Origin of the sequence: Nocardia xishanensis NBRC 101358 (assembly GCF_001613365.1) — a bacterium.
Classification (GTDB): domain Bacteria; phylum Actinomycetota; class Actinomycetes; order Mycobacteriales; family Mycobacteriaceae; genus Nocardia; species Nocardia xishanensis.
Map to the genome: position 1 here is coordinate 1 of NZ_BDCF01000060.1, position 47,246 is coordinate 47,246.

At 68.9% G+C, this 47,246-nt stretch carries 44 protein-coding genes; 28 read left to right on the top strand and 16 right to left on the bottom strand.

Translation table 11 applies throughout. The features are described from left to right. Positions 1-407 precede the first annotated feature (407 nt). Positions 408-638: a hypothetical protein gene (locus tag NX1_RS30785; RefSeq protein WP_068067204.1), complete on the top strand. Its 231-nt coding sequence runs from the start codon at positions 408-410 to the stop codon at positions 636-638. Positions 639-1,503: 865 nt separating this feature from the next. On the opposite strand, the gene NX1_RS30790 is transcribed toward NX1_RS30785, so the two are convergent. After that, entirely contained in the window at positions 1,504-2,397 is an 894-nt protein-coding gene (locus tag NX1_RS30790; protein ID WP_068067206.1) for a helix-turn-helix transcriptional regulator, read from the bottom strand. 155 nt (positions 2,398-2,552) lie between these two features. Here NX1_RS30790 and NX1_RS30795 point away from each other — a divergent pair, with 155 nt between their 5' ends. Continuing rightward, on the top strand, positions 2,553-3,317 hold the full coding sequence (locus NX1_RS30795) for an SDR family oxidoreductase (protein ID WP_068067208.1): 765 nt from the start codon (positions 2,553-2,555) through the stop codon (positions 3,315-3,317). Positions 3,318-3,386: 69 nt separating this feature from the next. Here NX1_RS30795 and NX1_RS37530 read toward each other — a convergent pair whose 3' ends face one another. Beyond that, on the bottom strand, positions 3,387-3,740 hold the full coding sequence (locus NX1_RS37530) for a maleylpyruvate isomerase N-terminal domain-containing protein (RefSeq protein WP_218024207.1): 354 nt from the start codon (positions 3,738-3,740) through the stop codon (positions 3,387-3,389). Positions 3,741-4,061: 321 nt separating this feature from the next. Further along, a complete protein-coding gene (locus NX1_RS30805; protein ID WP_245668759.1) occupies positions 4,062-5,228 on the bottom strand; it encodes an alpha/beta hydrolase in 1,167 nt (388 codons plus the stop codon). A 122-nt stretch (positions 5,229-5,350) separates the two neighbouring features. On the opposite strand from NX1_RS30805, the gene NX1_RS30810 reads away from it, so the two are divergent. Continuing rightward, positions 5,351-6,598, top strand: coding sequence for a PucR family transcriptional regulator (locus NX1_RS30810; RefSeq protein ID WP_174555546.1), 1,248 nt, complete (start codon positions 5,351-5,353; stop codon positions 6,596-6,598). A 212-nt stretch (positions 6,599-6,810) separates the two neighbouring features. Here the strand turns inward: NX1_RS30810 and NX1_RS30815 are convergent, their stop codons facing one another. Together NX1_RS30815 and NX1_RS30820 are read right to left on the bottom strand one after the other, a co-directional pair. Next, positions 6,811-7,152, bottom strand: a complete 342-nt coding sequence (locus NX1_RS30815; protein WP_068067210.1) for a maleylpyruvate isomerase mycothiol-dependent enzyme family protein — start codon at positions 7,150-7,152, stop codon at positions 6,811-6,813. Positions 7,153-7,445: 293 nt separating this feature from the next. Next, positions 7,446-10,415, bottom strand: coding sequence for a tetratricopeptide repeat protein (locus NX1_RS30820; protein WP_068067212.1), 2,970 nt, complete (start codon positions 10,413-10,415; stop codon positions 7,446-7,448). Between the two features lie 129 nt (positions 10,416-10,544). Between NX1_RS30820 and NX1_RS36665 the strand changes: the two genes are divergently transcribed. Further along, positions 10,545-10,775, top strand: a complete 231-nt coding sequence (locus tag NX1_RS36665) for a hypothetical protein (RefSeq protein ID WP_068067214.1) — start codon at positions 10,545-10,547, stop codon at positions 10,773-10,775. A 122-nt stretch (positions 10,776-10,897) separates the two neighbouring features. Here the strand turns inward: NX1_RS36665 and NX1_RS30830 are convergent, their stop codons facing one another. The 3 genes from NX1_RS30830 to adh all read right to left on the bottom strand — a co-directional run bounded on the left by NX1_RS30830 (position 10,898) and on the right by adh (position 14,252). Beyond that, positions 10,898-12,109, bottom strand: a complete 1,212-nt coding sequence (locus NX1_RS30830; protein ID WP_068067216.1) for a helix-turn-helix domain-containing protein — start codon at positions 12,107-12,109, stop codon at positions 10,898-10,900. A gap of 203 nt (positions 12,110-12,312) precedes the next feature. Further along, the gene (locus NX1_RS30835) at positions 12,313-12,735 is read right to left on the bottom strand and encodes a DUF779 domain-containing protein (RefSeq protein WP_068067218.1); all 423 of its coding nucleotides are present in this window, start codon (positions 12,733-12,735) and stop codon (positions 12,313-12,315) included. Beyond that, the gene (adh, locus tag NX1_RS30840) at positions 12,735-14,252 is read right to left on the bottom strand and encodes an aldehyde dehydrogenase (protein ID WP_068067219.1); all 1,518 of its coding nucleotides are present in this window, start codon (positions 14,250-14,252) and stop codon (positions 12,735-12,737) included. Before adh ends, NX1_RS30835 begins: the two co-directional genes overlap by 1 nt. Positions 14,253-14,469: 217 nt before the next feature. Between adh and NX1_RS30845 the strand changes: the two genes are divergently transcribed. The 19 genes from NX1_RS30845 to NX1_RS30930 all read left to right on the top strand — a co-directional run bounded on the left by NX1_RS30845 (position 14,470) and on the right by NX1_RS30930 (position 31,441). Beyond that, the gene (locus NX1_RS30845) at positions 14,470-14,841 is read left to right on the top strand and encodes a hydrogenase maturation nickel metallochaperone HypA/HybF (protein ID WP_068067222.1); all 372 of its coding nucleotides are present in this window, start codon (positions 14,470-14,472) and stop codon (positions 14,839-14,841) included. Further along, the gene (gene hypB, locus NX1_RS30850) at positions 14,802-15,650 is read left to right on the top strand and encodes a hydrogenase nickel incorporation protein HypB (RefSeq protein WP_068067225.1); all 849 of its coding nucleotides are present in this window, start codon (positions 14,802-14,804) and stop codon (positions 15,648-15,650) included. Before NX1_RS30845 ends, hypB begins: the two co-directional genes overlap by 40 nt. A gap of 83 nt (positions 15,651-15,733) precedes the next feature. Further along, the gene (locus tag NX1_RS30855) at positions 15,734-16,789 is read left to right on the top strand and encodes an NADH-quinone oxidoreductase subunit B family protein (protein ID WP_068067229.1); all 1,056 of its coding nucleotides are present in this window, start codon (positions 15,734-15,736) and stop codon (positions 16,787-16,789) included. A gap of 10 nt (positions 16,790-16,799) precedes the next feature. Continuing rightward, positions 16,800-18,596, top strand: coding sequence for a nickel-dependent hydrogenase large subunit (locus NX1_RS30860; RefSeq protein ID WP_068067233.1), 1,797 nt, complete (start codon positions 16,800-16,802; stop codon positions 18,594-18,596). Between the two features lie 24 nt (positions 18,597-18,620). Next, the gene (locus NX1_RS30865) at positions 18,621-19,529 is read left to right on the top strand and encodes a NifU family protein (protein ID WP_068067236.1); all 909 of its coding nucleotides are present in this window, start codon (positions 18,621-18,623) and stop codon (positions 19,527-19,529) included. Then, the gene (locus NX1_RS30870) at positions 19,526-20,158 is read left to right on the top strand and encodes a DUF5947 family protein (protein ID WP_068067239.1); all 633 of its coding nucleotides are present in this window, start codon (positions 19,526-19,528) and stop codon (positions 20,156-20,158) included. The genes NX1_RS30865 and NX1_RS30870 overlap by 4 nt, the downstream gene beginning before the upstream one ends. Further along, positions 20,155-20,802, top strand: coding sequence for a DUF6084 family protein (locus NX1_RS30875; protein WP_068067241.1), 648 nt, complete (start codon positions 20,155-20,157; stop codon positions 20,800-20,802). Before NX1_RS30870 ends, NX1_RS30875 begins: the two co-directional genes overlap by 4 nt. After that, positions 20,799-22,178: a hypothetical protein gene (locus tag NX1_RS30880; RefSeq protein ID WP_068067244.1), complete on the top strand. Its 1,380-nt coding sequence runs from the start codon at positions 20,799-20,801 to the stop codon at positions 22,176-22,178. The genes NX1_RS30875 and NX1_RS30880 overlap by 4 nt, the downstream gene beginning before the upstream one ends. Next, positions 22,166-22,285, top strand: coding sequence for a DUF6893 family small protein (locus NX1_RS38785; protein ID WP_373864934.1), 120 nt, complete (start codon positions 22,166-22,168; stop codon positions 22,283-22,285). Before NX1_RS30880 ends, NX1_RS38785 begins: the two co-directional genes overlap by 13 nt. 18 nt (positions 22,286-22,303) lie before the next feature. Continuing rightward, positions 22,304-22,627 carry a hypothetical protein gene (locus tag NX1_RS30885; RefSeq protein WP_068067253.1) on the top strand — a complete coding sequence of 108 codons (324 nt, stop codon included), beginning with the start codon at positions 22,304-22,306 and terminating at the stop codon, positions 22,625-22,627. Continuing rightward, entirely contained in the window at positions 22,581-23,102 is a 522-nt protein-coding gene (locus tag NX1_RS30890; RefSeq protein ID WP_068067261.1) for a hydrogenase maturation protease, read from the top strand. Before NX1_RS30885 ends, NX1_RS30890 begins: the two co-directional genes overlap by 47 nt. Positions 23,103-23,105: 3 nt before the next feature. Continuing rightward, complete coding sequence (locus NX1_RS30895) at positions 23,106-23,348, top strand: HypC/HybG/HupF family hydrogenase formation chaperone (RefSeq protein ID WP_068067265.1); 243 nt, start codon at positions 23,106-23,108, stop codon at positions 23,346-23,348. Then, positions 23,348-25,660, top strand: coding sequence for a carbamoyltransferase HypF (gene hypF, locus NX1_RS30900; protein ID WP_068067269.1), 2,313 nt, complete (start codon positions 23,348-23,350; stop codon positions 25,658-25,660). The genes NX1_RS30895 and hypF overlap by 1 nt, the downstream gene beginning before the upstream one ends. Positions 25,661-25,678: 18 nt before the next feature. Continuing rightward, complete coding sequence (locus NX1_RS30905; protein ID WP_068067271.1) at positions 25,679-26,005, top strand: HypC/HybG/HupF family hydrogenase formation chaperone; 327 nt, start codon at positions 25,679-25,681, stop codon at positions 26,003-26,005. Continuing rightward, positions 26,002-27,114, top strand: a complete 1,113-nt coding sequence (gene hypD, locus NX1_RS30910; RefSeq protein ID WP_068067274.1) for a hydrogenase formation protein HypD — start codon at positions 26,002-26,004, stop codon at positions 27,112-27,114. Before NX1_RS30905 ends, hypD begins: the two co-directional genes overlap by 4 nt. Further along, a complete protein-coding gene (gene hypE / locus NX1_RS30915) occupies positions 27,107-28,183 on the top strand; it encodes a hydrogenase expression/formation protein HypE (RefSeq protein ID WP_068067277.1) in 1,077 nt (358 codons plus the stop codon). The genes hypD and hypE overlap by 8 nt, the downstream gene beginning before the upstream one ends. Position 28,184: 1 nt before the next feature. Next, positions 28,185-28,964, top strand: coding sequence for a DUF6390 family protein (locus NX1_RS30920; protein WP_068067279.1), 780 nt, complete (start codon positions 28,185-28,187; stop codon positions 28,962-28,964). Between the two features lie 10 nt (positions 28,965-28,974). Further along, positions 28,975-30,132 (top strand): Nickel transporter NicT, encoded by a 1,158-nt coding sequence (nicT, locus tag NX1_RS30925; protein ID WP_068067281.1) that lies wholly within the window; start codon positions 28,975-28,977, stop codon positions 30,130-30,132. Positions 30,133-30,232: 100 nt separating this feature from the next. Then, positions 30,233-31,441 carry a S8 family peptidase gene (locus NX1_RS30930; RefSeq protein WP_068067284.1) on the top strand — a complete coding sequence of 403 codons (1,209 nt, stop codon included), beginning with the start codon at positions 30,233-30,235 and terminating at the stop codon, positions 31,439-31,441. 165 nt (positions 31,442-31,606) lie between these two features. Here the strand turns inward: NX1_RS30930 and NX1_RS30935 are convergent, their stop codons facing one another. Then, positions 31,607-32,797: an esterase/lipase family protein gene (locus NX1_RS30935; RefSeq protein ID WP_068067287.1), complete on the bottom strand. Its 1,191-nt coding sequence runs from the start codon at positions 32,795-32,797 to the stop codon at positions 31,607-31,609. A gap of 404 nt (positions 32,798-33,201) precedes the next feature. Here NX1_RS30935 and NX1_RS30940 point away from each other — a divergent pair, with 404 nt between their 5' ends. Next, the gene (locus NX1_RS30940; protein ID WP_245668761.1) at positions 33,202-33,816 is read left to right on the top strand and encodes a YdcF family protein; all 615 of its coding nucleotides are present in this window, start codon (positions 33,202-33,204) and stop codon (positions 33,814-33,816) included. A 43-nt stretch (positions 33,817-33,859) separates the two neighbouring features. Next, positions 33,860-34,828 carry an FAS1-like dehydratase domain-containing protein gene (locus tag NX1_RS30945; protein ID WP_084501880.1) on the top strand — a complete coding sequence of 323 codons (969 nt, stop codon included), beginning with the start codon at positions 33,860-33,862 and terminating at the stop codon, positions 34,826-34,828. Here NX1_RS30945 and NX1_RS30950 read toward each other — a convergent pair. From NX1_RS30950 to NX1_RS30965, 4 genes are read right to left on the bottom strand one after another with little or no spacing between them, the layout of a single operon-like run. Next, positions 34,788-35,810 carry an LLM class flavin-dependent oxidoreductase gene (locus tag NX1_RS30950; RefSeq protein WP_068067296.1) on the bottom strand — a complete coding sequence of 341 codons (1,023 nt, stop codon included), beginning with the start codon at positions 35,808-35,810 and terminating at the stop codon, positions 34,788-34,790. The genes NX1_RS30945 and NX1_RS30950 overlap by 41 nt on opposite strands. A 46-nt stretch (positions 35,811-35,856) precedes the next feature. Further along, a complete protein-coding gene (locus NX1_RS30955) occupies positions 35,857-36,903 on the bottom strand; it encodes an alpha/beta hydrolase (protein WP_068067298.1) in 1,047 nt (348 codons plus the stop codon). Then, positions 36,900-37,850: an acyl-ACP desaturase gene (locus NX1_RS30960; protein ID WP_068067299.1), complete on the bottom strand. Its 951-nt coding sequence runs from the start codon at positions 37,848-37,850 to the stop codon at positions 36,900-36,902. The genes NX1_RS30955 and NX1_RS30960 overlap by 4 nt, the downstream gene beginning before the upstream one ends. Before the next feature lie 57 nt (positions 37,851-37,907). Further along, positions 37,908-38,885 (bottom strand): RsbRD N-terminal domain-containing protein, encoded by a 978-nt coding sequence (locus NX1_RS30965; RefSeq protein WP_068067300.1) that lies wholly within the window; start codon positions 38,883-38,885, stop codon positions 37,908-37,910. A gap of 430 nt (positions 38,886-39,315) precedes the next feature. Between NX1_RS30965 and NX1_RS30970 the strand changes: the two genes are divergently transcribed. Continuing rightward, positions 39,316-40,866 (top strand): acyl-CoA carboxylase subunit beta, encoded by a 1,551-nt coding sequence (locus tag NX1_RS30970; protein ID WP_068067303.1) that lies wholly within the window; start codon positions 39,316-39,318, stop codon positions 40,864-40,866. A 285-nt stretch (positions 40,867-41,151) separates the two neighbouring features. On the opposite strand, the gene NX1_RS30975 is transcribed toward NX1_RS30970, so the two are convergent. Next, the gene (locus tag NX1_RS30975) at positions 41,152-41,754 is read right to left on the bottom strand and encodes an Rv1733c family protein (protein WP_068067306.1); all 603 of its coding nucleotides are present in this window, start codon (positions 41,752-41,754) and stop codon (positions 41,152-41,154) included. Continuing rightward, a complete protein-coding gene (locus NX1_RS30980) occupies positions 41,751-42,398 on the bottom strand; it encodes a TetR/AcrR family transcriptional regulator (RefSeq protein WP_068067309.1) in 648 nt (215 codons plus the stop codon). Before NX1_RS30980 ends, NX1_RS30975 begins: the two co-directional genes overlap by 4 nt. Before the next feature lie 463 nt (positions 42,399-42,861). Here NX1_RS30980 and NX1_RS30985 point away from each other — a divergent pair, with 463 nt between their 5' ends. After that, on the top strand, positions 42,862-44,967 hold the full coding sequence (locus NX1_RS30985; protein WP_068067312.1) for an AMP-binding protein: 2,106 nt from the start codon (positions 42,862-42,864) through the stop codon (positions 44,965-44,967). Between the two features lie 288 nt (positions 44,968-45,255). Here NX1_RS30985 and NX1_RS30990 read toward each other — a convergent pair whose 3' ends face one another. Continuing rightward, positions 45,256-46,200: a Sco1979 family transcriptional regulator gene (locus tag NX1_RS30990; RefSeq protein ID WP_084501881.1), complete on the bottom strand. Its 945-nt coding sequence runs from the start codon at positions 46,198-46,200 to the stop codon at positions 45,256-45,258. A 315-nt stretch (positions 46,201-46,515) separates the two neighbouring features. On the opposite strand from NX1_RS30990, the gene NX1_RS30995 reads away from it, so the two are divergent. Beyond that, positions 46,516-47,246: hypothetical protein (locus tag NX1_RS30995; protein WP_218024208.1), on the top strand; the 731-nt coding region annotated here is incomplete at its 3' end.

The window sequence follows — 47,246 nt, forward strand, 5'->3', positions numbered from 1 at the left end:
CCGCCGGTATATCCGCGCGGATAGCACCCGGGATTGTCTATACACATCTGCTGTATAGACATCCGTGCACGCACACCTCTGCGCGCAGTGTCTCGCATTCGGCCTGATCGGGAGCGGCTCGCCTCGGCCTCCTGCCGCCTGTAGTCCGCGCTCGGCGTTCTCGCCTTGCCGTCCGGCTGGTCAGGGGGTGGCTCGCGCGTTGGGCCGCGTCCCATACCGCTGACGCAGCCCGCCGCTGCCTGGCTCGCGTTCGTTGCCGACAGCGGCGTGCTGCCGAGTGTGCCTCGCCGGGGCGCGCTCGGCCCGGTGTGACGAATTACCTACGGGGCCGGTGTCCCGAAATGGCGATTTCGGCGGAAGTAGATGAATACACCCCGTCGTCTCCCGACCGTCAGGAGCCACCCGCCATGACCGGAAACCCCGCCGAACCCGAACCGGCCTCGCCCGACCCTGACCGGCCCGTGGTGGTGCCGCTGGACCCGGAACGGATCGACTACTGGCGCGAGGTCGTCGCCGACTGGGAACCCCTCGACCGTGCCCAGCTCGACGGCATCGCCGCCATCCTCGACCGCGTCCGGGCACGGAAACGGGCCGCCACCAGTAGCAGCGACCCGCGCCAGTACCCGAACGCCGCCTGACGGCCCCCGTTAGGCCGCAGAAACCCCGTCCCCGGCCCCGGTGCCGACGTCGCCCGCGACGCCCGCCCCGGGGCCGTCCTGTACCCCGGGACGGGCGGGGTTCTTGTCCACAATCCGGATCCGGGACGCATCGAAGACCGGTCCCGCCGTGGTGGCCGGGCCGACTCGAGGCGCTTGCCGCGCAACGCGCGTTTGATCATGGCGCGTTTGTCGGCCGTGCCCGCGTCCTCCCAGTGGGTTCTCCATGCCTGCGCGGATTCGGTCCGCGCGGTCGGAGAATCATCGACGTCGTATTTGGCGTCGAGCCCGTCGAGTTCGGCCTCGAGTTTGGCGATGCGGGCATCGACCCCGGCCATCACCGTGTCGTAGCGGTCCAGGCTGATCTCCCCGTTACCCAAGCGCGCCGACATCACCGTCGCCGTTTCACGCGCCTCGGCCAACGCGTCCGCGATCGGGCGACGCCGCCGGGCCAGATCATTCGCGGCGGCAACCAGGGCATCGCCGTGGCGGGGATCGGACAAGATCGCCACCACCAGCGCACCCACTTCCCGGTCCAGGGTCCGCACATCGACCGAGACGCGGTTGCAGCCGCCTCCGGTCTGCCGCTTCTGGCAGTGGTAGCGGCGACGCACCTCGCCATCGGGGTAGTTGCGGCCGTACTGGGGGCGGCCGGTCAAACCCCGCCCGCACGAACCTCGGAGCGGCGGACAACGACACGGACTTGCTCAGCAGATCGAGCAAGAGACGGACGCCCGCGCACGCCAGATGGCGATTCCGACCCTGCGGGTCATCGGATCCCGTGCGCCGCCGAGAAATCGCACTTCACCGCCATCGACGCGATGACGGTGACGTTCACCGGGCCGCCCTAGCCGATGTCGCGCCGCACGGCCGGATCTGCTTCCGCGACAAACGATTCCCGCTCGTCGAATGACGGCTCCGGTGCCGTCCAACTGCCGAGCAGGCGGATCGCCTCTTCGTCGGCGGCCGTGGCCGGGGTGAAGGTGACCAGGGTGAGGTCGGTGTCGCCGGGCACCGGGAAACCGTGGAACAACAGCGCGATCACGCCGACCACGGGATGACGCACCCGCATCGTCCCGCTGCCCTTCTCCGCCACCCGGTGCGCCGCCCACAAGGTCGCGAACTCGGGGCTCGCGACGGCGAGTTCGCCTACGAGAGCGGACAACTCGGTGTCGCCGGGATGACGACCCGCGGCCAGCCGCAGGTAGGTGACGATCGACTCCGCCTTCTCGGCCCATTCGAGATAGAACTCGCGGGCGGCCGGATCGAGGAATACCAGTCGCGCGCCGTTGGATTCACCGCTCAGGTCCCAGCCCGCACCGGCGAACAGGCCGATACACAGGTCGTTGGCGGCCACCACGTTCATCCGGTGGTCGAGGATGTGCGCGGGCGTGGTCGGCCACGACTCGAGCAGGCGTTGCAGACCGGGATCGATCAGTGCGCGGTGTTCCCGGCCCGGCGTCGACCGCCGACGGGCGGCCAGCCGGAACAGATGGGCGCGTTCGGTATCGGTGAGGTGTAGGGCGCCCGCGACAGCGTCCAGCACTTCCTCGGACACGGCGCCGATCCGGCCCTGTTCGAGGCGCACGTAGTAGTCGACGCTCATCCCGGCCAGTTGCGCGACCTCCTCGCGCCGCATTCCGGGCACCCGGCGGTTACCCGACCAGACCGCGCCCGGTTCGGGCAGCCGTCGGGCGCGCTGATTGCGCAGGAATTCGCCGAGTTCCCGGTTTCTGCTCATGAGCCGATTATCGACCCCCGCGCGCCGGGCCTGCCTGGTACTGCCAGACCCAGGCACAGCGGACCCTCGTCGAAGCCGGACCTGGTTCGCCCTGGCCGCCCGGCGACACGATGGCGACACCGGCATCGGCCGGACCGAATCGAACGGAGCGAACTATGACCACTCAGCCTCTCGCCGGACGCGTCGCCGTCGTCACCGGTGCGTCCTCGGGCATCGGCGCCGCGACGTCGCGCGAGCTGGCCGCCGCGGGTGCCTCGGTGGCGCTGCTGGCCCGGCGCAAGGACCGCATCGCCGACCTGGCCGAGGAGATCGCCGCGGCGGGCGGCACCGCGCTCGCGATCGAGGCAGATGTCACCGATCCGACCGGCCTGGCGGATGCGGCGGAGCAGATCGACCGGGCGCTGGGGACGGTGGATCTGCTGGTGCCCAACGCCGGTGTCATGCAGCCCGCCCTCCCGCAGGCCCGGCGCACGGACCTCTGGCAGCACCAGATCGAGGTCAACCTCAACGGCGTGCTGCACACCGTCGACGCCTTCCTGCCCGCGCTGCTCACCGCGGCCGAGCGGGGTGGCCAGGTCGACCTGGTCGCGATCTCCTCGCTGGGCGCGCAGGTCGCCTACCCCGGCTACAGCGTGTACTTCGCCACCAAGGCGGCCGTCAGTCACCTGGTGCGCAACTTGCGTACCGACCTGGGGCCGAAGGGGATTCGTGTCAGCGCGGTGGAACCGGGAATGACCGGCACCGAGATCGGCGGTCAGGTCGCCGACCCGGACTTCGCCGCGCAGCTGACCGAGATGGCGGGCGCGGTGACGATGATGTCGCCGGAGGATATCGCCGAGATCGTCGCCTTCGTCGCCAGTAGGCGATCCGGCGTCAATATCGCTCAGCTCGCCGTGCTGCCGGTGGACATGCCGTACTGAGCGGTTCGGAGGCCGTGCAGCAGCGCGCCCGCGAACAGCAGTGCTCCTGATTTCGGAACACCGGTCCGGTCAGATGGCCGCGATCGTTCCGGGCGCGCGTTCGGCTCGGCTCAGCGCGCCCAGAACGGCGGGCTGGCCGTGCCGGGCCACCGCGAGTCGCGACAGCAGGCCGAGCACCGGTTCGAAGACCCGCGGCGGGAACAGTGGCGTCGAGATGTCGGCGCTCACCGCCAGATCGTCGGAGTGCACGACGATTTCCAGCATGCGTGTCAGCAGGGAATCGTCCAGCAGCGAAACGGTTCCGACAGCGGAGACAACCCGGTCGGCTGGTTCCGCGGGCAACGCCGCCCGCTGTTGAGCCAGCGCCGATTCGACCTCGCCCCGCCAATGCTCGCGCGCCGTCGGCCGCGGCGGACCCGCCATTACGCCGGATGCGCACGCTGAACTCCGAGTCCACGTCGGCATCGAAAGCAGCTGCGCGGGTGAAGAATTCGGCGACCGACAGCGGCTCCGCTTTCGGAGTTTCGGCCTCGAGCAGCTGGGAGACGCGGAGGACCTGCGCCCCCAGATGGCCCGCGAGCCCGTGCACGCTGAACTCTTTCAACGCACTCGGCCGGTCCCACGCCGCAGCCACGGCCGTTTCACTGGGCAGCGCCACAGCCGACGCCGCCGCCTCCAGACAAGCCTCTCGGACCGCGATCAATTCCGCTGCACTTCAACGAATGTGACAACGGAAAGATACGCCTACTCTGCCAGGCCCGCTCTGAGCATCCCGGCGATCTGCAAGACGGCGTCGCGCGCGGCCGGAACCACCGTCATGTTGAGGAAGCCGTGAATCAACCCCGGCATACGTTGCAGCACAACGCGATTCCCGGCCGCATGGAGCTCACCGGCATAGGCTTCGTCCTCGTCGCGCAACGGGTCGAAGGCGGCGGAGATGAGAACGGTCGGCGGCAGACCGGAGAGATCATCGGCCAGCGCGGGTGAGGTGCGCGGGTCGGCGCCGTCGGCGTTCACCGCACTCGAGAGGTAGTGCCCGCGGCACCACTGCCGATCGTGCTCGGTCAGATAGAAGCCTTCTGCGAACAGTTCGTCCGAGACGGTCCTGGACTCCGTGAGATCGGCCGAGGGATAGAGCAAGAGCTGAAGGGCGGGGGCCGGGCCGCCCGCACGCGTGGTGATGCGGGTGACCGCGGTGCTCAGGGTCGCACCGGCGCTGTCCCCACCGACCGCGACCCGGTTCGCGTCGGCGCCGAGCGCCGATGCGTGCGCGACGGCCCACTGGAACGCGGCCAACGCGTCGTCGACTCCGGCCGGGAACGGATGCTCCGGCGCGAGCCGATAGTCGACGGACAGGACCTGCACTCCGGCGTAGTGGCACAGCATGCGGCACGGTTCGTCATGGGTGTTCACGTCGCCCAGCACGTACCCGCCACCGTGGAAGAACACGAGCAGCGGCGGGGTGTCGCAAGTACGCGATGGGAGCGGCCGGTAATGCCTGGCGCGCAGCGGACCGTCGGCTCCCGCGATCTCGATGTCCCGGACGCCGCCGACCTCGGTCTTGTCGAGCGTGAACGCGGCCGCCGTACGCCGCAGCCTCGCGCGCGTGTCCGCGACGTCGGGACTGCCGCGCCGCGAATCGGGAACGAGCGTCGCGACCCCGCGCAGCCGCAAGAATCGCAGCGCGAGCTGGATACCGGGATCGAGCTTTTCACCATCGATCTGGACCTGCGGCGTCCCCGACAGGAACAGCCGAAGCCAGGACGGCGCCTGCAACAGCCGTCTGCCGATCCGCGCCGTGAACCGGTCGGCGACGGACACGGCCTCCGCGGGCAGCGGCGCCAGCTCCTCGATGTGCGCCGGCCATGAATGCGCCGACCTGATCACCGCTTCGATCTCGCTGCTGCTCACGAAAACCTTCCTCGGTAAGTGGCGACTCGAATTCCGTGCGTTCAACGATGCGCCTCGAGCCTGGCCGATTGCTAGAACAACCTGCCTCCCATCCGGCCGAAAATCGGTGCATAGTGTTCACCATGACCACGCCTTGGCCGACCCCGTCGACCGCGGTGCGGGAGCTGATCCGGCGCGGTGCGGAGATCATGCTCGACCCCAGCGCGGACTGGCTCGAGGAGCTGTACACCACCACGCTCGCTCGGCTCCGGGCGCACGCACCCGTCGACGACCCCGCGCTCGCCGCGAGCATGCGCACCGGCAGCGCGGCGATTCTGCGGGACTGGGCCGAATTCAACGTGCGCGATCCCGGCCGCCGCGTCCCGCCGAACCTGGCCCCTGAAACGCTGCACATCGCGCGCGACCTGGCCAGGCGCGGCATGGATCCCGGCGCGCTCGACGCCTACCGCCTCGGGCAGAGCGTGGCTTGGCGGCGCTGGATGCGACTGTGCTTCGACCTCACCTCCGACCGAGCCGAACTCGCCGAATTACTCGACGTCTCCGAACGATCCATCTCGGCGTACATCGACGACACCATCGACGCCATCGGGCAGCAACTCGACCGTGAACGCGTCCGGCTCGGGGGCGCCGTCGATCGCCTGTCCGCCGTGACGCTGCTGCTCGAGGGCGCGCCCATCCACCGGGCGCGCGCCGAGATGCAGCTCGGCTACGGTCTCACCGGCCCGCACACCGCCGCGATCGTCTGGAGCAGCACCGGCACGGACGCGGGTGCGCTCGAGTCCGTCGCCGAAGCGCTCACCCGCGTGAGCGACGCGGCGCGCAGGCTGACGATCGTCGCCGGGTCCGCGGTCCTCTGGGTGTGGTTGCCGGTCGACACGGCCGTGACCACGGATCACGTGACGGAGCGCCTCGACCCCGACACGGATGTCCACGTCGCGATCGGGCGACCGGGCCGCGACCTCGACGGCTTCCGCCGCAGCCACCTCGACGCACTGACCGCGCAACGCATGCTGGCCCGGCTCACCTCGCCGCAACGTGTCGCCCACTTCGACGACGTCGCGCTCGTGGCGCTCATGACCGGCGACCCCACTCGCGCCGACGAATTCGTTCGCGACACGCTCGGCGCTCTGCTGCACGCCGATCCCGAAACGCGGCGCACGCTCACCACGTACCTGCGCGAACAGTGCAACACCTCGCGCACCGCCGAACGCCTCTTCACTCACCGCAACACCGTCATCCGGCGGCTCGACCAGGCCAAAGCCTTGCTCCCGCGCCCGCTCGCGACGAACCCGATCGCGGTCGCCGCCGCACTCGAAGTCCTGCACTGGCGCGGGACGCCGCCCGGGGAGCCGAAAGAGCCTCCCCGCTAGGGGTTTCCGACGGTGTTCGGCACCTCGTCCCGCCCGCGACCGATTGCTGGGCGGCGACGACCAACCCACCGGCCGCCGCACGGACCCGCAACGGCCAGCGCCGCTCCGAAAGCAACCAGGTCACCCCGTCTCCGGCGAGCCGATCCAGCGCGGCGTCGCGTCCGGTCGTCAGCAGCAGCAGAGCCGTGAGCGATCCTTCGATCACCGGTCCGTCACCTACGGTCCACTGGTCGTCGGTCGCCACGAGCCGGTAGCCCGCCGAGCTTCTCGCGGGCATGAAACGGGGCGCCCACCTCCCAGACGCGCTGAATGCCCGCACGCGCGGCGGCGACCGGCATCGTCCGCTCGATGCCGAGGGGAAGCGCGATGTCCTGGCCGTGCACGAGCACATCCATCAGCCGGTCGGCCGGTGTCGTGCCGAGGGCCGCGACCCGTGCGTCAACGCTGTCGCGCAGTTCGGCGAGCAACTGCCCGGTCGTGCGGCGCTGCGCGTGACGAACGGCGGTATCGTGGATCAGCCGGTGCAGATCATCGCGGGCGCGAATCGGATTCACCAGGATCGAACCGAGATTCGGCCGAGGTCAGTGCCGCCCTGCTTGCGATCGATCCCAGCTGACAGTTCACCGAACCGGTCACTGTCGAAGTGCTGACCGCGACCGGAAGCCCGCGGCGAAGACTTGTGACCGGCCCGTACTCACGGCGGTCGAAGCTGCGGTTTGCCTCGGTCCTCGACGCTCGAATGCCGAGGGTGGCGATGCATGCCACGGAGATGGCCGAAGCGAAACCTGTCGCGGTGCTGCCTCTTACGCCTGCCGACCCTCGTCACAGCTTGGAAACGCTCGATGGATCACTCCGTGTCTCCGGTGAGGGTCGCGAGGAAGGTCGTTGCCGTGGCGGCTTCGGGAACGCTTGCGCGGCGGTAGATTTCGATGGCGGCTCGTAGATCGTTCGCCGCCTGTTCTCGGTCGCCGAGTGCGAATCGGGTGTGGGCGATGCCTTCCAGGGCGCGGGCCTCCTCGAGACGTCCGCCGGTTCGACGGGCGAGCTCCAGTGCTTCGGTGTAGCGAGACAAAGCTTGTTCGTGGTCACCGGTGGCGGTGGAGAGCGCGCCGAGTTTGTTCGCTACCGTGGCGCGGCCGAAGGCGTCGCCGAGTTCTCGGTATATGCGCAGCGACTCGTCGAGGCAGGCTGTCGCGTCGGTGTACTCGGCTGTCGCCACGTGAACCGAGCCAAGTTCGGCGAGCGCCTCGGCCTCGGCGTGTCGATAGCCGAGGTCGCGGCAGGTCCGAAGTGCTTGCTCGTGAAGATCCCTCGCCGCACGGTAGTTTTCGGTCGACCGGGCGACGGACCCGAGAACGTTCGCCGCAGCGGCTCGACCTTCCGGCTCGTCCAGGTCACGATAGAGTTCCGATGCTTGCCCGAGATACCGGTTCGCCGCGTCGTGATCGCCGAGCACGGTGTAGGCGGTCCCGAGTTGCAGGACCGCATAGGCCTCGCCGAGGCGCACACCGATCTCTCGGTAGATCGATCTGCTCTGCCTGTGCAACTCGACGGCCGCGGTGGTGTCGCCGGTCGATCTCGCGGCGATTCCGAGATTGCTCAGTGCGCTGGCTTCGCCGTGACGGTCGCCGAGCAGGCGGTAGTAGCCCAACGCCTGTTCGTGCAAGCGCGACGCTTCGGGGTGATCCCCGGTCAGTCTCGCCACGATGCCGAGACCCTCCAGAACGACCGCCATTCCCCGGCGTTCGCCGAGTTCCGCATAGATTGCCAGGGCAGCTTCGTGCAATTCCCCAGCCTCGGCGTGACGGCCGCCGAACCGGTGCACGATGGCGAGGCTGTTGAGCGCGAGAGCTTCTCCGCAGCGGTGGCCTGTTTCCCGATAGATCGCCAGAGCTCGGCCGTGCAGGTCGGCGGCCTCGGCGAAGTCCTGATCGTCCGAGAACCAGCGGGTTGCCCCGAAGTTGTTGAGAGCGTTGGCTTCTCCGTGACGGTGTCCCAGCTCGCGATAGATGTCGAGCGCCGCTCGGTGCGCGTCCGCCGACTCGGGGTATCTGCCGGTGAATCGGTAGACGACCCCAAGGCTGTCCAACGCGTCGGCTTCCGCTGATCGATCGCCCAGCAGGCGCGCCGTCTCGACCGCCAATCGGTGCAGCCGGACAGCTTCGCCCCACGGGCCGTCCCGTTCGACCAGACTCGCCAGGGACGCGGCCAGCACCGCGACCCGACGCGGATACGTCGACGCCGCGAGGTCGAGGCAGGCCAGCAGGTTGGCGCGCTCGAGGCGCATCCAGGCGAAGGCGGCGCGCTCGTCGTCGAATCCCAGGCCCGACGCGGCGCGCTGCGCGGGGTCGGCGGATGTCGCCGTGGGTTGGTGCAGGCGGGTCAGCAGCCGGCTCGCGGCCGCCGAGCGGGACTCGAAGTGATCGAGCAGCCTGGACAAGGCTCGGTCGATCGTCTCGGCCGGTTCCGAGGCGCAGAGTGTGCGAGCGTATTCCCTGAGTAGGTCGTGGGATTGGTAGCGGCCGCGCACCGTCTCCTCGAGCAGGTGGTCGGCATAGAGGGCTTCCAATTCGCGACGCGCCTGGCCGCGCGCGCAGTCCCACAGCGCCGCGGCCGCCGCGACATCGAGCTCGTTGCCGGGATGCAGGCCGAGCCATCGGAACAACTGCTGCCGTCGAGCGGGCAGACGTTCGTAGGACATCGTGAACGCGATCCGCACGGCGCGGTCGCCGACATCGAGTTCGTCCAATCGGTCGCTGTCGAACGCCGCGAACTCCTCCGCCAGTTCGGCGATGCTCCAGGCGGGATGGTGCGCGACGCGACCCGCTAGCAGCACGATCGCCAGCGGCAAGTACCCGCACAGTGCCACGATGCGCCGCACCGCCGCGTTGTCGGTGTCCGCGTGCCGGTCCGCGGCTGCGGCGAAAAGCTCTGCCGCGGGCTCTTTTTCGAGCAAGGACAGGGGAAGCGGCGTCGCTCCGTCGAGAGCGACAAGCCGCCTGCGACTGGTCACCAGCGTGAAGCAGCCGCCGCCGGACGGCAGCAGGGGTTCGATCTGGTGAACGTCTCGTGCGTCGTCGAGCACGAGCAGAATCCTTTTGTCGCTGGATCGATCTCGCCACAGGTCGCGTCGGCCGGGCAAAGTCTCCGGAATGGTCCGCGGGTCCATGCCCACACCGATCAGCAGCCGTGCCAGCACGTCGTCGGGGTCGGCTTCGCTGTGGCCGGGGGTGTGGGCGTGCAGTTCCACGAAGTACCGGCCGTCGGGAAACGCGGGCGCCAACCGATGCGCGGCGCGCGTGGCCAGTGCCGTCTTGCCGACGCCGGCCATTCCGTCGACGGTGACGATCCGCGACGGACTGTCGTGCTCCGCGAGGCGCAGAATCCGCTCCAGCACGTCGTCCCGTCCGAGCAGCGCCGCGACGTCCCTGCGCAATGCGCTCGTCACGACGGGACGCGATGCCGGCACGGCCGTGCCCACGTCCTCCGGCTCGACCGTTTCCGGCGTGGGTGCGCGCTTGCGCGCTTCGCGGCGCAGCTTCTGCCAGCTCGACATCGTCCGGCCGTCCACGGCACGCCCGGCGGGCACTCGTCCCGACCTGCCGTACAGGTAACGCAGGACGGTCTCGAATCCGCGTTCGTCGCGCGGCACGACCACCGCGTCGTCGTCCACGTGGAACCAGCCCGACAAGGTGTTGACCGGGACCGCGCCGCCGATCGCCCGCGCCACCGCGGTCGGTGACGGAGCCCCCGCCGCCCTGTGCAATTCGCGCCATTTGGCGAGGAATACCGCCCGCGCAGAATCCTTGTCGCTCACCGGCGCGGCCCCCGGCTCGGCTCGGCCCGACTCGGTACGAGTCGCGAAGCCGGGAAACCCGCACCGACCTGGGCACAGTCGCCCGGAATCCGCGCGAGCGACTGGTCCGCGCGGGGATTCACGGGCTCTATGGAGTCCGGCAACGTCACCTCTCCCGAACGGAAAGCCATGTCGCTCATCACGAAAGCCCTGCTCCTGACCACCGCGGTACTTAGCGCCCTCCTCACGGGCGTCCTCGCCGCTCTGCTCGCCAAGGCGGACGGCGCCACCGTGTGGGCGGCGATCCGCGACGGCGGCATCGCCTTCGGCGCCACCCTGACTCTTCTCATGCTCACCATCACCACCTGCGCGGTTCTCTGACCAGAGTCGCATACGATGGCGACAGTGCAGGTGGCGGCGGGAAACCGTAGGTCTTCGACGTCGCCGACCGGCAAGCTGAACGAGATCGTCTGAAACACGCCCCGCTGTCACGCCGATGCGTCTCAGCCGCGCGACGCCGCGCGCAAGCGGGCGGTCGCGATCGCTCGCCGCGGGTCGGCGGTGGGGAGCAGACGGCAGGCATGCTCGTGAATCTCGCTGTCCTCGAGCGCTTTCGCGCCGTATCGCAGTGCGAGCGAGGGGTCGTCGGAGGCCAGTACCGCGGTGCGGACGCCGACCTCGAGGTACTCGCGCCATTCGACGATGCCGGGCGTCTGCGAGTCCGGGAGCAATGGACCGCGATACAGGCGGACCGCGGTGGCGGTGTCCCCCGCCGCCAGCGCGGCGAGGACGTCGGCCGCGTCGCAGGAGAGCGGGGTGGCCAATCGGTAGATGCGGCTGGTGATGTCGCCGACCGCGGTGCGGCGCAGATGGGAGACGTCGGCCTTCACGGTGCTCGCCGCGGGCGCGCGGTCGCCGTAGATCGCCAGCTGCAATCGCTCGGGCGTGAAACCGTCCGGTTCGAGCGCGAGCAAGGCCAGAATCTCGAAATGCCTGCGACGCAGCGTGATTCGTTCGTCTCCGCGGATCAGCTCGGCGCCGCCGAGGCAGGTGAGCCGTGGACCGGGCGCGAGCGCCTTCTCGCCCTGCTGGAGTTTGGCCTCGATGGCGGCGGCCAGGGTCCGCACGGTCGACATGGCGAGCGGATGCGAGCGATCCCAGGTGGTGGACAGGTCGAGCACCCCGAGCTGTCGTCCGTCCGCGCCGCGGATCGGCGCGCAGTAGCAGACCCACTCGTGCAGCGCGGCCACCAGATGCTCCGCTGCGAACACGCTGCTGGGCCGCCCGGTGCGCAGCGTGAGCGACAGCGCGTTGGTGCCCATGTGCGTCTCGTCCCATCGACCGCCGGGCGCGAAGCCGACACGTTCGGCGCGTCTGCGCATCACGGCCCCGCCGTGTGACCACAGGATGGTCCCATCCTCGTCGGTGACGGCGGCGACGAAATCGGAGTCGTGGGTGATGGCGTGCAGATGGTCGGACAGTTCCAACAACGGAGCCCGCAGCGGCGACTCTGACCAGCGCGCGCCGACGTCGTCACCGGCGGCCGGAGCGCAGTCCAGCTCGGGATCGACGGTGCGCCGAGATCTCATCCAGGACTGGACCACTTCGCCGCGCAGCTGTGAGCTGTCGATCCCCGCGGCAGCGGCGGGCGCCCAACGCGCCCATTCCTTCTCCAGCGCGGCGCGTCGCTGTGAGAGGGAGTCGTGTCGTGCCATCTCGCGACTGCTTCCCTCCGTCCTCGGCCGTCGGCGGTTCCTCGCTGCGTTCGTCGTCGCACGGCCGCAGGAAGGCGCGATCCTCGCTGCACCGAGGGTAACTCGCGCGCGTCGCGAATACCGGGGGTCGGAGAAAGGTGGTCGCGCGCTCGGCTCCGGCGCCGGCGACGAGGCCTATGCCGGAGCCGAACGTGTTCTCTTCGCTAGGAGTTCGCGGCGTCCGTCGCCGCCGGATCCGCACCGCACGGCGGTGGCGGCTGAGCCTCCAGCGCCGCCGTCTCGGCGTCGGTGAACAATCGCGAGCGGATCAGGAACCGCACGCCCTCGGGCGCTTCCAGCGAGAACCCGCCGCCGCGCCCGCGCACCACGTCCACGGTGAGGTGGGTGTGACTCCAATAGCGGAACTGATCGGCGCTCATCCAGAACGGCGTCTCCTGCGGGAGGACGCCGAGCAGCACATCCGACGCTCCGACGCGAAAGTCCCCGCGCGGGTAGCACATCGGCGCGCTGCCGTCACAGCATCCACCCGACTGATGGAACATCACCGGGCCGTGCCGCTCGATCAGCGTGCGCAGCAACGCTTCCGCGCGTTCGGTCAGCGCGACCCGCTCGACGGCGTCGGGCATCAGAAGAATCCGAGCTTCTTCGGCGAGTAGCTGACCAGCAGGTTCTTCGTCTGCTGGTAGTGGTCCAGCATCATCCGGTGGTTCTCGCGGCCGATGCCGGACTTCTTGTAGCCGCCGAACGCGGCGTGCGCCGGGTAGGCGTGGTAGCAGTTGGTCCACACCCGGCCCGCCTTGATGCCGCGGCCGAGCCGGTAGGCGGTGTTGCCGTCGCGCGTCCACACGCCTGCGCCGAGGCCGTAGAGGGTGTCGTTGGCGATGGTGAGCGCCTCGTCGACGGAGTCGAACGCCGTCACCGACACCACGGGACCGAAGATCTCCTCCTGGAAGATCCGCATGTCGTTGCGGCCCTGGAAGATCGTCGGCTCGATGTAGTAACCGCCGGCGAACTCCTCCACCTTGCGCGGGCCGCCGCCGGTGAGCAGTTCGGCGCCCTCCTGCTTGCCGATGTCGATGTAGGACAGGATTTTCTCGTACTGGTCGTTGCTGGCCTGCGCGCCGATCATGGTGCTCTCGTCGAGCGGGTTGCCGCCCTTGATGGCCTTGGTGCGCGCGACGCAGCGGCCCATGAATTCGTCGAAGATCGAGCGGTGCACCAGCGCCCGCGACGGGCACGTGCACACCTCGCCCTGGTTGAGCGCGAACATCACGAAACCCTCGACCGCCTTGTCCAGGAACTCGTCGTCCGCGGCGGCCACGTCGGGCAGGAAGATGTTGGGGCTCTTGCCGCCCAGCTCGAGCGTGACCGGAATGATGTTCTCGCTGGCGTACTGCATGATCAGGCGGCCGGTGGTGGTCTCGCCGGTGAACGCCACCTTGGCCACCCGCGCGTTGGATGCCAGCGGCTTGCCCGCCTCGACGCCGAAACCGTTGACCACGTTGACGACACCCGGCGGCAACAGATCCGCGATGAGCTCGACGACCTTCATGATCGACGCGGGCGTCTGCTCGGCGGGCTTGAGCACCACGCAGTTGCCCGCCGCCAGCGCGGGCGCGAGCTTCCACACCGCCATCAGGATCGGGAAGTTCCACGGGATGATCTGACCGACCACACCCAGCGGCTCCTGGAAGTGGTAAGCGATGGTGTCGGCGTCGATTTCGGAGATGCTGCCCTCCTGGGCGCGGATCGCCCCGGCGAAGTAGCGGAAGTGATCGACCGCCAACGGCAGATCGGCGGCCAGGGTTTCGCGGACCGGCTTGCCGTTGTCCCAGGTCTCGGCGACCGCGAGCGCCTGGAGATTCTCCTCGATCCGGTCAGCGATCTTGTTCAGGAGATTGGCGCGCTGGGTGGTCGAGGTCGCGCCCCAGGCGTCGGCGGCGCGGTGCGCGGCGTCGAGGGCCAGCTCGACGTCGGGCGTGGTCGAACGCGCCACCTCGCAAAACACCTCGCCGTCCACCGGTGACGGGTTCTCGAAATAGCGGCCCTCCACCGGCGCGGTCCATTCGCCCCCGATGAAGTTGTCGTAGCGGCGCGCGTAGTCGACGACGCTGCCTTCGGCACCGGGCTTGGCGTAGGTCATGGCTGATACTCCTCGCTGAGTCACGGATCGGATCACACGACATGTCGTGGTGTGGATCACTCTCGCGCGCGAGGGTTGAGACAAGGTTGAACCACGCCGCTCGCCGCCGGTCGAAACCGCCGCCCGCCGCCACGCGACGGATTCTTCGTTACCGCGCAGGCGCGATGTGCTGCGGAGTAGCCTCGAAAGAGGCCATCTCCGAAAAGCCGAGGCCACGATGCACGAAATGGCGATAACTCAGAGTGTCGTCGACGCCGTGTGTGAGCATGCGGCGGGCAGGCGGGTGCACAGCGTGACCGTGGAGGTCGGTGCACTGTGCGCGATTGTGCCCGAGGCGATGCAGTTCTGCTTCGAGCTGGCGACCGAAGGGACCGATGCGGACGGTGCGGCGCTCGTCATCCAGACGGTGCCCGGCACCGCGGTCTGCCGGTCTTGCGGCGCCGATTTCGCCCTCGCCGATCTGATCCTGCTCTGCCCGTGCGGCAGCGCCGACGTCGAGATCAGATCCGGCCGGGAGCTTCGAATCCGAACGATGGAAGTGAGCGAACCATGTGCACAACCTGCGGATGCGGCGATTCGGCGGCCATGATCACGGTCCTGCGCGACCAGCCGAACGAGCGCGACGAGCACCACCACGACCCTCGAGGCCATTACCACTCCCACGAGCACGGGAACGACGATCACGACCACGCGGACCACGTGCACGTACCGGTCACCGAGACGGTGACCCTGGAGGAGAAGGTGCTGGCCAAGAACGATCGGCTGGCGCAGCACAACAGGGAACGACTGCGCCGCAGCGGCATCGTGGCACTGAACATCACCAGCTCGCCGGGTGCGGGCAAGACGACGCTGCTCGAGCGCACCATCGGCGATCTGGACGATCGACCCGTCGCGGTGATCGAGGGCGATCAGGAGACGCTGCTCGACGCCGAGCGCATCAAGGCGACCGGATGCCGGGTGGTGCAGATCAACACGGGCTCGGGTTGCCATTTGGATGCCGAAATGTTGCGACATGCGCTGGACGAGCTCGACCCCGTGCCCGGCACCCTGCTGTTCATCGAGAATGTCGGGAACCTGGTCTGCCCGGCGCTGTTCGACTTGGGCGAGCTCGCCAAAGTCGTGGTGTTCTCGGTGACCGAGGGCACCGACAAGCCGCTGAAATATCCGCATATGTTCGCGGCCGCCGACTTGATTGTCGTCAACAAAATCGACCTGCTTCCCTACGTCGATTTCGAGCTCGATCGGTGCGCTGAATATGCGCACTCGATCAATCCCGGCGTGCCGATTCTGCCGGTGTCCGCGATCACGGGCGAGGGCTTGCCCGGCTGGTACACGTGGATTTCGGGGCACAAGTCCCCGCCGTCGACCTCCCTTGAGGAAGCCACAACCCCCGCATAGACTGACGTGACGAGTGTCACATTCCGTACGGTCTTCCCACAGAGATTTCTGTACGGCGCTCCAGCTTCGAAAGGTGGCATTTGATGCCTACTCAGGAAGCAGTCAAAGCCGAAGAAACGTTGATCCACGTTCTCTGGATCAATGCCGGCCTCAGTTGTGACGGTGACTCGGTGGCGCTGACTGCCGCCTCCCAGCCCAGCATCGAGGAGATCGCCCTGGGTGCACTCCCGGGTCTCCCCAAGGTTGCCGTCCATTGGCCCCTGGTCGATTTCGAATGCGGCCCGAACGGTGGGGCCGACGATTTCCTCGAATGGTTCTTCAAGGCCGACCGCGGCGAACTCGAACCGTTCGTCCTGGTCGTCGAGGGATCTATTCCGAACGAGAAGCTCCACACCGAAGGCTACTGGTGCGGGTTCGGCAACAACCCGGAGACCGCACAGCCGATGACGACCAGCGAATGGCTGGATCGTCTGGCACCGAAGGCCACCGCGATCGTGGCCGCGGGCACTTGCGCCACCTACGGCGGCATCCACGCGATGGCCGGGAATCCGACCGGGGCGATGGGCGTGCCGGACTATCTCGGATGGGACTGGAAGAGCAAGGCCGGTATTCCCATCGTGTGCGTACCCGGCTGCCCGATCCAACCGGACAACCTCTCCGAGACCCTGACCTACCTGCTCTACATGGCGACGGGCCAGGCGCCGATGATCCCGCTCGACGACGTGCTGCGGCCCAAGTGGCTGTTCGGCGCGACCGTCCACGAGGGATGCGATCGCGCCGGGTACTACGAGCAGGGCGATTTCGCCACCGAGTACGGATCGCCGAAGTGCATCGTGAAACTCGGCTGCTGGGGTCCGGTCGTGAAATGCAATGTGCCCAAACGCGGTTGGATCAACGGCGTCGGCGGATGCCCCAATGTCGGCGGCATCTGCATCGGCTGCACCATGCCCGGTTTCCCGGACAAGTTCATGCCGTTCATGGACGAGCCACCCGGTGGCAAGTTCTCGTCGGTGGCCTCGGGCCTGTACGGAACGGTGATCCGGAGCCTGCGCAACGTCACCGGCCGCACCGTGGACAAGGAGCCGCGCTGGCGGCACCGCGGCGAAAAGCTGGAATCCGGCGCGACCCGCACGTGGTAGGAGGACTTCGATGACCCAGATCATTCCGGAGCCGTCGCACCGCAAGATCGACCCGAACGCCCTCGTCGAGATGGCGTGGGATCCGATCACCCGGATCGTCGGCAGCCTTGGTATCTACACCAAGATCGATTTCGAGAATCAGCAGGTCGTCGAGTGCCACAGCACGTCGTCGATCTTCCGCGGCTACTCCATCTTCATGAAGGGCAAGGATCCCCGCGACGCCCACTTCATCACCAGCCGCATCTGCGGCATTTGCGGTGACAACCACGCCACCTGCTCGTGCTACTGCCAGAACATGGCCTACGGGGTCCGGCCGCCGCATCTGGGCGAGTGGATCGTGAATCTCGGCGAGGCCGCCGAATACATGTTCGACCACAACATCTTCCAGGAGAACCTGGTCGGCGTCGACTTCTGCGAGAAGATGGTCTCGGAGACCAATCCGGGCGTGCTGGCCCGCGCCGAGCGCACCGAGGCTCCGCACGCCGACGCGCACGGCTACCGGACGATCGCCGACATCATGCGAGCGCTCAACCCGTTCAGCGGCGATTTCTACCGCGAGGCGCTTCAGGTCAGCCGCTACACGCGCGAGATGTTCTGCCTGATGGAAGGCAGGCACGTGCATCCGTCGACGCTCTATCCGGGCGGCGTCGGCACGGTCGCCACCATCCAGCTGATGACCGACTACATGACGCGCCTGATGCGCTACGTGGAGTTCATGAAGAAGACCGTGCCGATGCACGACGACCTGTTCGACTTCTTCTACGAGGCGCTCCCCGGCTACGACAAGGTGGGCCTGCGCCGCACGCTGCTCGGGTGCTGGGGTTCCTTCCAGGACCCGGAGGTCTGCAACTTCGAGTACAAGGACATGGAGGAGTGGGGTCGCAAGATGTTCGTGACCCCCGGCGTGGTTGTGGACGGCAAGCTGCTCACGACCAGCCTGGTCGACATCAACCTCGGCATCCGAATCCTGTTGGGCAGTTCGTATTACGACGACTGGACCGATCAAGAGACGTTCGTGAAGACCGATCCGCTCGGCAATCCCGTCGATCGGCGCCATCCGTGGAACCAGCACACCAACCCCAAGCCGCAGAAGCGCGACCTGGAGGACAAGTACAGCTGGGTGATGTCGCCGCGCTGGTTCGACGGCACCGACCATCTGGCGCTCGACACGGGCGGCGGGCCGCTGGCGAGGCTGTGGTCGACGGCGCTGGCCGGGCTTGTCGACATCGGCTACGTGAAGTCGACCGGGCACAGCGTGCAGATCAACCTGCCCAAGACCGCCCTGAAGGGACCGGTCGAGCTGGAATGGAAGATCCCGTCCGCCGGTAGCAACACCATCGAACGCGACCGGGCCCGGACCTACTTCCAGGCCTACGCGGCGGCGTGCGCGCTGCACTTCGCCGAGAAGGCGATCGAGGAGATCCGTGCCGGGCACACCAAGACGTGGGAGACGTTCGAGGTTCCCGACGAGAGCATCGGCTGTGGCTTCACCGAGGCCGTGCGCGGTGTCCTCTCCCATCACATGGTGATCAGGGACGGCAAGATCGCGAACTACCACCCGTATCCGCCGACGCCGTGGAACGCCAGCCCTCGGGACAGCTTCGGCACGCCGGGCCCCTACGAGGACGCGGTGCAGGGACAGGCGATCTTCGAGGAGAACGACCGGGAGAACTTCAAGGGCATCGACATCATGCGCACCGTGCGCAGTTTCGATCCGTGCCTGCCGTGCGGCGTGCACATGTATCTCGGCAAAGGAAAGACGCTGGAGACGTTGCACTCCCCCACCCAGTCGCTCACCGCGGAGTAGCCGATGACGCGCCCGCGAGGAGAGATGGGCACTGTGGACGGACACGACGGGGCAGCGCTCGACGGCGATCGCTGGCGTGACGCGGGCGATCGCATCGAGACCCTGCTCGAATCGAGTTCCGTGGGCGGTGCCGCGGCGAGGGAGCGCGCCGAGCAGCTGGTCCGCGAGGTCGCCGACCTCTACGGCGCGGGCCTAGAGCGCATCGTCGGCCTGCTCGACGACACGGCGATCGAACGTCTCGCGGGCGACGACCTGATCGCGAGTCTGCTGCTGGTCCACGGACTGCACCCACACGACGTGACGACCCGGGTGCGCGCCGCGCTGGACAGTGTCCGGCCCTACCTCGGCTCGCACGGCGGCGACGTCGAGCTGCGCGGCATCGAGGACGGTGTCGTGCGGCTCGAGTTCGCGGGCAGCTGCCGCAGCTGCCCGTCGTCGGCGGTCACGTTGGAATTGGCCGTCGAGGACGCGGTGCGCGCCGCCGCGCCGGAGATCACGGCGATCGAAGTGGTCGCCGCCGAGCCCGCGTCCGGCTCGAACGTGATCGCGACGGAGTCGTTGTTCTCGCGCGTGCACGCTCAGCAGCAGGGCAGCTGGATCACGGTGCCCGAGCTCGACGAGATCGGGCCGGGCGAAGTCGGCGGGTTCGCGGTGGCCGGTGTCGCGGTGCTGGCCTGCCGGGTCGGCGACGAGCTGTTCGTCTACCGCGACCGGTGCGCGGCCTGCGGCGATTCCATGGCGGGCGCGGCGCTGCACCGCCGCCTCGGCTTCCCGGTGGGCGACGCCGTGCTGCGATGTCCGTCGTGCGGAGCGCATTTCGACGCGGTCCACGCCGGTGCGCGCGTCGACGGCGACGGTCACCTCGAACCGTTGCCGGTGCTGGTGCGATCGGGGGAGCTGTCGGTGGCAATTCCGGCGGAGGTGGCCGGATGACGTCCCCGTTCGGCGTGCTGCGACGTCTCACCGCGCCGCGACCAGCTCCGGTCCCGGCCGGTGAGCGTTGCGAGATGTGCGCCGAACGCATCGGTGAGCCGCACCAGCACGTGGTGAGCATCGAGGGCAGGCAGCTCATGTGCGTATGCCGCGCCTGCTATCTGCTCTTCACCGACAGCGCCGCCGATCTGCGGTACCGGGCTGTGCCGGATCGCTACCTGGCGTTCCCGGACGTGGTCGTCGACCAGGCGGAGTGGGACGCGCTCGAGATCCCGGTCGGACTGGCCTTCTTCTTCCGCAACTCCACACTCGGACGCACCGTGGCCTTCTATCCCGGGCCTGCGGGCGCGACCGAGTCCGAACTCCCGTTGCCGAAGTGGCACGCGATCCTGGAGCGCCACCCCGAGTTGGACATCGCGGACGATGATGTCGAGGCGTTGCTGATCCGGATGCCGCACCGCGGCGGTCCCGGCGCCTGCCTGCTGCTGCCGATCGACGCCTGCTACGAGTTCGTCGGGCGGATGCGGCTGCTGTGGCACGGCTTCGACGGCGGCCAGGAGGCGCACCGGTACATCGAGGAGTTCTTCGCGGCGATGACGTCGCGGGCGCGGGCGGGCGGTGCGCGATGAGCCCGGCCTATTCGATCACTTTCGCCGTGCTCGGCATCAAGCCGGAGCCGTACGCGGTGACGCCGATTCTTTCGGCGCGCGTCGGCATCGCGGCGCTGGCCGAGGAGCCCGTGCACGCCATCGCGCTGCGGGCGCAGGTCAGGATCGAACCGCGCCGCCGGTCCTACACCGACGAGGAAGCGGCGGGGCTGACAGACCTGTTCGGCGCGCGGGAACGATGGCAGGACACACAGCGCACCTTTCTCTGGATGCATTGCGCAACAACGATTCCCGGGTTCACCGGCGGCGCGGAAGTGGATCTGCCGATGCAGTGCACCTACGACTTCGAGGTGGCGGGATCGAAGTACCTGCACGCGTTGCGCGATGGCACGGTGCCGCTGCGGTTTCTGTTCAGCGGAACGGTATTCATCAGGGGTGAGGGCGGTTTCGCGGTGCAGCAGGTGCCGTGGGATCGCGAGGACACCTTCGACATGCCGGTCTCGGTGTGGCGCGACCTGATGGACGCGCACTTCCCCAACTCCGGCTGGGTCCGCCTGACCCGCGAGACGCTCGACGCCTTGTCGGCGTTCAAATCCGAACGCGGACTGCTCGGTTACGACGACGCGGTGACCAAACTTCTCACCGCGGGCCGGGACGCGACATGACCACGGGACGATCGGTCCGGTCCGCGCGCGCGAGGGCACGCGCGGTCGCCGACGCGGTGTTGTACGAGGGTTACCTGCTGTACCCGTACCGGGCGAACTCCCGGAAGAACCAGTGCCGCTGGCAATTCGGCGTGCTCGGCCCGGAAGGCGCCGCCGATGCCGGAATCGGCGAGGACCCGGAGCTGCGCGCACAGTTCCCCGTCGTCGCCGGCGACGATGCCACACTCGGCCTCGCCGTGCGGTTTCTGCAATTGCAGCGGCGCACGATCGAAGACCGGCACGGCGAGGAGGTCGCCGAGCTCGACGTCGAAGGCCGTGTCTTGGTCAGCTGGGACGAGGCAGTGGAACACGAGATCGACTACGGTCCGATGCCGCTGGAGCACAGGGTGTTTCGTGTGCACGTCCCGGGCGGCGCCGACGTCGAGGACGTGCACGACGCCGCGGGCGCTGTCGCGGGCAGGCTCGTTCGCATCCGCGAGCCGATCGACGGCCGGTTGGAGCTGTCGGTCGATCACGTGGCGGGCTGCCGCCGCGTGACGATCACGGTCCGCAATGTCGCCGCCGCGCCGCGTGACAAGCAGGACGCGCTCGCGCGCTCGATGCTCGGCGCTCACGTGATCGCCGAACTCGAAGGCGGCGAGTTCGCGTCCTTGCTGGAGCCGCCGGAGGAAGCGGCCGCGGCCGCCGGGCAGTGCGCCCACCACCGATGCTTCCCCGTCCTCGCCGGACCGGCGGGCGACCGTACCTTGCTGCTCGTCTCGCCGATCATCCTCTACGACCACCCGGAGATCGCCGAACAGAGCGAGGGGCCGCTGTTCGACTCGACGGAGATCGACGAGATCCTGACCTTGCGCGTGATGACCTTGACCGACGAGGAGAAGGAGCAGGCCCGCGCCACTGATCCGCTGGCCGCGCGCATCGTCGACCGCTGCGATGCCACCACCGCCGAGCAACTGGACCGGCTGCACGGCGTGCTGCGCGAACCGGCGGACCGGCCACGCGTGCTTCCCGAGGTTCCGGACGATCTCGATTGGTGGGATCCCGCGGCCGACAACGCCGTACGACCCGAATTCGACGCCGTCCTCGTCGCGGGTGTCCTGGTGCGCCGCGGTAGCCGGGTCCGTTTGCATCCGTCCCGGCGTGCCGACGCCCACGATCTGTTCTACGACGGCGAGCAGGCGCGCGTGGTGACGGTGCACGAAGACGTCGACGGCGACGTGCACGTGGGGGTGGTCATCGACAACGACCCCGCCGCCGACATGCACGAGTGGTACGGCCGCTACCTGTACTTCGCGCCCGACGAGATCGAGCCGCTCGACAGACCATCCGACGAAACCGAAGGAAATGAAAGAAAGGATCGGCCATGGAAACGGTAGGAGTGATCGCGGTCGTCGTCCTGGCGGCGATCGCCGCGATATTCGCCCTCATCGGGCTGCGGTCGATACCGGACATCCGCCGCTATCTGAAGATCCGCCACATGTAGCGATCGGGAGGACGAGTCATGGGTGACAAGAACCAAGAGCCACAATCCGCGCGCGGCGAACCCGGTTCGCGTGATACCGGGTCGGAAGCCGTCGCGGGCGGTCCCTCCGACCGCGAGCCCGGCGACATCGGGCACGAGGAGCTGACCTCGGCCGACGAGGTGCGCACCGACCGCGAAAAGGGCTTCACCACCGAGGCGCCCACCGATACCGAGGCGGCGGTGCCGCCCTACGAAGGGCGCAAGGAGACTGCGAACCCACCGGGCGAGACGGCCACCGGCGAGGTGGGCGGCGCCGATGTCGGCGGCGCGACCACGCCGACGCCGACCGAGGATCAGGGGTGAGACGACGAGAAAGGTGCTGGTCGCCGGTATCGGGAACATCTTCCTGAGCGACGACGGATTCGGCCCCGCGGTGGTGCGGCGACTGCCGCCCCACCGTGAGCCGAGCGTGCGCATCACCGACTACGGGATCAGGGGCATGCACCTCGCCTACGACCTGCTCGACGACTGGGACGCGCTGGTGCTCGTCGACGCGCTGCCCGATCGGGGCGCTCCCGGCCGGGTCGAGGTGTTCGACGCCGACGAGACCAACGACCCCGTCACGCAGCTCGACGCGCACGCCATGAATCCCGATGCGGTGTTCTCGATGGTCAGGACACTCGGCGGCACGGTGCCGCCGACGGTGGTCGTCGGCTGCCAGATCGTGTCGGTGGCCGAAGGGATCGGTCTCACCGATCCGGTCGAAGCGGCGCTCGCCGCCGCGGCCGACGCGGTCGATTCGGTCGTGGCGGAGCTGCTCGATCGACAGGAGGTGTGACCGATGTGCCTCGGCATTCCGGGCCGGGTCGTGGAGCTGGCCGAGGGCTACCACGATCAGATCGCCCTGGTCGACGTCTCGGGCGAGACACGCAAAGTGAACATCGGCATGCTCGACGAGGGCTCGGTCGGACCCGGCGACTGGGTGATCATCCACATGGGTTTCGCGGTCGAGAAGACCGACGAGGCGGGCGCGGCCGAGGCGCTCACGGGTCTGAAGTTGCTCGGGCGCGGGGAGGAGCCGTGATGCGGACCCGGCGGCGGATCCTGGTCCGCGGCGTGGTGCAGGGCGTCGGCTTCCGGCCGTTCGTCTATACGACGGCGGCCGAGCTGTCGCTGACCGGCCGCGTGTCCAACGACAGCTCCGGGGTCGTCATCGAGGTCGAGGGCGCCGCCAGAGAGCTGGACGAGTTCGAGCGCCGTGTCCGCTGTCAACCGCCGCCGCTGGCCGTCGTCGAATCCCTCGAATCGACCGAGACCCCGGTGCGCGGCGGCACCGGATTCCACATCGCCGACACCACCCGCGACGGCGGTGGGCGCACGCTGGCCTCACCGGATGTGGCGATCTGCGCCGAGTGCGCCGACGAACTCCGGGATCCGGCCAACCGCCGTTACCGGCACCCGTTCGTCAACTGCACCAATTGCGGCCCCCGGTTCACCATCATCGCGAGCCTGCCCTACGACCGCGACCGGACCTCGATGGCCGAGTTCCCCATGTGCGACGCGTGCGCCCGCGAGTACGCCGATCCCGCCGATCGTCGCTTCCACGCGCAGCCGATCGCCTGTCCGGACTGCGGCCCGACCCTCGGCTACACCGGTCCCGGCGAGGGCGATCCGGTCTCGGCGGCACGAGAGTTGTTGCGCCGCGGTGGAATTCTCGCCGTCAAAGGCATCGGTGGTTATCACCTGGCCTGCGACGCGGCGAACGAGGGCGCCGTCGCCGAGCTGCGTCGCCGGAAACGGCGCGGTGACAAACCGTTCGCGCTCATGGCGCCGGACTTGGCGACCGCGCGTGCGATCGTCGAGGTCGACGACGCCGCCGCCGACCTGCTGACCAGCCCCGCCCGGCCGATCGTCTTGCTGCCGCGGCGCAGGGACGACTCGAAATCGACTGTCTCCGAGGAATTTCCAGCCCCGTCGCCCTCGGTGGCCCCGCGCAATCCCGATCTCGGCGTGATGCTCGCGTACGCACCGCTGCATCTGCTGTTGTTCGGGCTGCCGGGCGATCCACCTGGCCCGCGGGCGCTGGTCATGACCTCGGGAAACCTAGGCGGCGAACCGATCTGCTACGACGACGCCGACGCGCGCGAGCGCCTGGCCTGCCTCGCCGACGCGTGGCTGTCGCACAACCGGCGCATCGTGGTCCCCTGTGACGATTCGGTGGTGCGGCTGGTCGACGGCGTCGAACTGCCGGTGCGCCGCTCGCGCGGATACGCGCCCCTACCGCTGGCGTTGCCCGCGCCGATGCCGCCGACGCTCGCGGTCGGCGCCGATCTGAAGAACACCTGCGCGGTGGCCGACGGACGCTACGCCTGGCTGAGCCAGCACATCGGCGACATGGACGATCTGGCGACGCTGCGCGCGTTCACCGAGGCCGAGCGGCATCTCGAGGAGCTCACCGCCGTGCGCCCGGTCCAGCTGGCCGCCGACGCCCATCCCCGGTATCGGTCCACCGCGTGGGCCGAGCAGCACGCAGACGGGCGTCCGATCCGGACGGTGCAGCACCATCACGCCCACATCGCAGCGGTGATGGGCGAGAACGGTCTCGACCCCGCCGCGACGGTGCTCGGAATCGCGTTCGACGGCACCGGTTTCGGACCGGACGGGGCGATCTGGGGCGCCGAGGTCCTCGCGGCCGGGTACAAGGGCTACCGGCGGCTCGCGCATCTGCGCTACGTGCCCCTCGCCGGTGGCGACCTGAGCGTCCGGCGGCCCTACCGCATGGCGCTGGCGCACCTGCGCGCCGCTGGCATCGACTGGACCGAGGACATCCCCTCCGTCCTGGCCTGCCCGGCCGGGGAGCGCAAGGTGCTGGCGCATCAGCTGGACACCGGTTTCGGCTGTGTCCCTACCTCGAGTATGGGCAGGCTCTTCGACGCGGTCTCCTCACTGGCCGGTGTGCGCCACGAGGTGGACTACGAGGCCCAAGCGGCGATCGAGTTGGAGGGCCTGTCCCGCGGTGCGGATGCAGGGACGGGACGCTACGAGTTCGCCGTCCCGGCGGGCAAGGCCGCGCGCGGTCGCGGCGTCGCCGCGATCGACCCCGCCCCGGTGATCGCCGCAGTCGTGGCCGATGTGCGGGCCGGGGTCCCCGCCGAGATCGTCGGCGCGCGCTTCCACGCGGCGGTCGCGCGCCTGATTCTGGCCCTCGCCGTCGAATACGGCACCGCGTCCACGCCGGTCGCCCTGTCCGGCGGGGTGTTCCAGAACGCACTGCTGTTCTCTGCGGCTCGGAAGTTGCTGCGGGAGAAGGGCTTTCAAGTCTTGTGCCATCGCAGGCTGCCGCCGAACGACGGCGGCCTCGCGTTCGGCCAGCTACTCGCCATCGGAGCGGGATGAGCGAAAGGAGAAGCGACGATGTGCTTGGCGGTCCCCGGAAAGGTGCTCAGCCTGCACGAGCGGGACGGCACGTTGATGTCGGTCGTCGACTTCGGCGGCGTGCACAAAGACGTGTGCCTGCAATACATCCCGGACGCGGCGGTCGGTGACTATGTCGTCGTCCACGTCGGATTCGCGATCCAGCGCCTGGACGAGCAGTCCGCGCTGCAGACCCTGGCCGAATTCGAACGCCTCGGGGTGCTCAACGAGGAGTTCGGCGACGGTTTCGCCATCGCGGCGAAACAGGCGGGAGTCGAGAATCCCGAAACGACCCAACAGCGAGACGATCCGGAGGTGACGTCGTGAAGTATCTCGACGAATTCAGCGATCCCCAGCTCGCCCGAGGCCTGCTCGACCGGATCCGCGCGGTGACGACCAGGCGCTGGTCGATCATGGAGGTCTGTGGCGGACAGACGCATTCGATCATCCGGCACGGCATCGATCAGCTGCTGCCCGATCAGATCGAGATGATTCACGGTCCCGGCTGCCCGGTGTGCGTCACGCCGCTCGAGGTGATCGACAAGGCGCTCGAGATCGCCGCGCGACCCGACGTGATCTTCTGCTCGTTCGGCGACATGCTGCGGGTGCCCGGCAGTGCCAAGGACCTGTTCCGGGTCAAGAGCGAAGGCGGCGACGTGCGCGTGGTCTACTCACCGCTCGACGCGCTCGAACTGGCTCGGGCCAACCCGGACCGGCAGGTGGTGTTCTTCGGCATCGGGTTCGAGACCACCGCGCCGGCCAACGCCATGACCGTGTATCAGGCCAAACGCCTCGGGGTATCGAACTTCTCGCTGCTGGTCTCGCACGTGCTCGTGCCCCCGGCCATCGCCGCGATCATGGAATCGCCCACCTGCCGGGTGCAGGCGTTCCTCGCCGCCGGTCACGTGTGCACCGTGATGGGCACCGGTGAGTACCCACCGCTGGCCGAGAAGTATCGAGTTCCGGTGGTGGTCACCGGTTTCGAACCGCTCGACATCCTGGAAGGCATCCGCCGGACGGTGATCCAGCTGGAGTCCGGGCGGCACGAGGTGGAGAACGCCTACCCGCGTGCGGTGGCCGCGGCGGGCAACCCGGCCGCCAAGGCGATGCTCGAGGACGTGTTCGAGCGCACCGACCGTGCCTGGCGCGGCATCGGCGTCATTCCGGGCAGCGGCTGGCGGCTGTCCGAGCGCTACCGTGAGTACGACGCCGAGCAGCGGTTCGCCGTCGACGACCTGCACACCGAGGAATCCTCGATATGCCGGTCCGGCGAGGTGTTGCAGGGCTTGATCAAACCGCACGAGTGCGCCGCCTTCGGCAAGCAGTGCACACCCCGGAATCCCTTGGGCGCCACTATGGTCTCGTCCGAGGGCGCGTGCGCCGCCTACTACCTGTACCGGCGGCTCGACCTGCCAGCGGAGGTCGCTCATGCTTGACGAGACCGGACCGCCCGCGGCCATCGACATGGACGGCTGGGTCTGCCCGATGCCGCTGCGGGATTCGCCCAACATCGTGATGGGCCACGGCGGGGGCGGCGCGATGTCGGGCGAGCTGATCGAGCATCTGTTCCTGCCCGCGTTCGGATCGGCGGCCGAGGCCGGGTTCGGCGATTCGGCGGTCGTGACGCTCGGCGGCGCCCGGCTGGCGTTCACCACCGACTCGTTCGTGGTGAAGCCGATGGAGTTCCCCGGCGGTTCGATCGGCGAGCTCGCCGTCAACGGCACCGTCAACGATCTGGCGATGGCGGGCGCCCGCCCGATGGTGCTGTCGACGGCGTTCATTCTCGAGGAGGGCACCGCACTGGCCGATATCGCGCGCATCGCGGCGTCCATGGGCACCGCAGCCCTCGGAGCGGGCGTCAAGCTGGTCACCGGCGACACCAAGGTCGTCGACGCCGGTCACGGCGACGGCATCTACGTCAACACCGCGGGCATCGGGCTGATCGACGACGGAGTCGACATCCGCCCGCAGCGCGCACGGGCCGGTGACGCGGTCCTGGTCAGCGGGGAGATCGGCTTGCACGGTGTTGCGGTGCTGAGCTGTCGCGAGGGCTTGGAATTCGGGACAACGGTGTGCAGCGACACCGCGCCGCTGCACGGTCTGGTCGCGGCGATGCTGGCGACCGGGGCCGATGTGCACGTGCTGCGGGATCCGACGCGGGGCGGGGTGGCCGCGACGCTGAACGAGATAGCGGGAGTGGCGCAGGTCGGCATCTCGTTGGACGAGCGGAAGATCCCGGTCTCCCCGCAGGTTCGCGATGCCTGCGGACTCCTCGGGCTCGATCCGCTGTACGTCGCGAACGAGGGCAAATTGATCGCCTTCGTCCCGCAGGAGGATGCCGAGCGGGTCCTCGCGGCCATGCGCGAGCATCCGCTGGGCGGCCACGCCGAGGCGATCGGGGTCTGCGTGACCGAGCACCCCGGCATGGTGGTAGCCCGCACGGCACTGGGCGGCACCCGCGTGGTCGACCTGCCCGCGGGCGAGCAACTGCCGCGAATCTGTTGACATGGGCCATGATTCGGCATCGGTAACCGAGACGACGGAAGGCGGCGCGGGCGGCATCGACGGTACCGAGATGTTCGCCCGATACGCTCACGCGCCCAACGCGCTCGGCTATTGTGGCCCCGCCGAGAGCGCGCCGATGGCCACCCTGCCGCCCGCGGCGGTCAGGGCGATGGCGCGCCAGTTCTCGGGCGCATGGCCATACCTTCGGGTCATGTCCCGGCTGACCGGAATCGACGACCCGCTGGACCACAGGCTCGTCGAATCCTATTGGCTCGGAGGCGGAATCGGCGCACGCCTGGATCCGGCGGAGTTCCTCGCGGAACTCCTGGCCGTCATCGGACCGGTCGCCGGTCACTACTGGGCGCACCTGACGCCGGACCTGGCATCCGAAGCCGCCGCCAACCATTGCTTCCATGTCTTCGGCGTCTATCCGTGGACCCGGCTGCTCGGGCGAGGAAACGACGAACATCCCGTGCGCGTGCTCGACAACTGCCGCATCACTTGGGGAGCGGTCGTGAGCCGGACGGAGAACGAACTCACGGTGCTGGCACGTCGGCTGGAATGGGACGGACATCGGCTCGAGCTGACCGCGCCGGCACCACGACAGATCCCGGTGTGGGTCGACGGCTACTCCCCCGCGCCGGAGGTGGACGCGCGCGATCTCGTCGCCCTGCACTGGGATCGGCTGTGCGGACCGCTGGCACCGGAGCAGGTCCACGATCTCGCCGACAGCACGGCTCGCCAGCTGAGCGTGACGAACGACAGGCTGTCCCGAAAGTAGCGGCGCCGCGATGACTCCCGGACGATCCCGCCTCGACGTCGTGCGCCACGCGCTGACCCGTTCCGAATGGTTCGGCGTGGCAGGGATGTTCACCGTCATCGCGGCCTTGCACGTGATCGGCTGGCTCACCCTGATCGCCTTCGTCGTCCCGCGCAATCTCGACGTGGGAGGGCAGACACTGGGGCTCGGCGTAGGACTGACCGCCTACGCGCTCGGCTTGCGCCACGCCTTCGACGCCGATCACATCGCCGCGATCGACAACACCACCCGCAAGCTGATGAGCGACGGACAGCGCCCGCTCTCGGTGGGATTCTTCTTCTCCCTCGGCCATTCGACGGTCGTCTTCGGCCTCGCTTTCCTGCTGTCGATCGGCATCAGGGCGATCGCGGGCCCCGTCGCGGACGAGTCCTCCGGCCTCCAGCACTACACCGGGCTGTTCGGCACCACCGTCTCCGGCACGTTCCTCTACCTCATCGCCATCCTCAACATCGCCGTGCTGATCGGCATCGTCCGTGTCTTCCGGCGCGCCCGAGCCGGAGAATACGACGCGGCCGAACTCGAAAACCAGCTCGGCAAACGGGGGTTCATGAATCGCTTGCTCGGACCGGTGCTGAAGACGATCACCGAGCCGTGGCAGATGTACCCGATAGGTCTGCTGTTCGGAGTCGGATTCGACACCGCGACCGAGGTGGCGCTGCTGGTGCTCGCAGGAACGAGCGCCGCGGCCGGGCTGCCGTGGTACGCGATCCTGTGCTTGCCGATCTTGTTCGCGGCCGGAATGAGTCTGCTGGACACCGTGGACGGGACGTTCATGAACTTCGCCTACGGCTGGGCCTTCGCCCAACCCGTCCGCAAGGTCTACTACAACATCACCGTCACCGCGCTGTCGGTGACCGTGGCGCTGCTCGTCGGCACCGCCGAACTGCTCGGCCTGCTCGCCGGACAACTCGGCTGGTCCGGCGGTTTCTGGGACTGGATCACCGGACTCGACCTCACCGTGCTCGGCTACGTCGTGGTCGCGCTGTTCGTCGTCACCTGGGCGGCGGCGCTGCTGGTGTGGCGCTACGGACGCATCGAGCAGCGGTGGGCGATTCGTCCGTCCGCCTCCGCCCCCCGCGTGACCTGCCCCGTCACGCGTGAGCCGACATCGCCTCCGCCGGCGCGATGACACCCTCGGGAAACGAGTAGTCGGCTACTCGCGCCTTCCGCACCGGCACGGACCAGGCTTTTCGTCATCGACAACCCTCTCGCCCACTCGGGGAGCCATCATGACCGAGCCAAAAGCGCATCTTCTCGCGAAAGAGAAGCTCGTCGTTCTCCGTGCGCCCGCACGCTCCGTGCTGCGCGACCTGAACGCGGGCGTGGCAGCGACACCCATGGACGCCGGAGCCGATATCACGATCGATGTCGAGGAAGGCGCGAGCGGTGAGCGGCTGCGCACGATCGTCAACGATCCGACCGTGATCGGCTTCTGCCCCGCGATGCCCATGAAGCTCGTCGAACCGACCGAACGGGCGGCGGGCGAAACTGCCGAGGCAGGCAAGGCGACCTGGGGCGTGACCGCAGTCGGCGCCACCACCTCACCCTTCACCGGCGCGGGCATCACGGTGGCTGTACTCGACACGGGCATCGATTCGTCGCATCCGGCCTTCTCCGGCGTCGATTTGATCACCAGAGACTTCACCAGCGGCGGCAGCGCGGACGACAAGGAGGGCCACGGCACGCACTGTGCGGGAACGATTTTCGGCCGAGATGTGGACGGTCTGCGGATCGGCGTCGCCAAAGGCGTCACCAGGGCGCTGATCGGCAAGGTGCTCGGCCCGGACGGCGGCGGAAGCGACCTGCTCGCCGACGCGATGATCTGGGCGCGGGACAACGGCGCACACGTGATCTCGATGTCGCTGGGCATAGACTTCCCCGGGTTCGTCGACAAGCTGGTCAAACTTCGCGGTGTGTCGATACCGGTGGCCACATCGGCAGCGCTCGACGCGTACACGGCGAATGTGAAGCTCTTCGAGAAGCTGATCGAGTTCCTCAACGCCGGTGTCGGGCAGCCGATGGTGGTCGCCGCCACCGGAAACGAGAGCGGCAGGGACAAGCAGCCGCCGTTCGAGATCAGTGTCGCACCGCCCGCCGCGGCGGCAGGAATCATCGCGGTCGGCGCACTCGGCGGCTCCCCCGGCCGTCTCACCGTCGCGCCCTTCTCCAACACGCGAGCGACGGTGTCCGCCCCGGGAGTCCGGGTGGTCAGCGCCGGAATCGGCGGTGGTATGGCGACGATGAGCGGTACCAGCATGGCCACTCCGCACGCGGCGGGCGTCGCCGCGCTGTGGGCGGAGAAGCTCACCGCTCAGCGGCAACTCACGCCGATCATGTTGCAGGCGAAGCTGATCGGCGACGCCCGTTGCGACGACCTGGCTCCCGATACCGATCCGGCCGACGTCGGCGCCGGACTGGTGCACGCACCGCAGGCATAGCCCGCACGGTGCCGCGCCGGGGGAGATCGTCGTGCCGAACACGGCCGGGGACGCCCGGATCGCGGACAGCCGAAAGCCCACCGAGCGCCGGTGCGTGCGTTACCGGCTCGGTGGGCGCGGCGGCGGGCGGCCGGTCGGGCTACCGATCGCCCGCCGGTCGTCAGATCATCGGCCGCCACCTCCGATCAGCCAGGGGTTGGGTGCGCACTCGAGCTGCGGATGTCCCACCGGGTCCAGGGTGCGCAAGGCGATCGACAGCGCGCGCGGCGAATACATCATGGTGAGGTGGTCGGAGAGGTCCTGCTCGCATCCGTCCTGGAGGGTGATGTTCTGCACCGTCGCACCGAGGCCCGCACCCAGGAAGGTCAGCTCGTAGGGGTTGGTGACCTCGTCATAGCGAGTGCCCACGATCGTGTAGTCGACACCGGATACGGTGTCGCCGTCGCCGTTGAGCTTGCCGACGAATTCCGAGCCGATCGTCTGCTGGATACCCGCGTGCCCGACAAAGATCTCGACGAAACCCAGAACATCGATACCGAGGTTGTTGATCACCCGACCCAACGCACCGATACCGTCCAGACTCGTCCCGTGATGAGTGGCACCGTAGCTGATCAGGTTCCCCACCTTGGCCGCCCCGCCCTCGAACTTGGTGTACCAGTTGGCCATCGAACCCCCCTGGGAATGAGCGACGATATCGACCTCGTCGGCGCCGGTAGCCGCGAGCACCCGGTCCACAAAGATGGCCAACTGCTTGGCCGAGTCCTGGATGTAGCCGGTGCCCATCACCCCTGGCAGCACCGACCCGAGCCCGCCGCCCTCCACCAGATTCGCCCGGCCATAGTTGAAAGTGAACGTGCAGAACCCGGCATCCTTGACGGGCTGACCCATATAGGCGAACCCGTTATAAGCGTTCATCCACGTCCCGTGCAGCATCACCACCGGGCGGGGATGCTCGGCGGTCGGCTTGCATTTCCAATCGTTGGCACCGGGCGGGGCGACATCGGGATGGATCAGACCGTAACCGAACGCCTCGACCCACGAGTTCATAGGCGGACCGTAACCGACTGTGTCGCTGGCGAATCCGCCGGAAGATCCCGAACTGCTGCCCGATCCGCCGTAGCAGTTGCCCGAGCCGTTGCCCGACCCAGCACCGCTGCCGGAGGTGCAGGCCGAGCCGGAACCGCCCGCGACCGGAGCCGCCTTGCGCCCCGCGGCGATGAGCTCCGCCAGGGCCTGTTCGGTCGGGGCGGGCGCCGGATCGGCCTGGGCGGCAACGCCGGTGAAGCTCATGGCGAGCACCGAGACGATCGACACCGCCGCGGCGCCCAGCGCACGGCCGCAGGTACTTCGTTTCATCTAATGCCTTTCGTAGGAACGACGTCGTTCCTCGTTCGCGGGTCCTTCGGTTCGCAGCGCCGCCGTGCCGGTCGGCGAGGCTGAAACTGCGCCAACGCTAGGTCGGGGAGAATGGCCGAACCCACACCACGAACCGGTATCTGGACACTTCACGGAACGCTCGCCGCGGTATCGGTGAACGTGCACAGTCCGCGCCGGAATCGATGCCAAAGCCGAGAGACGGATTTCTGGTATTCCTCCCAATCAGGAGTGCGACCCTCCAATCGAGAGGTCACCCGGCGATGAGATCTCCAGATTTCGCCACGATCACGAAGTTCCGTGCCGATCCCGCGCAATCATGGAGCTACGTTTCCCCGCCGTCGAGGGCCACTCGACGGCTAATAGCTGGAGATGCCATGGTGGACATGATCTTTCCGAGAATGCGCGCTCGCCGCGGCACGATGCGGGCCCTGCTCGGCGCCGCCGTCGTCGCGACCGCGCTGCTGCCCGTCCCGTGCGCCTTCGCCGAGGGCGGCACCGGTTCGGCCGCGGCTTCGCCACCGCCGCCGCAGGCAGACCCGGCGTCGCCCGCGCTCGGCTTCCGCGGCCCGGACACCGCGATCGTGGTACTCGGCTACGGCCTGCTGCCCGACGGCGGGATGCGCCCCGAGCTTCTCGCGCGTCTGCACGCCGGCTTCGCGCAGGCGTTGCTCGCTCCGGCCTCGCCCGTCATCGTGACCGGCGGAAACCCGCGCAACGGCGTCACCGAGGCGCAGGCGATGGCGCGGTGGCTGATCGCGCACGGCATTCCGGCCGAGCGGATCGTCGTCGAGCCCGACGCCGCCTCGACGGCGCAGAACGCGGCGCACTCGGCCAGGATCATGCGCGATATCGGCGCCAGGGACGCGGTGGTCGTCACCTCCGCCGACCACATCGACCGCGCTCTCCGCGATTTCCTCGGCGCCGGGGTGGACGTGGTGGCTACCGTGACGCCCGACCAGGTGCCCATGCCGGCTTCCCCCTTCGGCACGCCCGCCTGACCGGCCGGGCCCATTCCGACAGCCGAGCGATATTGGAGCAAATATGAACGACCTCGTCAGGTCTCTGTCGCGCAATGGATCATCGACGCGTTGCGTGGTGCGCTCCGCGACAATTCGCGAATTCGCCCGAGCGGTCCGCAATTTCCATCCGGCACACCTGCGTGCGGACGCCGCGCTTCGGCTCGGGTTCTCCGGTCTCGTCGCTCCCCCGACATTCCCCGCCGTATTCCTCGGCCACGTTCATCGGGAATTGCTCGATGCGGCGTGTACCGGCGCCGAAGCGCCGCGCGTTCTGCACGCCGACCATGTGCTCGACTTGGCCGGGCCGCTGGTGGCGGGTGATCAGCTGGACTGCCGGGTGCACGTCGAATCCTCGCGGTATTTCTCCGACTACGAGGTGCTCACGATCAGGAGCGCGCTCGTCGATCAGGACGGTCGCTCGCTTCAGACCGGCACGACGACGCTGCTCGGGCGGGTGCGCACCGCAGGCGCCGCATCGGCGGTCGAGGAGATCTTCGCCGACCGGGGCCCGATCGAGCCGGCGCCGCCTCCCGGGATCGATCGAATGCCATGCACCGCAGTGGACTTCGGCTCACTCGCTGTCGGTGACGAGCTTCCGGTCCAGCTGCTCGAGGTGTCCGCGGCCGAGCTCGCGGAGTACGCCGCGGTGACCGGCCTGTCGAGCGCCGAAGCGCCGGGGATGTACGAACTCGGCCTCGCCACCGGATATCTCACCGACTGGCTCGGCGATCCCGCCGCCATCGCCAGGCTGCGCATCCAGGTCGCGCCCGGCGTGCACGGCTTGCGGGTTCGCCCGGGCCAGCGCGTGCGCCTGGCACTCCGCGGCCGGGTCACCGGGCTCGACCGGGGCAACCGCACCGCGTCCCTGGCGGTGGACCTGCGCTGCGAAGGCCGCCGGATGTTCGGATACGCAGCCGCCGAAGCACGGTTCCAGCGTGACGCGTCGCCCGCTACGCCGCCCGCCGCCCCGCCGCCGGCGGCAGACCGGTGAGCCGGGCCAGCCGCCGGTGCGATTCGAGGCGCGCGGCGCGGTCGTAAGTGCTGGTGTGCACGAGGATCTCGTCCGCTCCGGTCCGCGTGATCAACTGCTCCAGCGCCTCGGCGACCTCGTCCTCGGTGCCGTGGATCTGATCCCGCATGCCTTCGGCGACCAGGCGACGCTCACGCTCGGTCATCGGCGTCGACTCGATCTCCTCCGGCGGCAGCAAGACCGGGAACTCGCCCCGTGTCCGCGAGTAGGCGCCCGCCCAGGCTTCCGGCAGCAGCAGCCGTCGCGCCTCCTCGGTGCTGTCGGCGATCGTGACCGTACCCGAGACCATCACGTACGGTTCGCTCCCCCAAGCTGTTTCGCGAAATCCCACGCGGTACCGATCGATCGCCTCGACCATCCGATCCGTCCCCGCCACCGCCGCGACGACCAGCGGCAGCCCGAAGCGGGCGGCGCGATCCGCGCCGGAGCCGGTGGCCAGCAGGAAAGCGGGCACCCGCAGACCCTCGGCGGGCCACGCGTGCACGCCTTGCCTGCCGTGCGCGAAGTAGTCGAGCACCGCGGCGAGCCTGCCGTCGAAATCGTCGGCGTCGGCCTTGTCATGCCCGAGCGCGCGGCGTACCCCGTCGGTGAAGCCGACCGACCGGCCGAGGCCCATATCGATCCGGCCGGGATAGAGCGATTCCAGCACACCGAACTGCTCGGCGACGACCAGCGGCTGGTGGTTCGGCAGCATCACCCCGCCGGTGCCGATCCTGATGCGCGAGGTCGCGGCCGCCGCCGCGGCGGCGAGCACGGTCGGCGCCGACCCCGCGACGCCGGGCACGCTGTGATGCTCGGACACCCAGAACCGGTGATAACCCCACTGCTCGGCCAGCCTGGCGAACTCGACCGTCTCGCGCAGCGCCGCCGGATGCGACTGCCCGCGGCGCACCCGCGAGCGGTCCAGGATGGAGAAGCGGACGGAAGGTAGCGCTGCGGTCATACCTGTTCTCAACGCGCCCGCCGCCCGGCCATTCCAGCGGCGGCGGTCAGCCGACCCTTGCCACCCCCAGCGCCTCGGCCAGCACCCGCCACGCACGCGGCAGCTGGGCCTCGAAGTCCGGCCAGGTGTGCATGCCCGCGTCCGAGTACTCGATCTCCGCGGGAATCCGCAGCTCGGCGAGCCGGCCGGCGAAGCGTTCGGTGCACGCGCGAGCGCCCGCCTCGAGCGCTGCGCCTCCCCCGGCGAGGCGCAGCGCGTCGACGACCGACGGCGCCGCCGCCACCGCGGCCAGATCGGCGTCGGTGGGGGCGCCGGAAGCGGCGGACAGATAGATGGCGGTGCCGCGCAGCCGGTCCGCGCCGAGCAGGCTGTCGTGCGCCACCCATTCCGGGGAACTCGGTGGGCCCCACAGGTTTTCCACGTTGCCGCCGCGCGAAGCCACCGTGATGGTGGTGACCGCGTGGCCGAGCGGATCGGCGGTGGAGTAGCAGCCGCTCATCCCGGCGACCGCCAGATAGTGGCCGGGGTGACGTTGCGCGAGCATCATCGCCGCCTGCGCGCCCATCGAGACGCCCGCGATCGCGCGGCGACCATCGCCCTTCAGCAGCGACTCCACGATCGGCGGCAGCTCCTCGGTGAGGAAGGTCTCCCAGAGGTTGAGCCCCAGGGCGGCGTCGTGGCGCTGCCAGTCGCTGTACATGCTGCCGGTGCCGCCGGTGGTGAGCACCACGTCGACCGGCTTGTCCGCGAAGAACTGTTCGGCGCCGCCCTTGGTGAGCCAGCCGGAGGTCGGCTCGCCGTCGACCCCGTCGAGCAGGTACAGCGTCGGCCGCGGTCCCTCGCCCGTCCCGCGCAGGACGTCGACGACGATGACCCGGCGCATCGCGGCCGAGGCGATGTGCAGGCGGTCGCGGCGGGGACCGATGGGCTCGATGGTCAGCAGACCAGTCCTGGTCATCTTCGGATCGACGGCGGGCGGCGGGGTCGGCGCTGCCGCGGGGGCGGGCGCGGCGAAAACCTCCCCGAGCACGGGCGCGGTGGTCGCGGCGGCGATGACTGCGACCGCCGCCACGGTGATCGACACTCGTCTCATGAGCCTGCGGTGACTCCCTCCGCTCGGCGGGCGGCGGCGCGTTCCCGCTGCTCCTCGAAACGGCGGGCCCGCACCTCCAGATCCTCGAGGTGATCGTGCAGCTCCTCGCGGGCCCGCTCGCCGTCACCGGACAGATCGGTGCGGTCGAAGACGTCCCAGGCCCGCAGCACCGGGCGCACCACTACATCCAGGTGCTGGCGCAGGTCGTAGATGCCGTGTTTGGCGAGCAGCACGGCGTGACGACGGAAGTTGGGTTGGGTCAGGCCGGGCATCTGGAACCGGGTGACGATGTCGGTGATCGCGCGCAGCATGGCGTTCGGCGTGAGGTCGAGCGCCGCGGCGCTCAGATTCCGGTAGAAGATCATGTGCAGGTTCTCGTCGGCCGCAATTCGTTGCAGCATACGCTCCGCGACGGGTTCGGTGCACGCGGCTCCGGTATTTCGGTGACTGATCCTGGTCGCCAATTCCTGCAATGTCACATACGCCACCGAGCGCAGAAATTGCGGGCCCTTCTCCGGCTTGGCGATACCCGCGGTCATATGCTGCATCCGAGCCGCCTCCAGCGCAACGGGATCCACCGCGCGGGTGACCACCAGATAATCGCGCATCACGATGGCGTGCCGATTCTCCTCGGCGGTCCATCGGCCCACCCAGGTGCCCCATGCGCCGTCCAGTGAAAAGGATTCCGAGATCTCCCGGTGATAGGAGGGCAGATTGTCCTCGGTGAGCAGATTCGTGATCATCGCGACCTGGGCCACTTCGGACAGCGCGGATTGTCCTGGCTCCCAATCGATTCCGCCGAGCGCCGCGAAATTGCGGCCGTCGTCCCACGGCACGTAGTCGTGCGGATTCCACGCCTTCGCCTTGCGGAGATGATCGTCGAGCAGCCGCTCGGCGACCGGTTCCAGTTCGCGCAGCAGGTCCAAGTCGGTCGACGCGGTGGTCACTGGTCACTCCTTGCCCGCCTCGAACGTCGAGGCGCCTCAGACGATAAGGCCGAAAACTCAGGCCGATCGGCCCATTCGCCGTTTGTTGGGGGAGGTGACTGTCGTCCCTTCGACCTGCTGGGGCGAGTCACAACCGATCGAATCCCCCAGATCCGCCATCGGATACAGGCCGGGAGGACGGTTCGCCGCCCGGATCCGGCCGAGCAGATCGTGCGCGCGCCCGGCCAGTTCCGGTATGCGGCATCGGGCTCCGGCGGTGACGGTCGCCGTGAGCGGAACCTCGGCGGCCTCGCTCACCACCTCGAGCACCTCGGCCGTCATCGCAAGCGGCGTCAGCGCGGACGCCTCGTCGACCGGCACCAGCACGGTGCCGCCCTCGGTGGAAAGCAGCGACAGCGCTCGCGAGCCCAGCGGATTGGCCAGGGCGGCTTGCACTCTGCGCAGCTTGCGGCGCGCTGCCGTCGCACCGCCGCCGGGGCGCAGTTCGTCGCTGTGCTGCGGGATGGACACCGCGACCACCTGGTACGACGGCGCGACGGCGATACCGGTCTGCCGTGCCAGCTGGGCCACGCCGTGCCCGCTCAACAGCGCCGAGACCAGGGTCTGGGCCGCGGTCTGGTGTTCCTTGGCGACCAGCCGATGTTCCTCGACGTAGGCCGCCGAGGCCGCCACCGTCACCATCTCCAGCGCGCGGACGATCAAGGTGGCCCCGGCCATCACCTGGTCGGAGTCGCCGACGCCCGCCTGCGCGGCTAGGAATTCCAATCCGGAGCGAATCCCGTCGTGATACGCCCGGAGCACCGTTTCCAGCGCGATACCTTCGCGCGCCCAGCGAATCGCGGTTCCGGCGATCTGCGCCGGTTCCGGAGGGGCCGGAAATGCGCCGGGGTCGAGCACCTTCAGCGCCTCGGCCAGACAACTTCGCGTTATCGTCGCGAGATCACCGGGAGGCACTCCGCGCGCCGGATATCTGAGGTGTTCCACGAGTTCGGTACGCAGATTCTCGATGCCCGAACCGGCCTGTGTGCCCGCCATGGCTATCGAACGATAGCGGCGATCGCGACGAAATCCCGGCGCGTTACGGAGTTCCGGGCTTTTCATCAGGTCGAACACCGGGCGTTGGGCGAAATCACAAGCAGATCACGGCATTTCGCGCGACGGCCGGCGCACGGACCGGCGGACCCGGCCGACTCGGTCGATTCCATATGAAAATGCGATAGGCTCGGCCCTCGCGCTCGTGCAAAATATTCTTCTCGCCCGTCGGCAATTGCGCCCGGACACGTAACCCCGCGCGCCACGCGAGCGATAGGACATCCGACCAAGAGCGCGGCGAAGCCCGCTACGAGTTGTCGCATGAGAAGGGTGGCCGGAGTGTGCCGCGCGTCTCATCACCGATAGCATCGAGCGCCGCGCCTCCGTACCGCGGACCGGGCGCAACGTCGAGTGGGAAGGACAACCCAGACATATGACCGGTACGCGAGAAAAGCTGGAGCAGCTCCGGGGGATCCTGGAGCTCGCCCAGGAGCCCGCAGGTGAGGCAGGGATCGCGAAACGCAAGGCCAAGGAGATCCCCAGCGCCAGGGAGCGCGTCCGGATGCTGCTCGACCCCGGCACCTTCATCGAGATGGGCGCGCTCATGCGTCAGCCCGGCGCCTCGAACGCCATGTACGGCGACGGCGTGGTCACCGGCCGCGGCTACATCGAAGGCAGGCCGGTCGTGGTGATCGCGCACGATCAGACCGTGCACGGCGGCTCGGTCGGCGAGATGTTCGGCCGCAAGGTGGCAGCGGCCATGGAGTTCGCCTACGAGAACGCCTGCCCCGTGATCGCGATCAACGATTCCGGCGGCGCCCGCATCCAGGACGCGGTCGCCTCGCTGGCCTGGTACGCGCTGATGTGCCGCCGTCAGGAGGACCTGTCCGGCTTCGTGCCGCAGGTGGCGATCATGCTCGGCAAGTGCGCGGCCGGTTCGGTCTACGGCCCGGTCAACATGGACGTGCTGGTCGCGACCGACAAGTCCTACATGTTCGTCACCGGCCCCGAGGTCATCAAGGCGGTCACCGGCGAGAGCGTGAGCGCCGAAGAGCTCGGCGGCGCGGCCGTGCAGGCGACCACCGGCACCGTCCACCACGTCGCCGACAGCGAGCGCGCGGCCTTCGACTGGGTGCGCGAGTACCTGAGTTACCTGCCGTCCAGCTGCCTGGAGCAGCCGCCGGTCGTCAACCCCGGCCTCGAGCCGGAGATGACCAAGCACGACCTCGAGCTGGACTCGATCATCCCGGACTCGGACAAGGTCGGCTACGACATGCGCGACATCCTCGTGCGCATCTTCGACGACGGCGCCTTCCACGAGGTCAGCGCGGGCACCGCGCAGAACCTCATCACCGGCTTCGCGCGGGTGGACGGCCGTAGCGTCGGCGTGATCGCCAACCAGCCTATGGTGCTCGGCGGCGCGCTCGACGCGCGCTGCTCCGACAAGGCCACCCACTTCATCCGCCTGTGCAACGCCTACGGCCTGCCGCTGGTGTTCGTCGTGGACACCCCCGGCGTGCTGCCGGGCATCGAGGAGGAACGCAGCGGCGTCATCAAGCGCGGCGGCCGGTTCTTCCGCGCCGTGATCGAAGCCACCGTGCCGATCGTCACGGTGGTGACCCGCAAGGCCTACGGCGGCGGCTACGCGGTGATGGGCTGCAAGCAGCTCGGCGCCGACATCAGCCTGGCCTGGCCGACCGCGAGGATCGCCGTGATGGGCGCCGAGAGCATGGTCGGCATCATCGGGCGCAAGCAGCTGGAGGCGACGCCCGCCGAGCAGCGCGAAGCCGTGCGCGAGCAGATGATCGACTTCTACAACGCCACCATGGCGACGCCGTGGATCGCCGCCGAGCGCGGCTATATCGACGCCGTGATCGAGCCGTCGCAGACCCGCCTCGAGATCCGCAAGGCGCTGCGACTGCTGCGCGACAAGGACCCGAAGCCGAAGCACAATCCGCGCAAGCACAGCCTCTTCCCCGTGTAGCCGTACACGGGTTGTGCTGTCTCACAACACATCCGGTGATGGGTCGTGGGATCGCCGGATGTTCGTCGATGCGGCGACATCGGGTGATCCCATCGCCTAACCTCGGATTCGTGTCCGGCCCTCGTTCGCCGCGCAGCGGCCGGACACAGTGGCGTGCCTGCCGTGGTTTGTTCCCTACCCTTACCCGGCGGGCACGCCGCACTTCCCGGGGCCGAGCGTCACACTCGGCGAATCCCGTCGCCACCACCGAATTCACGTCACGCGACGGGAACGCACACCGGAACCTCAGACCGCGCCGCGGCCGCCCCAGGTGAGTCCCACTGTCGCCCATTCGGTTTCCCACCGGCGCGCGCGCCTGCGATCAAGGCTCACGCTCAGCAGGTAGTACCCGGTCGCGAAGCACATCAGCACCGCGCAGGACACCGCGCCCGACACCAGCACCGCGCGGCTCAGCGCCCTGGTCTCCGACGGCGGCTCCACCACGCGGCCGCCCTTGTCGAGCCAGACGCTCACGGTGGCACCGGGTTTCACCATCGTGCTGGAACGGTAGTCCTCGACGTGGGTTGCGCCCTGGCCGTCCACCCAGGACACCCGCGCCGGCGTGATCGGCGCGTACAGCGGCGCCTTGCCCACCTCGACCACGGTGGCGTCGACGCGGTGCAGTTCGGCGACGCGGCTTTCGGTGGCACGGGTTTCGGTCTCGTAGACGCGGCCGCCGAGCACCATCGCCACCACCGGGACGACGACGAGGAACAGCAGCGTCAGCAGCAGGCCGACGCCGGATTGCAGCCGGTCCTCGCGGCGGCGCATCGGATTGCGGTCCAATCCCATCCTCCGGCAGGTCCGGCGCACGATGCCCGCCGATCCGACCGGACGCTCCCTGGTCATGACGCTGACTCCTCGTACTGGATATCGGTGGCCAACCCGGCGAGGGTGTCGAAGAAGCCTTCGATGAGGTCGGGCAGGCCGTCCGGGTCGACACCCGCGGCCCAGGTCTGCAGCGCGGCGACGATGAGCCCGGAGCAGGCCGCAACGACCGTCGCCGGGCGCAGATCCTCCGCCGGGTCGACGCCGAGACGGGCGGCCAGGATTCGCACCGACTCGCGTTGCCCCTCGTTGCGGATGCGTTGATAGCCGGCCAGCAGGGCCGGTTCGTCGTCGAAGCGCTGGAACAGGGCCCACCGCCGGGTCAGCAGCCCGGCCCGCGCCCCCGCGTATTCGGCGGTCAGCCAGTCGTGCACCGCGTTGCGATAAGCCAGCAGCGGCGGCTCGTGGGCGGGCCTGCACGCCAGCGCTTCGTTCAGTAGGTGCATGTCCTGGTCGATGTCGCCGAGAATGGCCGCCTCGATGGACGAGAAGTGACGGCTGAAAGTGCGCCGGGTGACGCCGGCCCGCTCGGCGATGTCCTCCACGCCGACCGCGGCCAGGCCGCGCTCGGTCAGCAGGTCGAACGCGGCCCGCGACAGCGCTTCGCGGCTGCGGCGCGTGCGCAGCCTGCGGCCGTCCAGGTCGACGTCGTCGTCGGTGCCCATGAATCCATCCTATCAATATTGTCCCGTTGGGACATTAGTTTCCCCCTGGATCGCGAACCCGAACCTCATGCCCGAGCACTACCCGCCTACAGCCGCCCGGAACCGGCTCTCGCCCGACGCAAGGGCGCCCGGCGTTCGCTTCACCGCGGCCGAGGCAGGGCGCGAACACGGGGCGACCGGAGAAACGACCGCGATAGACGTCGCCCGGTTATGAGTTCTCACAAAGCTCTCCAAAGAAGCCCGGAAATCGACTACGTGTGCATCTCCGGAATTGCCGTCTCAGAAAGTCGGCGAGCCGCGTCGAGTTGTGTCCTACCACAGCTGGATTCACCCCGGAATAGGCGTGAAAACAGTTGCCTACCAGGCCAGAAGCCGGACTCTTGACCAAGATTGCGGCGGGAGCTACAAATGAAATCTCCGCCGACCCGAGCTGTTCGAACCGGCCGACGAGAATTGCAAGCCAGTGGTTACCGATGTCATCGATGTGACCGCGGAATTTCCGATCCCCCGCCAGGCGGTGTGGGATCTGCTCCGCGAGCCGCAGACCTATCCCCGCGTTTTTCCCGGAATCGGCGCGTGCGAACCGCTGGAGGCCGCGGGCGGACATCAGATGCTGCGCTTCCGGGTCGGCACCGCCCGGGTCGGCGTCCGCACCCAAGTGATCCAGCTGCGCATCGGGCGCTGGTACGAAAGCCTCGAGCTGGTCAGCCCGACGCTGGGCAGCTTCGCCTCGATCCGGCTGCGCGGCACCGAGGAACGCACCCGCATCTCGGTCACCTTCTTCGGCCCCGGCCGCATCCATCCGTCCGTCGAGGCGGCCGGCAACGGCGCGATCATCGCCTGGACCGAGCGCGGTCTGCGCCGGATCGCCGATCTGGTGCGCGGCGCGGCGACCTCGGTCGTCGTCAACGGCGAGAACTCTCCCGTCCGCCGCCGCGCCGAGGTGGCCAGGCAGATGATGGCCACCGGCGTGCTGCGCGCCCACCGGCCCGACCTCGGCCTCAAACAGCTGCGCAGGCTCTCGGAATGGGGATTCAACCTGGCGGGCGGCTACGCCGCGGCGGCCGCGTTCGCACCGGAGCGCGCGGCTCTGATCGACGCGCACAGCGCACGCACCTTCGATGAGATGCACGAGCGCACCAACGCCATCGCGGGCGCCATGGCCGCGCTCGGGCTGCGGGCAGGTGACGCCATCGGCCTGCTCGCGCGCAATCACGGCGGCATGGTGGAAACCATGGTCGCCGCGGGCAAGCTCGGCGTGGACGTCGCCCTGCTCAACACCGGCCTGCCCGCTCGGCGGATCGAGGAGGTGGTGCAGCGCGACAAGCTCACCGCGCTGTTCGTGGACGGCGAATTCGACCACCTGGTGCAGTATCTGCACGCCGATCTGCCGCGCTACGCGACCGACCGGACCAAGCCGGCGCCGGGGCGGACGACCCTCGACGACCTCGCGGCCATGGGGCAGAACAGCTTTCGCAAGCCATCGCACCCTGGCAAGCTCATCGTGCTGACCTCGGGGACCTCCGGCACCCCGAAGGGCGCGCGCCGCCCGCACGCCAAGGGCTTCAGCACCATCGCCGCGCTACTGTCGCGCATTCCGCTGCGGATGGACGAGACGATGCTCATCCCCGCGCCGCTGTTCCACACGTGGGGGCTGGCCGCGCTGCAGTTGAGCACCGCGCTGCGCTCGACCGTGGTGCTTCCCGCGCACTTCGACGCCGAGGACTGCCTGCGCCTGATCGCCGAACACCGGGTGAGCACGTTCATCGCTGTGCCGATCATGGTGCACCGCATCCTGGAGCTGCCCGCGCACGTGCGCGCCCGCTACGACACCTCCAGCCTGCGGGTGGTCGCCAGCTGCGGCGCGCCGCTCGCGGCCAGCACCGTGCTGGACTTCATGGACGTCTACGGTGACGTCCTCTACAACGTCTACGGCTCCACCGAGGTGTCCTGGGCGACCATCGCCGATCCCACCGATCTACGCACCGCGCCGACCACCGCGGGCAAGCCGCCGCTGGGCACCAAGGTGGCGGTGCTCGGCCCCGACCGCAAGCCGCTGCCCGTCGGCGCGACGGGGCACATCTTCGTGAGCAACCACATGCTCTTCGACGGCTATGTCAACGCCGCCCCGCCGGACGAGGCCGACGGCATGCTCGACACCGGCGACCTCGGTTTCCTCGATGCCACGGGCCGGCTGTTCATCGCGGGCCGCGACGACGAGATGATCATCTCCGGCGGCGAGAACGTCTTCCCGCGTCCGGTCGAGGAGGCGCTGGCCTATCTGCCGCAGGTCCGCGAGGTGGCGGTGGTCGGCGTCCCCGATCGCGAGTACGGCCAGCGCCTGGCCGCCTTCGTGGTGAAACGCGAAGGGGCGGGGCTGGATTCGGACATGGTCCGGAACTACATCCGTAATCGGCTCAGCCGCTTCTCGGTGCCGCGCGACGTGACCTTCCTCAACGCGCTCCCCCGCGGCGAGACAGGCAAGATCCTCAAGCGCCTGCTCACCGGCGGCGCCGAGGACGCGGCACAGCATCCGATCATCGGGACGATCGCGCCCGGCTCGTTCTGACCGGCTTCGCCGCCGCGACGTTGTGAGAATTCAACGCGGCGCGCGGCCGCGGCTGGGCATGTCCCAGATTCCGCTCGCCGACCTGCCTGCGCCCTCCGCCCGTGCCTATGCTCGCCGGGACGGCTCCGGCGCAGGCCGACCCGCAGCGGCCTGCCGCGCGACGAATTCCGGAGCCGCTGTGGCAGGCCGTCCCGGTCGGCGCGACATCGCTCCCAACACCGTCGCACCGCCTCCGGGGCGGTCTGCTCGTCTCGCGCTCGGCCGGGCCGCACCCGCGCGGCGGTCCGGCTACCCCGCTCCGGTCGGCTGGTCCACCGTCGGCGGTTGACGGTCGCGCAGCGCCTCCAGCAAACCGCGCGTGTACTGGGGCGGCGCGGCGTGCACGGAGAGCAGGTTGGCGACGGCGCGATAGGCGGCAAGGTCGGATTCCTTGTCCAGGTAGAGCGCGCCGGTCAGTTGCTGGAGATAGACGATGTCGGGCAGGTCGGCTTCGGTGAAGCGCAGCATGGTGAACGCGCCGTCGGCCAGCGCGGGTCCGCCGACGTGGTCGGCGAGCACCTGCAGGGTGACGTTCGGCTGCTCGGCCGCGGCGAGCAACCGGTCGAGCTGGTCGAGCCAGACCGCGGAACCGCCGATGCGCCTGCGCAATGCCGCCTCCTCCACGATCAACCAGATGCGCGGCGGCTCGGGCTTGGTGAGGATGTGCTGGCGGCGCATCCGCAACGCCACTCTGCGTTCGATCGCGGCGAACGACTCGTTCGGGTGCGCCAGCGACAGCAGGGCCCGCGCGTAGTCGGCGGTCTGGAACAGTTCGGGTACCGCCCTCGGCTCGTAGCAGCGGATCAACCTGGCCGCCTGCTCGAGACCGAGGTAGGTGTCGAACCATTTGGGCAGCCAGTCGTTGTCACGGTGCCACCAGCCCGATGCGTTCGCCTGGCGGGCGAGCGTGAGGAATTCCTCGAGTTCGGTCGGATCGGCAACCCCGTAGAGCGACAGCAGATCCACCAGGTCCCGTTCGCGAAATCCGGTGCGGCCCAGCTCCAAGCGGCTGATCTTGGAGTGCGAGCCGCGGATCGCCTCGCCCGCGTCCTCGCGTGAGATGCCCGCGGCCTCGCGTAATCGCCGCAATCGACCGCCGAGCAGCATCCGCAACACGGTCGGGCCGTCGCCGACCCCGGGAAGCTTTCCGGGAAAAGGAGATTCGGTCGTATGTCGCACTTCCGGAGCACGCATTCACCGAGTTTGCCATGATTCCCTCCCGACTCTCCAGGGCATAGGCTGGTGTCGTGCGTAATACATGCGCAGCTGTCTGTGCATGCCGACGGTCGAGGCGCGCGCGGCAACGTCGTCGCGGGCCGCGGCAACCTCGGCGGGACGTGCACCGCCCGGACCCGCACAACGCACTCGGACCGGGCTCGGCATCCGGCGAGCTAACGTTTTCGCGGATTCCACCGCTATATCGAGTAAGCACCGGACAGGTCTCGGGCCCATCGGCGCACGGGCCCGCGACGAATTGATTAGGAGAGTCGCGTAGGCAGAGGTGATCGCATGGCAACCGTGGGCGTTTCAGCGGACCGAAGGACGGTCCGCGGAGTACTGCTCTTGCATCCGACGGCGGACGAACCGGCGTCGGCCCGGCTCGACGAGGTGGAACAGGAGATCGGCGCGGCCACCGCGGCCGAGACGATCCCCGAGGTCCTCGAAGCGCTGGCCGACCGGACGCTCTCGCTCATCGAGAACATCGCGCTGACGTACCGGACGGTCGACGAGCGACGCGCGATCGTCACCCAGCTGGCCACCGGCCGGTGGCGGACGTCCTCGCTGGTCTCGGTGCGCGCGGCGCTGCTCGCCTTCGTCCGCGATGTACCGAGTCTCGACCGATTCGAGACCATTCTGGTGCTCGAGGTCGCCGACCGTGATATGACCTTCATCCTCACCGACGCCGGGCGTTCCAGGATTCTCGGCTCCGGCACGTGGCGCGCCGGAACAGAGCCCGCCACCGAGGCGTACGACCGCGTACGCCCCACTCTGCTGGCCCAGGGGCTGACGGTGGACGGCGTGGCGCTGTGCGGCGGGCCCGTCACGCTGGAACTGCTCGGCGACTGCGAGCGCGCCTTCGGCGTTCCGGCGGTGATCGTCGACGATCCGCGGGCCGCGGCCGCGCTCGGCGCCGCCCGCATCGCGGCCGCCCAGCTGCCGGAGGACGCGGGCCACGACTACGACCCGAGCGGCGCGACGGCGATCGCCGCGGAGCGGCGGCGAGCCGGTGTCCTGCTCCC

Bases quoted from the DNA above. Each gene is read 5' to 3' on its own strand.
- NX1_RS30785 (WP_068067204.1), top strand. From the start codon at position 408: ATGACCGGAAACCCCGCCGAACCCGAACCGGCCTCGCCCGACCCTGAC.
- NX1_RS30790 (WP_068067206.1), bottom strand. From the start codon at position 2,397: ATGAGCAGAAACCGGGAACTCGGCGAATTCCTGCGCAATCAGCGCGCC.
- NX1_RS30795 (WP_068067208.1), top strand. From the start codon at position 2,553: ATGACCACTCAGCCTCTCGCCGGACGCGTCGCCGTCGTCACCGGTGCG.
- NX1_RS37530 (WP_218024207.1), bottom strand. From the start codon at position 3,740: ATGGCGGGTCCGCCGCGGCCGACGGCGCGCGAGCATTGGCGGGGCGAG.
- NX1_RS30810 (WP_174555546.1), top strand. From the start codon at position 5,351: ATGACCACGCCTTGGCCGACCCCGTCGACCGCGGTGCGGGAGCTGATC.
- NX1_RS36665 (WP_068067214.1), top strand. From the start codon at position 10,545: ATGGAGTCCGGCAACGTCACCTCTCCCGAACGGAAAGCCATGTCGCTC.
- NX1_RS30830 (WP_068067216.1), bottom strand. From the start codon at position 12,109: ATGGCACGACACGACTCCCTCTCACAGCGACGCGCCGCGCTGGAGAAG.
- NX1_RS30835 (WP_068067218.1), bottom strand. From the start codon at position 12,735: ATGCCCGACGCCGTCGAGCGGGTCGCGCTGACCGAACGCGCGGAAGCG.
- adh (WP_068067219.1), bottom strand. From the start codon at position 14,252: ATGACCTACGCCAAGCCCGGTGCCGAAGGCAGCGTCGTCGACTACGCG.
- NX1_RS30845 (WP_068067222.1), top strand. From the start codon at position 14,470: ATGCACGAAATGGCGATAACTCAGAGTGTCGTCGACGCCGTGTGTGAG.
- hypB (WP_068067225.1), top strand. From the start codon at position 14,802: ATGTGCACAACCTGCGGATGCGGCGATTCGGCGGCCATGATCACGGTC.
- NX1_RS30855 (WP_068067229.1), top strand. From the start codon at position 15,734: ATGCCTACTCAGGAAGCAGTCAAAGCCGAAGAAACGTTGATCCACGTT.
- NX1_RS30860 (WP_068067233.1), top strand. From the start codon at position 16,800: ATGACCCAGATCATTCCGGAGCCGTCGCACCGCAAGATCGACCCGAAC.
- NX1_RS30865 (WP_068067236.1), top strand. From the start codon at position 18,621: ATGGGCACTGTGGACGGACACGACGGGGCAGCGCTCGACGGCGATCGC.
- NX1_RS30870 (WP_068067239.1), top strand. From the start codon at position 19,526: ATGACGTCCCCGTTCGGCGTGCTGCGACGTCTCACCGCGCCGCGACCA.
- NX1_RS30875 (WP_068067241.1), top strand. From the start codon at position 20,155: ATGAGCCCGGCCTATTCGATCACTTTCGCCGTGCTCGGCATCAAGCCG.
- NX1_RS30880 (WP_068067244.1), top strand. From the start codon at position 20,799: ATGACCACGGGACGATCGGTCCGGTCCGCGCGCGCGAGGGCACGCGCG.
- NX1_RS38785 (WP_373864934.1), top strand. From the start codon at position 22,166: ATGGAAACGGTAGGAGTGATCGCGGTCGTCGTCCTGGCGGCGATCGCC.
- NX1_RS30885 (WP_068067253.1), top strand. From the start codon at position 22,304: ATGGGTGACAAGAACCAAGAGCCACAATCCGCGCGCGGCGAACCCGGT.
- NX1_RS30890 (WP_068067261.1), top strand. From the start codon at position 22,581: ATGTCGGCGGCGCGACCACGCCGACGCCGACCGAGGATCAGGGGTGAG.
- NX1_RS30895 (WP_068067265.1), top strand. From the start codon at position 23,106: ATGTGCCTCGGCATTCCGGGCCGGGTCGTGGAGCTGGCCGAGGGCTAC.
- hypF (WP_068067269.1), top strand. From the start codon at position 23,348: ATGCGGACCCGGCGGCGGATCCTGGTCCGCGGCGTGGTGCAGGGCGTC.
- NX1_RS30905 (WP_068067271.1), top strand. From the start codon at position 25,679: ATGTGCTTGGCGGTCCCCGGAAAGGTGCTCAGCCTGCACGAGCGGGAC.
- hypE (WP_068067277.1), top strand. From the start codon at position 27,107: ATGCTTGACGAGACCGGACCGCCCGCGGCCATCGACATGGACGGCTGG.
- NX1_RS30920 (WP_068067279.1), top strand. From the start codon at position 28,185: ATGGGCCATGATTCGGCATCGGTAACCGAGACGACGGAAGGCGGCGCG.
- nicT (WP_068067281.1), top strand. From the start codon at position 28,975: ATGACTCCCGGACGATCCCGCCTCGACGTCGTGCGCCACGCGCTGACC.
- NX1_RS30930 (WP_068067284.1), top strand. From the start codon at position 30,233: ATGACCGAGCCAAAAGCGCATCTTCTCGCGAAAGAGAAGCTCGTCGTT.
- NX1_RS30935 (WP_068067287.1), bottom strand. From the start codon at position 32,797: ATGAAACGAAGTACCTGCGGCCGTGCGCTGGGCGCCGCGGCGGTGTCG.
- NX1_RS30940 (WP_245668761.1), top strand. From the start codon at position 33,202: ATGATCTTTCCGAGAATGCGCGCTCGCCGCGGCACGATGCGGGCCCTG.
- NX1_RS30945 (WP_084501880.1), top strand. From the start codon at position 33,860: ATGAACGACCTCGTCAGGTCTCTGTCGCGCAATGGATCATCGACGCGT.
- NX1_RS30950 (WP_068067296.1), bottom strand. From the start codon at position 35,810: ATGACCGCAGCGCTACCTTCCGTCCGCTTCTCCATCCTGGACCGCTCG.
- NX1_RS30955 (WP_068067298.1), bottom strand. From the start codon at position 36,903: ATGAGACGAGTGTCGATCACCGTGGCGGCGGTCGCAGTCATCGCCGCC.
- NX1_RS30965 (WP_068067300.1), bottom strand. From the start codon at position 38,885: ATGGCGGGCACACAGGCCGGTTCGGGCATCGAGAATCTGCGTACCGAA.
- NX1_RS30970 (WP_068067303.1), top strand. From the start codon at position 39,316: ATGACCGGTACGCGAGAAAAGCTGGAGCAGCTCCGGGGGATCCTGGAG.
- NX1_RS30975 (WP_068067306.1), bottom strand. From the start codon at position 41,754: ATGACCAGGGAGCGTCCGGTCGGATCGGCGGGCATCGTGCGCCGGACC.
- NX1_RS30980 (WP_068067309.1), bottom strand. From the start codon at position 42,398: ATGGGCACCGACGACGACGTCGACCTGGACGGCCGCAGGCTGCGCACG.
- NX1_RS30990 (WP_084501881.1), bottom strand. From the start codon at position 46,200: ATGCGTGCTCCGGAAGTGCGACATACGACCGAATCTCCTTTTCCCGGA.